The organism is Rosenbergiella australiborealis, assembly GCF_018494035.1.
In the GTDB taxonomy this organism is placed as follows: domain Bacteria; phylum Pseudomonadota; class Gammaproteobacteria; order Enterobacterales; family Enterobacteriaceae; genus Rosenbergiella; species Rosenbergiella australiborealis.
On record NZ_JABBFO010000008.1, the window covers coordinates 1 to 57671 of the forward strand.

The 57671-nt window shown below is 42.9% G+C and carries 44 protein-coding genes and 4 pseudogenes; 15 read left to right on the forward strand and 33 right to left on the reverse strand.

Translation table 11 applies throughout. From position 1 onward, the window contains the following. Positions 1 to 77 precede the first annotated feature (77 nt). Both HGT73_RS14995 and xseA read right to left on the reverse strand, forming a co-directional pair. A pseudogene (locus HGT73_RS14995) lies at positions 78 to 344 on the reverse strand (VOC family protein); the annotation flags it as partial. A 64-nt stretch (positions 345 to 408) separates the two neighbouring features. Then, a complete protein-coding gene (xseA, locus tag HGT73_RS09440) occupies positions 409 to 1791 on the reverse strand; it encodes an exodeoxyribonuclease VII large subunit (RefSeq protein WP_214214109.1) in 1383 nt (460 codons plus the stop codon). 168 nt (positions 1792 to 1959) lie between these two features. Here xseA and guaB point away from each other — a divergent pair, with 168 nt between their 5' ends. The 4 genes and pseudogenes from guaB (at position 1960) to HGT73_RS09460 (ending at position 6531) form a co-directional block, all read left to right on the forward strand. Further along, positions 1960 to 3426, forward strand: a complete 1467-nt coding sequence (gene guaB / locus HGT73_RS09445) for an IMP dehydrogenase (RefSeq protein ID WP_214214118.1) — start codon at positions 1960 to 1962, stop codon at positions 3424 to 3426. 70 nt (positions 3427 to 3496) lie between these two features. Beyond that, complete coding sequence (gene guaA, locus HGT73_RS09450) at positions 3497 to 5077, forward strand: glutamine-hydrolyzing GMP synthase (RefSeq protein ID WP_214214120.1); 1581 nt, start codon at positions 3497 to 3499, stop codon at positions 5075 to 5077. Positions 5078 to 5171: 94 nt separating this feature from the next. After that, a pseudogene (gene trbL, locus HGT73_RS09455) lies at positions 5172 to 6255 on the forward strand (P-type conjugative transfer protein TrbL); the annotation flags it as partial. 69 nt (positions 6256 to 6324) lie between these two features. Next, entirely contained in the window at positions 6325 to 6531 is a 207-nt protein-coding gene (locus HGT73_RS09460) for an antitoxin VbhA family protein (RefSeq protein ID WP_214214122.1), read from the forward strand. A 315-nt stretch (positions 6532 to 6846) separates the two neighbouring features. Here HGT73_RS09460 and HGT73_RS09465 read toward each other — a convergent pair whose 3' ends face one another. Beyond that, complete coding sequence (locus HGT73_RS09465) at positions 6847 to 10764, reverse strand: esterase/lipase family protein (protein WP_214214124.1); 3918 nt, start codon at positions 10762 to 10764, stop codon at positions 6847 to 6849. A gap of 838 nt (positions 10765 to 11602) precedes the next feature. On the opposite strand from HGT73_RS09465, the gene HGT73_RS09470 reads away from it, so the two are divergent. Next, positions 11603 to 14938, forward strand: a complete 3336-nt coding sequence (locus HGT73_RS09470) for a VPA1262 family protein (RefSeq protein ID WP_214214126.1) — start codon at positions 11603 to 11605, stop codon at positions 14936 to 14938. Positions 14939 to 15532: 594 nt separating this feature from the next. Here HGT73_RS09470 and HGT73_RS09475 read toward each other — a convergent pair. Next, a complete protein-coding gene (locus tag HGT73_RS09475; protein ID WP_214214128.1) occupies positions 15533 to 15919 on the reverse strand; it encodes a type II toxin-antitoxin system VapC family toxin in 387 nt (128 codons plus the stop codon). Then, the gene (locus HGT73_RS09480; protein ID WP_214214130.1) at positions 15916 to 16161 is read right to left on the reverse strand and encodes a type II toxin-antitoxin system Phd/YefM family antitoxin; all 246 of its coding nucleotides are present in this window, start codon (positions 16159 to 16161) and stop codon (positions 15916 to 15918) included. The genes HGT73_RS09475 and HGT73_RS09480 overlap by 4 nt, the downstream gene beginning before the upstream one ends. Before the next feature lie 525 nt (positions 16162 to 16686). On the opposite strand from HGT73_RS09480, the gene HGT73_RS09485 reads away from it, so the two are divergent. Both HGT73_RS09485 and HGT73_RS09490 read left to right on the forward strand, forming a co-directional pair. Beyond that, positions 16687 to 16839, forward strand: a complete 153-nt coding sequence (locus tag HGT73_RS09485; protein WP_214214132.1) for a hypothetical protein — start codon at positions 16687 to 16689, stop codon at positions 16837 to 16839. A gap of 66 nt (positions 16840 to 16905) precedes the next feature. Further along, positions 16906 to 18489, forward strand: a complete 1584-nt coding sequence (locus HGT73_RS09490; RefSeq protein WP_214214134.1) for a hypothetical protein — start codon at positions 16906 to 16908, stop codon at positions 18487 to 18489. A 266-nt stretch (positions 18490 to 18755) separates the two neighbouring features. Here the strand turns inward: HGT73_RS09490 and HGT73_RS09495 are convergent, their stop codons facing one another. The 9 genes and pseudogenes from HGT73_RS09495 to HGT73_RS09535 all read right to left on the reverse strand — a co-directional run bounded on the left by HGT73_RS09495 (position 18756) and on the right by HGT73_RS09535 (position 28535). Further along, entirely contained in the window at positions 18756 to 19049 is a 294-nt protein-coding gene (locus tag HGT73_RS09495) for a hypothetical protein (RefSeq protein WP_214214136.1), read from the reverse strand. Next, positions 19039 to 19617 (reverse strand): peptidoglycan-binding domain-containing protein, encoded by a 579-nt coding sequence (locus HGT73_RS09500; RefSeq protein WP_241623170.1) that lies wholly within the window; start codon positions 19615 to 19617, stop codon positions 19039 to 19041. The genes HGT73_RS09495 and HGT73_RS09500 overlap by 11 nt, the downstream gene beginning before the upstream one ends. Positions 19618 to 20348: 731 nt before the next feature. Continuing rightward, positions 20349 to 20990, reverse strand: a complete 642-nt coding sequence (locus HGT73_RS09505; protein ID WP_214214138.1) for a fimbrial biogenesis chaperone — start codon at positions 20988 to 20990, stop codon at positions 20349 to 20351. Positions 20991 to 21052: 62 nt separating this feature from the next. Next, positions 21053 to 22336 carry a fimbrial protein gene (locus HGT73_RS09510; RefSeq protein ID WP_244968513.1) on the reverse strand — a complete coding sequence of 428 codons (1284 nt, stop codon included), beginning with the start codon at positions 22334 to 22336 and terminating at the stop codon, positions 21053 to 21055. 58 nt (positions 22337 to 22394) lie between these two features. Beyond that, on the reverse strand, positions 22395 to 24968 hold the full coding sequence (locus tag HGT73_RS09515; RefSeq protein WP_214214142.1) for a fimbria/pilus outer membrane usher protein: 2574 nt from the start codon (positions 24966 to 24968) through the stop codon (positions 22395 to 22397). Further along, positions 24934 to 25638: a fimbrial biogenesis chaperone gene (locus HGT73_RS09520; RefSeq protein WP_214214144.1), complete on the reverse strand. Its 705-nt coding sequence runs from the start codon at positions 25636 to 25638 to the stop codon at positions 24934 to 24936. The genes HGT73_RS09515 and HGT73_RS09520 overlap by 35 nt, the downstream gene beginning before the upstream one ends. 63 nt (positions 25639 to 25701) lie before the next feature. After that, positions 25702 to 26256 (reverse strand): fimbrial protein, encoded by a 555-nt coding sequence (locus HGT73_RS09525; protein WP_214214146.1) that lies wholly within the window; start codon positions 26254 to 26256, stop codon positions 25702 to 25704. Positions 26257 to 27208: 952 nt separating this feature from the next. Continuing rightward, a pseudogene (locus HGT73_RS09530) lies at positions 27209 to 27443 on the reverse strand (IS630 family transposase); the annotation flags it as partial. 153 nt (positions 27444 to 27596) lie between these two features. Continuing rightward, the gene (locus HGT73_RS09535; RefSeq protein ID WP_214214148.1) at positions 27597 to 28535 is read right to left on the reverse strand and encodes a LysR family transcriptional regulator; all 939 of its coding nucleotides are present in this window, start codon (positions 28533 to 28535) and stop codon (positions 27597 to 27599) included. Positions 28536 to 28596: 61 nt separating this feature from the next. Here HGT73_RS09535 and HGT73_RS09540 point away from each other — a divergent pair. Together HGT73_RS09540 and HGT73_RS09545 are read left to right on the forward strand one after the other, a co-directional pair. Then, positions 28597 to 29573, forward strand: a pseudogene (locus HGT73_RS09540) (aldo/keto reductase). Then, entirely contained in the window at positions 29570 to 30757 is a 1188-nt protein-coding gene (locus tag HGT73_RS09545) for an MFS transporter (protein WP_214214156.1), read from the forward strand. Before HGT73_RS09540 ends, HGT73_RS09545 begins: the two are co-directional and overlap by 4 nt. Positions 30758 to 30873: 116 nt before the next feature. Here the strand turns inward: HGT73_RS09545 and HGT73_RS09550 are convergent, their stop codons facing one another. The 3 genes from HGT73_RS09550 to HGT73_RS09560 form a co-directional block, all read right to left on the reverse strand. Further along, positions 30874 to 31032, reverse strand: a complete 159-nt coding sequence (locus HGT73_RS09550; RefSeq protein WP_214214158.1) for a hypothetical protein — start codon at positions 31030 to 31032, stop codon at positions 30874 to 30876. A gap of 61 nt (positions 31033 to 31093) precedes the next feature. Next, the gene (locus HGT73_RS09555) at positions 31094 to 31696 is read right to left on the reverse strand and encodes a hypothetical protein (protein WP_214214160.1); all 603 of its coding nucleotides are present in this window, start codon (positions 31694 to 31696) and stop codon (positions 31094 to 31096) included. Between the two features lie 1655 nt (positions 31697 to 33351). Then, positions 33352 to 34050, reverse strand: coding sequence for an RluA family pseudouridine synthase (locus HGT73_RS09560; RefSeq protein ID WP_214214162.1), 699 nt, complete (start codon positions 34048 to 34050; stop codon positions 33352 to 33354). 179 nt (positions 34051 to 34229) lie between these two features. Between HGT73_RS09560 and HGT73_RS09565 the strand changes: the two genes are divergently transcribed. Beyond that, on the forward strand, positions 34230 to 34496 hold the full coding sequence (locus tag HGT73_RS09565) for a DksA/TraR family C4-type zinc finger protein (protein ID WP_214214164.1): 267 nt from the start codon (positions 34230 to 34232) through the stop codon (positions 34494 to 34496). A gap of 302 nt (positions 34497 to 34798) precedes the next feature. Continuing rightward, on the forward strand, positions 34799 to 36283 hold the full coding sequence (locus HGT73_RS09570) for an APC family permease (protein WP_214214172.1): 1485 nt from the start codon (positions 34799 to 34801) through the stop codon (positions 36281 to 36283). On the opposite strand, the gene HGT73_RS09575 is transcribed toward HGT73_RS09570, so the two are convergent. Then, the gene (locus HGT73_RS09575; protein WP_214214174.1) at positions 36280 to 36981 is read right to left on the reverse strand and encodes a cache domain-containing protein; all 702 of its coding nucleotides are present in this window, start codon (positions 36979 to 36981) and stop codon (positions 36280 to 36282) included. The genes HGT73_RS09570 and HGT73_RS09575 overlap by 4 nt on opposite strands. Further along, positions 36982 to 37725 (reverse strand): FadR/GntR family transcriptional regulator, encoded by a 744-nt coding sequence (locus HGT73_RS09580; RefSeq protein ID WP_214214176.1) that lies wholly within the window; start codon positions 37723 to 37725, stop codon positions 36982 to 36984. It lies immediately after the preceding gene. Between the two features lie 137 nt (positions 37726 to 37862). Here HGT73_RS09580 and HGT73_RS09585 point away from each other — a divergent pair, with 137 nt between their 5' ends. Genes HGT73_RS09585 through HGT73_RS14825 form a run of 3 tightly spaced genes read left to right on the forward strand, consistent with a single transcriptional unit; the run spans position 37863 to position 39751 of the window. Further along, positions 37863 to 39290, forward strand: coding sequence for a gamma-aminobutyraldehyde dehydrogenase (locus HGT73_RS09585; protein WP_214214178.1), 1428 nt, complete (start codon positions 37863 to 37865; stop codon positions 39288 to 39290). 12 nt (positions 39291 to 39302) lie between these two features. Then, complete coding sequence (locus HGT73_RS14820) at positions 39303 to 39458, forward strand: hypothetical protein (protein WP_244968514.1); 156 nt, start codon at positions 39303 to 39305, stop codon at positions 39456 to 39458. Positions 39459 to 39475: 17 nt separating this feature from the next. Beyond that, complete coding sequence (locus HGT73_RS14825) at positions 39476 to 39751, forward strand: ester cyclase (protein WP_338111601.1); 276 nt, start codon at positions 39476 to 39478, stop codon at positions 39749 to 39751. A 122-nt stretch (positions 39752 to 39873) separates the two neighbouring features. Here the strand turns inward: HGT73_RS14825 and HGT73_RS09595 are convergent, their stop codons facing one another. The 12 genes from HGT73_RS09595 to ppk1 form a co-directional block, all read right to left on the reverse strand. After that, on the reverse strand, positions 39874 to 40419 hold the full coding sequence (locus HGT73_RS09595; RefSeq protein ID WP_214214180.1) for a GNAT family N-acetyltransferase: 546 nt from the start codon (positions 40417 to 40419) through the stop codon (positions 39874 to 39876). Positions 40420 to 40484: 65 nt separating this feature from the next. Then, entirely contained in the window at positions 40485 to 41834 is a 1350-nt protein-coding gene (locus HGT73_RS09600; RefSeq protein ID WP_244968515.1) for an NTP/NDP exchange transporter, read from the reverse strand. Continuing rightward, positions 41835 to 42581: an NADPH-dependent F420 reductase gene (locus tag HGT73_RS09605; protein ID WP_214214182.1), complete on the reverse strand. Its 747-nt coding sequence runs from the start codon at positions 42579 to 42581 to the stop codon at positions 41835 to 41837. 44 nt (positions 42582 to 42625) lie between these two features. Then, positions 42626 to 43246: a cupin domain-containing protein gene (locus tag HGT73_RS09610; protein WP_214214184.1), complete on the reverse strand. Its 621-nt coding sequence runs from the start codon at positions 43244 to 43246 to the stop codon at positions 42626 to 42628. 386 nt (positions 43247 to 43632) lie between these two features. Next, positions 43633 to 45090, reverse strand: coding sequence for a sugar porter family MFS transporter (locus HGT73_RS09615; RefSeq protein WP_214214186.1), 1458 nt, complete (start codon positions 45088 to 45090; stop codon positions 43633 to 43635). 236 nt (positions 45091 to 45326) lie between these two features. Further along, positions 45327 to 46784, reverse strand: a complete 1458-nt coding sequence (locus tag HGT73_RS09620; protein WP_214214188.1) for a pyridoxal phosphate-dependent decarboxylase family protein — start codon at positions 46782 to 46784, stop codon at positions 45327 to 45329. 7 nt (positions 46785 to 46791) lie between these two features. Continuing rightward, positions 46792 to 48180, reverse strand: coding sequence for a diaminobutyrate--2-oxoglutarate transaminase (locus HGT73_RS09625; protein ID WP_214214190.1), 1389 nt, complete (start codon positions 48178 to 48180; stop codon positions 46792 to 46794). A gap of 294 nt (positions 48181 to 48474) precedes the next feature. Beyond that, positions 48475 to 49905 carry a magnesium transporter gene (locus HGT73_RS09630; RefSeq protein ID WP_214214192.1) on the reverse strand — a complete coding sequence of 477 codons (1431 nt, stop codon included), beginning with the start codon at positions 49903 to 49905 and terminating at the stop codon, positions 48475 to 48477. Between the two features lie 38 nt (positions 49906 to 49943). Then, positions 49944 to 50168: a DUF2633 family protein gene (locus tag HGT73_RS09635; protein ID WP_214214194.1), complete on the reverse strand. Its 225-nt coding sequence runs from the start codon at positions 50166 to 50168 to the stop codon at positions 49944 to 49946. 65 nt (positions 50169 to 50233) lie between these two features. Continuing rightward, entirely contained in the window at positions 50234 to 50842 is a 609-nt protein-coding gene (locus HGT73_RS09640; protein ID WP_214214197.1) for a methyltransferase domain-containing protein, read from the reverse strand. A gap of 21 nt (positions 50843 to 50863) precedes the next feature. After that, the gene (gene ppx, locus HGT73_RS09645; RefSeq protein WP_214214199.1) at positions 50864 to 52390 is read right to left on the reverse strand and encodes an exopolyphosphatase; all 1527 of its coding nucleotides are present in this window, start codon (positions 52388 to 52390) and stop codon (positions 50864 to 50866) included. 3 nt (positions 52391 to 52393) lie between these two features. Next, positions 52394 to 54454 (reverse strand): polyphosphate kinase 1, encoded by a 2061-nt coding sequence (ppk1, locus tag HGT73_RS09650; protein WP_214214201.1) that lies wholly within the window; start codon positions 54452 to 54454, stop codon positions 52394 to 52396. Between the two features lie 163 nt (positions 54455 to 54617). Here ppk1 and HGT73_RS09655 point away from each other — a divergent pair, with 163 nt between their 5' ends. Beyond that, positions 54618 to 55811, forward strand: coding sequence for a lactonase family protein (locus tag HGT73_RS09655; protein WP_214214203.1), 1194 nt, complete (start codon positions 54618 to 54620; stop codon positions 55809 to 55811). Positions 55812 to 55860: 49 nt separating this feature from the next. Here the strand turns inward: HGT73_RS09655 and purN are convergent, their stop codons facing one another. Together purN and purM are read right to left on the reverse strand one after the other, a co-directional pair. Then, on the reverse strand, positions 55861 to 56517 hold the full coding sequence (gene purN / locus HGT73_RS09660; protein ID WP_214214211.1) for a phosphoribosylglycinamide formyltransferase: 657 nt from the start codon (positions 56515 to 56517) through the stop codon (positions 55861 to 55863). Then, on the reverse strand, positions 56514 to 57551 hold the full coding sequence (gene purM / locus HGT73_RS09665; RefSeq protein WP_214214213.1) for a phosphoribosylformylglycinamidine cyclo-ligase: 1038 nt from the start codon (positions 57549 to 57551) through the stop codon (positions 56514 to 56516). The genes purN and purM overlap by 4 nt, the downstream gene beginning before the upstream one ends. Positions 57552 to 57671 lie beyond the last annotated feature (120 nt).

Consider the following 57671-nt stretch of genomic DNA (forward strand, 5'->3'; position numbering starts at 1 on the left):
TTTTCATAGAGATCTCCCCTGTTCAGATTACGAGAAAATTCTACTTATGAACACACCGGTTTTTCGGGGGGATTACCCAAGTATCTGATACTCGCGTTGGTAAATGTAGGTAGACGGAAACGTAGTTCAATATCAAGGTAGCGGCGTGCATAGACTGATGCTATTGAAGTTCCTTTTGTTGCAGTACGGAACTTCCTCCTGGTTTTTAATATAGGTTGACCACTACAATAGGCTCCCTGACTCCATCTCGCTTTGCGCGTAAATCCGAGTGTATTTACATAGAAATCGATACTTTTAGATAAATCACCCACAGCAAGAGTGATGTGGTTCAAATCTGTTAGTATTCTGAGTTCTCTAAAAATGATGGCACGGGGCACTCTCTATAACGCTGTCTCGCTCGGCCTAATTTCAACCGAGCGTATCAGACTTTTTACGGGTGCGTTTTTTGGTCTTTTCGACATGCAGCACTTCGCTTTCTGCCCAACCGTCCTCAAGTCGAGTACGTAGCTTATCTCCCGCTCGCAGATCTTTCGTCTGACGTATTACCTCGCCGTTTTGGCTTGTGGTAACGCTGTAGCCGCGAGCAAGGGTAGCGAGTGGACTAACCGCCTCAAGTTGAACGACAAGGTTACCAAAGCGCTGTTTACGCTGTTCGACCTGTTGCTGCAACGCCGCCTGTAATCGGTAACGGTGTAAAGAGAGCGATTGATGATACTGAGCAATCTTTGCCGATGGAGCCTGACGAGCGAGGCGCCGCGTCAGACCTTCATAGCGTTGTAGGGAGCGAGAGTGTAGGCGTTGGACGGCATCTTGTAGCCGCCGTTGTTGCTGTTGTAATTGGGATTGTTGGCGAACTAATCGTAATTGCGGGTGTTGTTGCGTAAGGCGATGCGTCAAGGCCGTTAAACGACGTTGCTGCCCAGTATGATAATAGTCGAAAGCCATTTCTAGGCGTTGTTGTTGCACCTGTAACTGACGCAATAGCTCTTGTTGATTACGACTTACCATCTCTGCAGCCGCTGAAGGCGTTGGCGCGCGCAAATCGGCAACGAAATCAGCAATTGTGACATCTGTTTCGTGGCCAACGGCACTGACGATCGGCAACTGGCTATCCGCGATAGCGCGTGCGACGCTCTCTTCGTTAAAACACCACAAATCTTCCAGCGATCCGCCGCCACGTCCCACAATCAACACATCGCATTCTTGACGTCGGTTGGCGAGGGCGATGGCCTTAACGATGGCAGCCGTCGCGTCGCGGCCTTGTACGGCAGTTGGGTAAATAACGACTGGTAGCGCGGGGTCGCGTCGACGTAAAACATGCAGAATATCATGCAGTGCTGCACCTGAGGGGGAAGTAATTACCCCTACACGTGTCGCTGGCGTAGGTAGAGGACGTTTACGGGCTTGTGCGAAGAGTCCTTCGCTATCCAGCTTGAGCTTTAAGGCTTGAAATTGTTGCTGCAATAATCCTTCGCCCGCCGGATGCATCGACTCGACGACTAATTGATAGTCGCCGCGGGGATCATAAAGCGTCACTGAGGCACGCACGAGGATCTGCATTCCATTCTGCGGTTGGAACGTGACGCGTTGATTATTACCGCGAAACATCGCGCAGCGGACCTGAGCGGCATCGTCCTTTAGGGTGAAGTACCAATGCCCGGATGAAGGGCGGCTAAAGTTCGAGACTTCGGCACTTAACCAGATCCGGCCAAGCTGCTTTTCCAGAAGCTGTCGCACGCTACCGTTTAGCTGGGCGACGGAATAAATTGTGCTGTTTTCTGTCGGTAACATGTGATCAAGATCAAACTTTAAATCAGAGGGTTAAGGGGTGATAGTAACCTTGTTCGAGTAAGTATCAAGTATTTTCTATAAATAAAGCTGGAGCGAAGGGCAATGCGCCTGTATAATGCATCGGCAATATTTTATCCGTTCTCACTAACCTTAGGTTGAGATATTGCCATGCTACGAATTGCAAAAGAAGCCCTCACGTTCGACGATGTTTTACTGGTTCCTGCCCACTCCACGGTGCTGCCTAACACGGCTTCGCTGACTACTCAATTGACGAAAAACATTCGCCTGAATATCCCAATGCTGTCTGCGGCAATGGATACCGTGACTGAAGCCCGCTTAGCAATTGCGCTGGCTCAAGAAGGTGGTCTGGGATTCATTCATAAGAATATGTCTATTGAACGTCAAGCGGAAGAAGTGCGTAAAGTTAAAAAATACGAAAGCGGTATCGTGACTGATCCACAAACCGTATTACCCACCACGACGTTACGCGAAGTAAAAGAGTTAACTGAAATTAATGGTTTTGCGGGTTATCCGGTCGTGAACGAGCAACATGAGCTGGTCGGGATTATCACTGGCCGTGACGTACGCTTTGTGACCGATCTTAATCAAGCCGTCAGCACCTTTATGACACCGAAAGAGCGTCTGGTTACAGTGAAAGAAGGTGATGCTCGGGAAATTGTTCTGCAAAAAATGCACGAGCACCGTGTTGAAAAAGCGTTAGTTGTCGATGAAGCATTCCATCTACGTGGCATGATCACCGTTAAGGATTTCCAAAAAGCGGAACGTAAACCTAACGCTTGTAAAGACGAACAAGGCCGTTTACGCGTTGGTGCAGCAGTTGGCGCTGGTGCGGGTAACGAAGAGCGTGTTGACGCCCTGGTGGCTGCTGGCGTGGACGTTTTACTTATCGACTCCTCTCATGGCCATTCAGAAGGTGTTTTACAACGTATTCGTGAAACCCGTGCAAAATATCCTGACTTAGAAATTATCGGTGGCAACGTCGCCACGGCATCGGGCGCAAAAGCCTTGGCCGATGCAGGCGTGAGCGCGGTTAAAGTGGGTATTGGTCCGGGCTCCATCTGTACCACTCGTATCGTTACTGGCGTCGGTGTTCCACAAATCACCGCGGTTTCTGATGCCGTCGCAGCACTTGAAGGGACGGGCATTCCAGTCGTCGCCGATGGCGGGATCCGTTTCTCAGGTGATATCGCTAAAGCGATTGCCGCGGGCGCAGCAGCCGTTATGGTAGGTTCAATGTTAGCCGGTACTGATGAGTCACCGGGCGAAATCGAACTGTTCCAAGGTCGCTCTTATAAGTCTTACCGGGGTATGGGTTCTTTAGGCGCGATGTCCAAAGGCTCTTCTGACCGTTATTTCCAGACCGATAATGCTGCGGACAAACTGGTTCCAGAAGGTATCGAAGGTCGTGTTGCGTATAAAGGCCATTTAAAAGAGATTATCCATCAGCAGATGGGTGGCTTGCGCTCATGCATGGGCTTAACTGGCTGTGCAACTATTGACGACTTACGGACTAAAGCTGAGTTTGTTCGTATCAGTGGTGCCGGTATCTCGGAAAGTCACGTTCACGATGTTACTATTACTAAAGAAGCACCTAACTACCGTATGGGGTCATAATCCCGATTGATTTTGCGCCCGGCAATTGCCGGGCGCGTCATTTCATCATGCTATCGCCTGGAAAATTTTAATGACGACAGAAAATATCCATAAACACCGTATTCTGATCCTCGACTTCGGTTCCCAGTATACGCAGCTAGTCGCACGTCGCGTGCGTGAGCTGGGTGTGTACTGCGAATTATGGGCTTGGGATGTTACCGAAGCACAAATCCGTGAATTTAACCCGAACGGTATTATTTTATCGGGTGGCCCGGAAAGTACAACGGAAAACAACAGTCCACGTGCACCAGAATATGTCTTTACCGCAGGCGTACCGGTATTAGGTGTCTGCTACGGTATGCAAACTATGGCGATGCAACTGGGTGGCCAAGTTCAAGGTTCCAATGAGCGTGAATTCGGTTATGCGCAAGTTGAAGTCGTTGCTGACAGCGCATTGGTCCGTGATATTAAAGATAGCTTGACCGAGCAGGGCGCTCCTATTTTAGATGTCTGGATGAGCCACGGCGATAAAGTTACCGCTATCCCCGCTGACTTCACCACAGTGGCAAGCACCGCGACCTGCCCATTTGCGATAATGGCGAACGAAGAGAAGCGTTTCTACGGTGTGCAGTTCCATCCAGAAGTGACCCATACCCGTCAAGGCCAGCAACTGCTTGAACGCTTCGTGCGCGATATCTGCCAGTGCGAGGCGCTATGGACGCCCGCTAAGATTATTGACGATGCGGTTGAGCGTCTGCGCCAACAAGTGGGTAACGACAAGGTTATCCTTGGTCTGTCCGGTGGGGTAGATTCCTCGGTTACCGCGCTACTTCTTCACCGCGCCATTGGCGATCGTTTAACCTGCGTCTTCGTCGATAATGGGCTGCTGCGTCTAAACGAAGCGGAACAAGTGATGGAGATGTTTGGTGACCGTTTCGGTCTGAATATCATCCATGTTGAAGCGGAAAAACGTTTCCTCGATGCCCTCGCAGGAATCGACGAACCCGAAGCGAAGCGTAAAACTATCGGGCGCGTATTCGTCGAAGTGTTCGATGAAGAAGCATTAAAACTTGAAGATGTGAAGTGGTTAGCGCAAGGGACTATCTATCCAGACGTTATCGAATCTGCCGCGTCAGCGACCGGTAAAGCGCACGTGATTAAATCACACCACAATGTGGGCGGCTTGCCAAAAGAGATGAAGATGGGACTGGTTGAGCCGCTGAAAGAGCTGTTCAAAGATGAAGTTCGTAAGATCGGTTTAGAGTTAGGTCTGCCGTTCGATATGCTTTATCGCCACCCGTTCCCAGGTCCAGGCCTTGGTGTCCGTGTACTGGGCGAAGTGAAGAAAGAGTATTGCGATTTGCTTCGTCGTGCCGATGCCATCTTTATCGAAGAGCTGCATAAAGCCAAACTGTACGATAAAGTCAGTCAAGCCTTCACCGTATTCTTACCGGTACGTTCAGTCGGCGTTATGGGTGATGGGCGTAAATACGATTGGGTGGTCTCGCTGCGTGCCGTGGAGACTGTCGACTTTATGACTGCGCATTGGGCACACCTGCCTTATGAGTTCTTAGGTCGTGTTTCTAACCGTATCATCAACGAAGTCAACGGTATTTCCCGTGTCGTTTATGATATCAGCGGTAAGCCGCCTGCAACGATTGAGTGGGAATGATTTAACCTCTAGCAATAGCTGGTACGTAAAAGCAATAAACACCTCTAAGCCCGCGTCATTGCGGGCTTTTTTGTTTTTGGTATGTTCTAGTAGCTTTCACCTCTTGATCAACGGTTCAGCTATATACCAATCCATAATAAACTCGATGAGACAACTTGCAGCAAATGCTCTAGGAGCGGCGTTGGGATTTCACCTTCGAGTATTGTTAATATAGCTTTGTTATATTAACTAAGGTTAGTTCTGCAGAATCAATTTGGTCTCCAATGGTTTCAACTTTAATGATAGTCGTCGCGATAATTGTATTGGTAGTGATGGCTCTCATAGCAATAAATATGCTAATCATGTTGGTTTCTGCATGGGTGTTCTGTTATGCAGGAGTTATATTGCTTGGGTTTGGTGGTTCGAAATGGTCCTCTGACATAGCAATTAATTACTTACGAACTGTTTTATCGATTGGCATTCAATTATTCACGATGACATTGATTATTGGGATTGGACAATCATTTATAGATCAATATTTTTCTCTTATTAAAGGTGATGTTCCTGATCTTAATAGTCTTATCGTTTTGCTTCTGGCGTCAATTATCCTATTAGTATTAACGAATAAGCTACCACTGTTGTTATCAGGTGGTAGGAGGGGCTTCTTTACAAGGGATTGGTGGATTTGGGGCGGGTATGATTACCCCATCAGCGGTGCTGGAGCAATGGCAATGGGGGCATCAGCTCAAGTCAGCGGCGGAGCTTCTGCATTAAAGGCAGCATTTGATTCAGCTCAGACTGCAATGGCTGAAGAATCTGGTTCAGGCGGAGGAGGCGGTTCCGGGGGAGGATTTGGCGGTGAGGAAGATACCGGTTCTGTAGATACTTCTAGAGGCCAACCCTCAGGCGATTCCGGTGGTTCTTCTGCATGGAGAAGTTCAGGAAGCGCTAGCGGAGGAAGTCAGGGGTTTGCTTCATTCTCACGCGCTGGCCGCATGGCAAGCCATATGGGAAGCAGTATGGCTAACGGAGCTGGTGAGTACCAGAGAGCGAGGAGGATTAATAAAACTTCCCGCGGCCAACAAACTATTGGCGGGCAGTTAGCGGCTCAGATACGAAAACAAACAACTATTCATCGGGATGAACAGCAACCCGAGAATTTTACTGGGGATAGTTTATCAGGCAATAACAATTCATGAGTTACGTACGTCAGTTGACTTGGTGGTGTAAACTGACGTTTTTAAATTATTTAATTGAAAGGAAAAACCATGTCTAAGAATTCCTTATCACAGATACGTATGAGAGGTTTTCGTAAAGCGGAGGCTTCTTTGAGACTTGAAGGAATGGATCCTAGCGGCAAGCCACGTTATGAGTCGATTAAGGCGCGTATTATCTCAGGTGAAATAACGTATGAGCAGGGGCGTGCAGAGATTTTTGAATACCATACAAATAAGGTGCAACAAGGAAATTTATAAGTGAGAGGAAGTGATGGAGCTTTTTCTATCCGAATACGACAGTCAGTGTCCTCATAAATACCTCGGAGTACTCAAAAGTGTGTGGAATTAAAAGGAAGTGTACACAATCACAAGGATAAACAGTGAGCCTATAATTTATTTCTGAAGAATGTATTATTAACATTACCACAATCAAGAGTTTAAACTAACAAAAAAATATATGGGTATTGGGAAAGTTAGAATTTAGATTAGCTTCTAATATTTCCCACGCCCAATTACATTGGAGTATTCTTTAATCTTCTTATGTCTAAACTTAAAGTATTATGAGTATTTTTTTTACCACCCTCTTAATATATTATTCTCAGCGTCAGAGTTTTCTTGATATTTGATTTGATGATCAATTGTTTCTATGAAACTAACAGCCCAGTTTCTTACATTGAAATCATAGTGCTCAGTTAAGTTTTCTATTATCTTCTTATCAGCTTCTAAGTATGGCACTAAAGATCCTGACCACGACCTACTTGAAAAATTAATATATATTTCACTAAGGAATGATTCATTATAATAATACTCTGTTAATAATTGGATCAATAATGGGTTAACGATACGCTGTTCACCATCTAAGATAAATATTGAAATAGCCCTAGTAACAATAAGGAGAGCAACGTCGTCCTTACACCAAGCGACAACTTCTTCTGGTTTTAAGATGTCAAAAACACAGCTATCTCTTTTTTTATAAGCTCTCCCACTTCCAAGTAAGTCAATAAGATAATAAGATTTCTTTTCTCCTTCATCAGTGAACCTATTGGAAATTTTAGGCCAGATATAATTACCATGCAGCTCAAATGCTTTATAAAAAGCGTTATTCAAGTAATCCCACAAATCAGAATAGTCAATGTTTCTCCCAACAACCTGGTCAATAATATATGAGCATAATTGAAGTGCAAATTCAGCGTTTTCAGAATGTAATAATCTCTTCACTGAGTTTAACCAATGAAAGCTATCAGAATATCTACACTTATCCTCTTTTTTAAAAGACACATTAAGAACTAAATGAATTAATGTTCTCCTTAACTGGGAAAAGTCCAAGTTGTCACGAGCAAATATATACATATACATATTATCAAGTGCTACCCACTTTGCATTTTCGTCAATTTTGCTGAGTGACATACAAAAATTGGATATTTGCTTTTCAGTTAAATGCTCTGTCGCGCTTCCATAAGCGAGGATAGAGGGTGCATGACTAGGAAGTTTATCTTCAGATATCAGCCTAATGAAAGTATCTAAATTAGAAATATCAAATTGACCTGTGCGTATTGCATCAGGATAATATTTAATGAGATTTTCATCCGAACCGAATAAATCAATTATTTCTTTCCATTTAGCAGGTTCTTTTATATAAACCCCTGAAAAAAAACCAGTAAAGAACTGGGTGTTTACATTTTTATGATTCCGTAAATATTCGAGTGTTTTGTGGAGTAGTTCATCTGTAGAATCAGCTTCTATGGCCAAATGCTTTGCAAAGAGCCAACTTTGTTTCTGCTCGTGAAACGTCATCAAGAGATCAATATATTCATATAAATCAGTAAGCTTTGTTACAAAGACCTTTGCCAGATCCTTCGCAGCTTCTGCTGCTTCATCAATATAGTGGCCACTGTCGTCTTTTTTAAAATCTCTCGGCGGGTTTAATACGACTAATTTTAATATTTCCTCAATACTATTTTCATCAGGTGTTAATAATTTATTCCACGACATTAAAATATCGATTTGTTTCTGATTCATTTCTTTAGTATCATAACTTAAAGCATAAGATATTGATTGAACTGCAGCAGGCCAGTATTTACCTGTTAACTTTATTACTTCTTTTATAAAATAATCCAATTTATCTGGTAGGTTATATCGAATTAGCCCCCTAATTTCATGACCAAAAGCATCTTTTATCTCTTCGATCAAATATCCACGTTTAATAATCACTAGAAGAATTTTTAATAAAGACTGCCAGTAATCATAAATTTCTTGATATTTTTGGGGGTGCCATTCTTTCAGCTCTGGCTTGGTACCCTGAAACTCTGCTCTTATAGTTCTAGTACCTCCGTGAGTGTCTAATGCCGTTTTTATAGCATCAATTATCACCACATCTGCGCTTTCTAAATTTAAAGAAAGTGCTTTGTTTAAAACTTTTAATCTTTGATTAAAATCAGCTTCCGTACCAGGTAATTTCCAACGAAATAATTGTGAGAATTGTCCTAATGAATTATTGCTATAAGTTTCGTTTTCAAACTGAGCGAATTTAAATAAAATCCATGAGCTTTTATTAAAACAATGTTTATGAAAAACAAGCATCTCCAACGCCCAGACAAAGTTACGTCTTACATCACCTTTTATATCTAAAATATCTTTATCAGCTAGGTTTGAAATAACTCTGTGTAATTGACTATTCGTAACTGAAGGGTTCACTTCAACTAATGCGCGAAACAGTCTTGAATCCTGTTTGGACAGTAACAATTCCGCTTGGCCGAAAGGGGAATTGGCAGCACAAAAGTTTTCGACAAATGACTGTACATTTATTGATGAGTCTAGATATCTTATTTGATCACAAAAACTATCAAGTAGTGTAGCCGGAAGGCTGGAAACAATTTCGCTTTGTCTATCAAATGCACTTGTATTCCACCATTCCATAGCCAAGTTTAAAGCTAATGGTTTAGGGACTACGCGAGCTAAACTTCCAGTACAATTGATTAATTCTTTATGATAAAATGTCGTAATTGTATTTTCGAAGGTTATCTGACTTGCTCCAGCAACGCGTTTTAAAAACTCCGCATCTTCATTAATATCATTTCTGATCCCTTTCTGAAACCTAAAATAATCGAAGAGAGAAAAGACTTTAAGCAACTCTCTAGCTTGTTCACTCAAGCTTCCATCACCATTTATTAATTTTTCTACAAGGTTGGATTCATCAAAATTTGTAGTGACACGTCCCTCTTGCTGTAATTCTTTGATAGTCATTTGCGCCAGAAGAGGAAAACCCTCAATAAATATTTCTAATTGTTTTTTTGATGAAGAATCTAAATCTGGAAGTCGGCTCTCGATAATTTTGGTTATTTGCTCTGCTCCTAATTTTTCTAGTTTTATACGAATGCTATTTTTTAGTTTCTTGCTATCTTCATGATAAAAATAAGTAGTAATGAGTTTTATAGGAGAATTGTTAACTTCAATAGCATTTGTGGCGTAATTGTGTAGTTCTACTGAGCAGTTATCTATTATAATAAATCCTACCACTCCACTCTCGGCTACTATTTTTATTGAATTTTCAACTCTGTTAATATTTTCAGAGCCATTGAAAATAAGGAAGTTATCATCATTTATATTTTTTCTATTTTTGTATTCAAGTAATAGTCGGGACTTTCCCAAACCAGATAAGCCAGTAAGTCTTATTGAACAAGCATCAGAGTCTATCGCCACTGATAGCGCGGAAAAAGCCATTTTTCTTGGTTTATCCTCTTCATACGAGAGCTCGTGCTTACGTTCATCGTATTTGAGCCATTCTTTAATAGGCTTAGCTGTATCTAAATTAAGTTTTCCAACTGAAGGCGAATTATTAATAAACGACTTAAGTAAAATGACCTGTGTGTCATCTTTTGAATTTGGTTTAACAATAGAACTATGATTTACTCCATTTATTGTTTCGATAGGGTGGTGTCTAAATAGGCTTTTTGAACTTACTGAAGATACTATAGTTTCATTTGCATCAATAATACTCAGTATGTTCAACTGATCACTTAACTTTTTATCTACCCAATCTTCATCTAAAGCATCTAAATCACTAGAGTTGTTAACTAGCGACTTCAAGTGTCTGTTATTAAATGCAATGAATTTACCTATATTTGCTAAACCTGAACCACCATGAGGTACATCAAAAAAACATACTTTTTTTATATTATGTTTAGTTTCTAGCTTACTAAGCCTTACAAGAAGGCGTTTAATAACTAGTCCTCCCATACTATGGCCTACTAAAATTATTTCATCATTCTTTAGATCACATCTAGTCTTTATTTCGGTAAGCAGTCCATTAGCAATATTTAAAATTGTAGGGCCAGATTTGAAAAATTGTGTAAAGAAGTTGGGGGATGTATATCCATACTCAATGACTTGATGATCAATATCAGGATCATCAATAATATATTGTGGGAAATTACCCCAAGTCTTATCTTTTTTTCCACCTAAGCCATGAACAAAAACTATAAATTTATTCATTAGTTATCCTTTTTTGAAGTCACCTTTAAATGTATTTTGGTAACAGTGTGTTTCATTTTTAGAATTCTATCTTTAAACCTAATAAATATTTTTTGTATATGGCTGTATTAACTGTAATGTTAACAAAAAATGCTTCACAAAATGAAATGTTTATGGGCACTATAATAGCCTTTTCCTATTCGCGGATGATTATTTATCACTACATCTATGGTCTATTGTAAAATGAATAATTAACATCAGTCATTACTCTGTTACAGTATTACGCATAATCGGCAGAAAAAAGTTGAATCGGTATCAGTTAGATCATCAATGTGCGGCTATACAATAGCTTGGTCAATGCTGTAATACTGGCTTTCATCTCAGGCCTAGCGATTAAAATGTAAAGGGGCAAGACTGTATAATCAGATGCTACGCACCTATTTTAGTACGCTACCGCCCTCATGTTACCGAAGCTTCATGCATCTGATAACACTACCACATCAGCATTTTTTGCTGTACATCTAGATAGAATAGTTATCCAGATGTGATGGTACTAGCAAGATTTGGGGAAAGAGGTAACTGACTTTGGGGCAAAATATGCTATAGGTTTTAGGGGCAGAATCAGTACCACGTACTCTGACTCGATTTTGGCTTAACGTTACTTGTTTGAGGATTTATTCGGATTTAGGGATCGAGTGTTTCTTGGCTTTTTTATTGTCACGTTGACGCTGATCTGGCTTGCCAGTCGGCTTAGCTATTTTGGGGTTGCGGCGGCAAAGGGCTCCAAAACAGTGGTGGAGAATCAGAGCTGTGCATAATATTGTGCAATATCAGTTTGGAAAGGAACTCGCAGAATTCAATGGCTACTACACTAGATGACCTCTTAGGCGACGGACGATTGGCTCGCCTTTTTTCTAACCAAAATCGCGCTTGTGCACTTCAGCTATGGGTCCTTCAGATTAAATCTGAAAAGTCGAGAGAAATGCGCGTAGTTTACGGACGTCTACTCCCATACAGCCATTCGAGTAACAGTTGGTCCTTCAGCGACAACGATAACCATCTTATCTTCGGAAACATCAAGGCAAAGTTTACCCGCCTTAACTTGTATATAGACAGTATCCATTGTGCAGAGTTTTTAAGGCAATTGATTGCTGGTCGGTCAATCTCAGAAATAAATGATATCTTGGAAATTGAGTGTCCGAGTAAATTAACGAAACTGTTTGGTGCTACTGCTCTTATGGCCAATAATCTGGTCTATCGCCCAGTTGCTTATCTACTCAACCGAGATGCATATGATCGCCAGTCAATTTCTAGCCCACATAGTGCAGCCGGAGCTTTCAGTGCTTCGATTACTCAAATGAATAAAGAAGCGTTATTTCTGTTGAGTGAGGAATACAGCGCTGCCTTAACTACTTCGTTAGTTGAACGGCTCAATGCGGAAACTGGTTTAGATTTTGGAAAATCAGATGCCACACGATTTGGCGATATTGAATTATTGGTTTTTCCTACGCTTAATGACCTTGAGCAGAACTTGCTAAGTGTTAAATGGATTGACTCATCACCTGCTCTATCAGTTTGCTTTGCTCCGACACAAGTGCCGCTCTTTAGTAAATTTCAGTTCCACTTGAGCATTACAAACGATGGCCAAATCATTTCCTCGTCTATTGCTTCAGCAAATTGTAAAGAGGATGGAGTGTTTGAATATGTGTTTAAAGTGACCGAAGAGGTGTGTGAGAGGACAGATAGTACAGAACTGGAGATTTTTGGTTTCTCATACGATCGCCCTCATGAGGGGGTGCTCTGCTGCCGGTGGCGGATAGGATATATCCGAGAAATAAATTTTCAGGGCCATATGGTGGGGCAAGGGACAAGTTCCGTCAAGTTCGACTGGCTTGAAAAAGCAGCTAGGCCAGCTATGTCAGCGCGTGTAAAGGCTGCTCTTACGGTTAACCGGGACAATTTGGGGTTTGGCAACCGCGTCGGTGGGCGGCAGGCAGACCCTTGGGTTCCGGTGAATCGTGAACTTCTTTCTCTTTTTACACGGCTTCATCCGCCTAAGTCAGAAGGGCAGTTTTTCCAGAGATGGAGCATGGGGGATGGAGAAGGGCGATTGCAATTCGTGGAGTGGTTTAGAACTATATTGGGCAAGTATCAGCAGCATCAAATAGTTATATTCGATCCTTACTTCGAGACTGCTGGTTTAGGGCTTGTATTGATTAATGCAGCAATTAAATCAGATTATATCATTTTTACATCGCTGCCAAAGACATCGAGAGAGATTGAACATGAACAAGATAGCTCAGAACAACTCTATACGGGGCGAGTAAACAATTTAATAGTGAGCTGTGAGCATAATAGTCACTTACTAGGTCGCCTAAAGTTTCGTATCTATGGCCTAAAAGAAGGACGGCTACATGATCGTTATATTTTAATTATGGGGGCAGATCGTCTTCCGGTTGCCGGATTCCATTTGTCTAATTCTTTTCAAAGTGCAGCCGAAAATTACCCATTACTGATTACCCCAATTCCTTCGGATGTTTTACTCCAAATAGAACAATATAAATCTGCGCTGGTACAGGAGATTATGGTTACTAGTCTTGGAAATGAGGTTGAGAATCCCATGATGCAACTGCTTTTCGATTCTAGTAAGACGTCAGCTGTACCGCGACGGTATGAGTCTCTAAACTTTCTCGAAAGGTCTGGAGTGGGTAAAGTACTCAGTGTATGGTTCGGTGAAATGTCATTGCAGGGCTTAAGTGGTGACCAGTTAAGAGCGCAGATGATGACATTAGGTTTACTAAATGATAACTCGCTTATTTTGCACGATGGGCTACATAACTTCATCAATAACAAACAAGTTATTAACTCTAAGGACTTTAATGTAACTTGGGGAGTGCTGGGAGAAGTGCTAGCACATTCTCCCACTGGGGACATAGGATGGGGTGTTATTGAGTCAAAAAGCGATTTTCTCAAGTTATTGAGTCAATTTGTTGTGGAATCGTTCGATCGCCTACATGAAAATACAGATAAGGAACTGGCTGTAGTTGATATATGGTTCTTTCGAAAAACTGTAGAAGTCTTACTGCACAGCCCTTATCGCTCGGAACAGCTATTCCATTCGACAAAATACGCAGCCCTCACTTGGTCAGAGTACTTTGCCATCAAAATCTTATGGAGTCATGCTCCGGATTGCTTGTTGACGATCGCCGAAGCACAGATCTCTAGGCTGCAAATTGAGCACGAAGTGTCGGAGGTCATGCGGTTGTCTCTGTTGAGCCAGATAGTCAGCGAAGTTTCCCTATCGATACAGTTCAATATCAGCATCATTCAACGAGATAGTCTTATCCATCGCAAGCAGGGATTACTTAAATGGCTGGGATTTAATGCACTAGAACGACAGTTAGATATACCTGCAGGACTCACGTCAGTATTATCGTGTCTGGAAACCCTTACTCATCAGGAACGAGTGCTCACCTTAGGTTGGATGATTAACCATGCAGCCAAGGATCCTAATAAAGAGCAAACTTATAAAGATTTGGTTGAAGCTCTGCATGAGGAACTACCAGAGAAAATACCTATGGAGGAGTTGCGGTACTTGGTCGATTCCATGCGAGGACATATGAAGCAATTAGCGTGGGCTGAGCCTTGGTTGTCCCAAGATGTGATCTTACCGTTATTGCAGAATGCCCGTGCCTCCACTGAGGACGCTTGTGAAATATGGGTTCAGGAGTTGGTGAGCATGCTTGGGCCGAGACTGAACAATCAGTCTCGCTTGTTTGAACGAACCCGTGAAGGGCAGACGACTAACATTGCTTCGTTTCTTTTCGCCAATAGTAACACCTCTCAGCGAGAGTTAAGCCTGACGATGATGAATCAAATCTTGAAGCGACAGCGACGAATCATACAACAACCACTCGCCAGCACGTCGAACTGGAGCCAATGGGACGATGCGCTGAGAGTGTCATTATGGATACTTACTTTTGCTAAATGGAGTGAGTTCTATCTAAGTGCGCTAGGTATGTTCGATCAAAACTTAGAACGGTTAACAGGTGATGCACATGGGCTTGCTATGGTTAGATCGAAAGAAGAATGGCAAACCGAAGGTGTTGGTATACAGAGCGAACTCATTGAGTTCCTAGAGCAGGGCGAGAGGCTTCTTAGTGAAGGCGGTAGGCTGAAAAGCGATTCTCAATAAGCTAGATTAAAGGCTGAATGAGTATTTAAATGGTATTTTTTATGGCATTCAACCTATAAATGTCAGTATCTCATTGTTAATAAATATCTTTTTTATAATATTTATAATCGAGTGGGAATGATATTCGGGCTAATCTAGCCTAATCAATTCTCATCACATCCTGCCTGCAAGCCTCGATTCGTCGGGGCTTTCTTTTTCTCCTCTCATCTACTCTCATCAATCCAGCATTAAATAAATGACGTAACTTTTGACGGTATTCAAAAATAGAGTGAAAGCAAAATACTAACCAGGACTAAGCTGAAAACTCTCTATAAAATTCAGACCACAATGGACTGCATGTATCGGTGAACGACTAGAACAAGTACCGTACTAGGTCGATCAGCTGACGGAAGTTGGGGTGGAATATCTATGAGCAATAATGAGAATAGCCACACGGCTAACCTCATCGGCGGTCAGAGGATAACCCATTGAATCTGGAGCTACTCAGCGTTTGGTTAAGGGGGGCTAAGTTTCGTACCGCAGAACGACTGACGGCGGTTAGCATCTGCATCAAACAGCCCAATCCTCCGTTTTCTTTGTGTAATCGACGAATTATTACACTTTTTGTATTGGGCCGGGATACTGTATGATAAAGCTATCAGCCGTTAACAAGGTAATACCCTCTACCGTTGCCTGCGCGATCATCATACGGTCAAAGGGATCTTTATGGATAGGGGGCAGGTTGTCTATGAATACAGCATGCTCGCTGGTAATAGATAGTTCACTGTAGCCGTTGTCGAGTAACCCTCTGCGTAGTAAACGAGTATCCACCTGAAAGTCGTCGCGGCCTAAATCGCGTTTGATAGCGATTTCCCATAGGCAGGCGACGCTGAAAAAAAGCTCATTTTCTGGTGAGTTGAGCAGGAGCGTGGTGGAGGGGGAGAGCTTTTCCGGCATCCCTGCCGCCCATAGAAGAACGTGGGTATCAAGCAAAAATTTCACAGTTCACCACCAAAGAGTTGTCCAATTTCCGTTTCACCCATCCGGTCAAAATCATCCGGTGCGTGGATTTTTCCTGCCATGAAGCCTAGACGTTTTTCCTGATGGGCTTCCGGCGTAGTCAACGCAGTAACTTTTACCAGCGGCTTACCCGCTTTGGCAATGATAAATGGCGTTCCTTGTGCTGCCATTTCGATCAGCCGAGATAAGTGTGTTTTAGCTTCATGGATGTTGAAGGTTTGCATAATATCCTCAGTAAAAAAGTTAAACTAAGTCATGTTAGTTTAGTTTATTTCGTGTCAGTGATAAAAGCAAATAGGACGGAAATCTTTCAAAGTATAGAGTTTACTGCCCATGCAGTAACTCGTTCCAACCTATCTTACGCCTCTGCCAACAGGCCTTGTACTGTACATCGTGGTGATACTCTGCTTTATCGGCTCGATTCAGTAAAATGTCCTGAAAATCGTATAACATTTCGCGCAGTGCCGTTTGCGTCACCCGTAGTGTTTCGGCTTAATGTGGATGGGGTTGGTTATGCTGCCTCAATAGCCGATTACTGTCCGACTCCACATCAACAATGACAGCACTTATATAGGGAGTTGTCTTTCAGTGTAATGACTGAGATATGGGCGTGAGATCTAAAACAATATAGAAAAAATAATCTATCTAGCACCACTTAAAGGCTAAAAAATTTTGTCGCAAAAATTCCCGGTGATGCAGGCAACGGAATTTTCTAGGATGACACTTCATTAATTATTTAAGGACGATATATGAATAAGCCAGCTAAAGCACCAGAGACACAAAAGCAAAGCAATCACCGTGCAGATGCACTGAATAATAACAAGGGGACGTCTGGAACAAATCCCGCGAACGCCAAAGTACATGGTAATCGCGGTAAACAACTTAATCCAAATCAGCACTAATTAATCGTTGCTCCATTATCCTCAACTTAGGTGATGGAGCTTGTTTCCTTGTAACGAGTTATTGCCATGCATGCTAGCTTTGTATCTCTCGGTCAACTTCTTAAGTTCGCTTATGACGCCACAGGAGTTCTTCCTCGTAAAAGAGCGGAACGGACGGGGCGGAATGAAAAGGACATCAAGCGTATTAGTAAACAACTGGAACGTTTAATCGACGAAGAAGGTTGTCTGATGGCTCGCAGTAAAGAATTGATCCGAGTATTGTATAGTGAACTTGCAGGAACCATTCAGAATCCCAAAGTCAGCGTTGCCATTAGGGAAAGCATTAATGATCTTTTCGATGTCTATCACAATGTGGTTTGCAATGAAGTAACTTATCTGTCGCCAAAAGACAGTCTGAAGAGGTTCTATGGCGCGCATGCCATTCCAGAACTAGTACTATCGATCCAGAAGCATATACTGCGTTTGAATATTGCAGCAGAGGAATTCATTGCGCCGCCAGAAAATGATTGGTACCTGCCTGATATTTCAGAAAACTCAACAATCATATGGCCGTTGGATAAGGCTATGAATTGGATATACATACATTGCCAAACCAATCGTACTCAGTTTCATAGTGCAGGTATGGTGATACATGAGGATGACCCGGAGATTCGCCAAAATATCGAGAATGCTTCTAACTGGCAGAGTGGAGCAACATTCCCGTCGTGGCATGGATTACACTGGAATTTCTCACGGTCAATGGACCGGCTTGTAGCGGCAGAGGGAGCCTACCAACGTGCTATTTCAGCCAAAGAAAAAGAAAGTATTCTGTACGTTCTTTTTCTGGCCCGTCTTAGCACTTATGTCTCCAAGCAATTAAAAGAGGCGTATGGAGAAAAATTTTTGAGCGAGATGTTGCAGCTCTTTAAGCGGCAGAGAAATTGGCTAGTAGCAGATTTGCAAACTTTTAAGGCTCAAACGGATAACTTCATTGAGCAGCATGCAATACCCGAAGAACAACACAACTCAGTTTGGTTCAAGTTATCAAACCGACATTGGTCATGGTTTACTGACCAATGTCGGCACTGTGGAGCCACTATGCAAGAGTTGATCGCTACTAGTGAAGATCATGTTATTCCCGAAACAAAAATAGCGCAGTTGTGTAACCAATACGGTGATTACATAGTTCGAGCTGCACTGGATTCGCTCGTGTCAGTCAGTGATTTACATAATAGTTTTTTCGGCTTTTGGAAGGCGATCCTTAAAGGTTTCGATTTGAAGAAATCAATCATAACGACTGAGGCTGATGTTGCAGCTTATGAGGCTGAAATGAGAGACAACCAGTTATTGAACGGATTGCAATGGATGGTGCACTGGAATCGCGCGCTAATCCATTACAGGAAGCATGAAGATAAAGAGGCTTTCAGACATATAGAAAAAGCATTTGAAGTAGCCCAGTATTCAGCAGGAAAGAATCAATACGAAATCGTTAATCAGTTCATAGAACTCGCCGCGAAAAACAATAATTGGAAGAGTTTCAAGAACGGCGTTTTATGGGCTAACTACCTCGGGATAAGGGGCCGCTGGCTAAGCAATTATGAGCTAACAGATGAAAATCTTCGTCATGCCTTCAATATTATGAAAAATACTCATTTTCGTTACGGTATATAGCCCACCGTTTTTTCCTAGTTTTTGTAATACAGGGACTGTAAATAGTGCAACGCAATAATACCTAAAACTAATTACTCAAGTTATTAAAAGTTATGGATTTCTGTTGATAATAACTTACTAAATATTTAATTCATTGAGAGCCTTTGGGTGTAAGTAATAAAAAATATATGCAGATGAATTTTCAATTATTAGTGTGATTATTTTAATATAACTATCTAGGTATTATTTTTCGAATAGATGATGGTTATTAAACATGAGTTACCATATCAAAAATCATAGCGTTCAATCATTTCCATGATTTTCTTGTTATCATGATAACCTCTTTTAATAACTTCCCGTAGGTGTTTGGCTTTCGGGCAAACGATATCGATTTGCTCTTCAATATATCGTTGTTGCACTTGAGGCAGACTCGAATCCCATTCGCTGGCCAGATGCTGACAAATTTCGGCATTTTCAATAAAAGATTGAAGATCAGAATTTTTTTGCTCAGTCGCTTGAACTGAGAGACACAATGAAAGTGAAATAAAAAAAATTATAAATTTATACATTTCAATACCCATCTATAGACCAGTGCGGTTTATCTTTATGACTATTATGAAATTTGATAACACCGAATGATTGCCCTATTTTATGAAGCTCTTTATTCATCCCATCACGAGGTAGGCTTTTAATTTTTACAATATTTCCTTTTTGATCTTTAATTTCGATAGTTCCATACCAAGATAGTAACATATCAATTGCATATCCTTCAGTATGTCTACTATTTAAAGAAGGAGCTACGTTGAGATTCAGCATGCCGTATGCTCTTACCATCTCTTTAGCTGCAATAATGCTCTTAGAAATATTAATCGAACCATCAGAGTGTTTATGTACCCAGTCAATATCAACACCAACTTTACGTGGAATGTGTTGTGGTTTTACAAGATTACGAGATAATTTCCATGACCAGTGCATAAGATAAGCACGTTCTGAAGGCCTGAGAGTGGAGGTAATAACTACGTTAATACCTGCATTTCGAGTGCTTTCTAAAAAACTTCTCACTTTGTTTTTAAATGGCTGGTTTAGTTTTTCAACCGAATTACTGCCTAAGAAACTTGAAACCCATATTAATCCACTTGGCTTTTTCATTAGTCCCCCGCAAGATCGAAATCCATTCTTCAATAAGTTATTTAAGTTTATTTCATTAAAGTAATTACTGTTAGTTGTTAAAATATTAAATCAATATCGGTAAACTATAGCATCCCGTTTTTATTGATAAATAGGAATAATACATGGAGTTATGAAAATATAAGGTAATATCTTTTTTATAAATTTTATGATGTTATTTTTATTGATTTGAGGTGGGGTAAAAGGGGGTTGTTGTTATCCCCTATAAAAAGTAAAGCATATCTAGATTAGTGTTCTATAACTCTGACTATAATTTCGGATATTTAATTTTTTTATCTCTGGAAGGTACCGTTGCACGAGAAAATAGTCCCTTTATCAATCTTATCTCCAGTTAATGACCTCACTCTTACCATGTTGACTAGATAAATTCTGTTGCTATGGTTTTTTTAAGTACTCTTATTATCATTGATATTGCCTTGTTTAAGGTTTTGATCTCCAGACAATATCCCTAAGTCTTGTGCTGTTATTTCAATTCCTAAATATAGAATATTTTCATTTAATATTAAATATTTTTGAAAATATATCCGTATATCTTCCTGATCAGTGTAACGATTAGGAGATTGACTAACTCTTTTTGGTACTGCACTTTCTGGTTTTTGCTACATATTTCATCAATCCAGCATCAAATAAATCATGTCATTTTACGCTTTCAGTTTGTTGGATAAAGTAGGGACAACGACCTTCAGTGTCATTTACTGTTTCAGTATATAATTAAGCTGATCGCCCATTTCACTAATATAGATAAATTTAATACTATCATCGATGCTGACTACGGAAGTAAAATGGAACTCTTTTTCTGATTTAGGAGGTATGATGAAATCATCTCCGCCAGCTTTGATAGTCGAGCCATTGCTTGATGTTGCTTCTGCAGCAATGATTGAAAGGTAAATTGGAGAAGGATTTAGGCAAGTAATTGTTTTTAAGTCCTTTTGTTTACATTTTAATTGCTTTATTGCCTCCTCAGAAAATAAATTTATTCCTTTTGGACGAAAAAATATTTTTATCTGGGTATTCATCGTTACTAATACACTATTTTCAGGCTTTAAATCTTTTTTTTCAGGAGGGATTTCATAGATATTCAACCAAAATAACGACTCTTTATCTTCGGGTAAAGAAGACGTTTTATTATAAATAACTCGAATGCCCTTAACGTCACCACGCTCTAAACGAAAGATGGGTGGGATACTTACGAAGGGAATATTTCTAGTATCAGGTGACCCTTCACCGTTATCTATCCAAGTTTGAACGATAACTGGATAAGAATTAGTATTGGCTAACATCAAACTTTGTGAATTGTCTTCTGCATTATAAACTATTCGGGATTGAGAAGGCATGACTCCTGCAAATGAATTACTAGTAAGTAGTAAAACGAATATTACTATATAGCAACGACCCATCATTGAACTTTTACCATAATCGTTAGTGTTGAATGAACCTTACCTGCTGTCACTGTTTGACCGCTTAATTTTTTTAAGGTTGCAGTAAAATTATAAGCATAATTAGTATAGCCTGATTTGCTACTACCTTGTGATACTGCATTGTCGAGCACTGGGTACCATCCTGCTGAGGTTCCCATATAGCTTGTGTTCAACGGATCAGCAGTTGGCCCAAGTAACGTTAATGCTACTGAAGGTGCGGCGGTGTACGATATAGTGATACCTACGCCTTGTGCAGCGGTAGTTGTATCTGCATAATTATCCGAAAGCAGCGTACTTACCCCGTTACTCGCGTTGACTAATCCAAGATTACTGGCAGCGCTGTAGGCACCGGATGAAACCTGAAAACCTATGGCAGTTTGTGCATTTGTAGTACCTGATGCTACGCTATTACTACATTCGATAGTTACGTTGAAATTGGCTGTTGCGTTTTGTCCATTGTTAAGATCATTTATTGATAAAGTAGGGAACACTACGATAGGGGTGGCACTTCGAGCGACACAAGTAGGCGTATTATAAAGTCGATTAACCGAGCGCATACCATAACCAAAACCATTATCCACTCCCCAAAATGCGTATGAAGTTGCTGAATCGGAATTTAGAGCATCGCTTGTCAAACCAGGGCCAACTAGTTGGATATAAGCGTTTGGTTGTGTACAGTTGTAAGCTTCACCCGAGGTCGACCCATATACGATACCCGATCCAGAATTGTTATTGTTCCCGCAGTATGATGAAAGTGCTCCAGTTCCTGGTAAATTACTGACACGGTAGAGTTCAGCTTGTAACGGAGGTATATCTTGAAGCCGAATCTGAATTTTTGTCCCAGATGTTGTGTAGGTAGCGACAGGGACCTTTTGCCAATTGCGTGATAACACTACGCCGCTCATCGTTTGTTTAATTCCAACGTAGGCAAAATATGTCGCATATACATTCGCTAGCCCATCTGTTGCACCAATTTCATAAAATCCTCCCACACGGTCATCACCATTGGTCGCCACCATGAAATAGATACTAGAGAGGTCGGTAGCATCACATGTCCAAAGTACGCTATTTGCTGTTGCACCACCATATGTATAGTTTGTAGGTGGGACCACTACGCTCGCTAATAGCGTCCCAACAGGAGAAAAATAAGTATCAAAGATATTCACTTTTCCGAAAGGAATTATTGCTGTACGGTCATCCTCAGTTTGAGACACCCCTGTACTGGTACAGGTTGCCCAGCTGGACAGTGAAATGAAGCACATAAATAATATTAATATACATTTATTTATAGTATTCATGATAATTAAGGCCCCTTTCGTATTAATTTACGCATTTACTAGTGAGATTAACAAGTTTCTGTCGAAGCTGATTTTCAGTTAGTGAATACTTTAATAAGCATTCTTCAGACTTATCTCCCCAGCTCACCCTAAAGACACCTGTTGATTTCTCAGCGCGCGCATAAATCTGCCCACCTTGGCCAGTAATACCAACTGCTTCATTCTTATCGTTATAAACTTGAGCACCCATAGGTATGGCCATTCCTTCGGCAGTTACCGCTTTAATTAACACTGCCGTGCCAGTACGGGTTCTGAATTTTACTTTGACAATGGCGCCTGCTACTGGCGCGATGCGTTTTTGACTATCAAGTACTTCAGTATTTCCATTCATTCCTTGGGGATCGATGGATATGTTGTTATAACGATACGGCGTCATTGAGGGTATTAGAGCATATCCATTACTATCAATGCGAGTGAGCGGGGCGTTAAATAAGCTCGCTCCTTCAGCCCCTTTTGCCTCGACGAGCCCAAAAGTATCACCCAAATAAGGTCCAAAAGTTGTGCCGCCGGAATGTATCGCAACCGAGCCTTGAGCGTTCCCCGATGCCTGCCAGTAATCTCGACCCACTGAGCTATTTATACCTAAATTAACTTTTGGTAAGCGCTCTTGCAGGCTGCTGCTGAAGGTCGTGTTATTATATCCTTGATCGCGAATTGCACTAAGGCTATAACTTGTTGACTGTTGTTCATCTAGCGAGCCTGACGCTGACATTTGATATTGATCGCCAGAGCTATTGCTATGAGTGTAAGTGTTGCTTAAGTTAGCACTGCGTGGATTACCCGTAAATAATGGGAAGGAAACAGAAATAGAGGTAGTAGTTTCCATGACTCCGCGTGTATTTGTAGTAGTGTAGGTTCCAGTACGCTGCCTAGCGACAGATAGGTTCATGGATATGCCGTGACTGAAACTTTGGCTGTAACCAAACTGCAGTTGCGTATCGCGTGTGCGTCCATTTCGGTAATCTTGCGTTGCAGCAGTAAGAAAGACGTTACCGTAGTTACCCATGCTCTGATTCATCGTAACATCGAAGCGTGAACGTTGTGAGGTAGTGTTAGTTAGCCAGTTACTTTCGTTAAATGCTCTATCACGAAGTCCCAAAATATTAGACAAATCACGATAGCCTGAAGTTGAATAGCGGTAACCTGCCAATGATAATGTTGTCCCTGAGGAACTAAATGTTTTGCTCCAACTTACGTGAGTCATCCAGCCTTGAAGTTTGGTGTTATCTACTGGATTCTTAGTATGAGAAAATGTTGTATCTACGCCTATTGCACCCATCTGGCTTGCATATACTCCCCCTAATACGCTAGCGATATAGTTATTCGCTAAACGTAATCCGCTGTTAGCCGTGATGGAATTGGTTAAGCCACGCTGGTAAGTGAGATCACCAAAATTCGTATCTTTTTCCATATCTCGTGTCTTTCCTAACGAGAGATTGTAGTGCGATATACCAGGACGAATGGAATCAGGCACAGCTGAAAAAGGCACTGTGAAAGTTTTAATCGTTCCGTCGGCTTCAGTAATTTGAACCTGTAAATCGCCGCTATTACTCGTTGGATAAAGATCGTGAATTTCAAAGCTACCTGGTGGTACAGTTTTCTGATAAATTTGCTGGCCATTTTGGCTAATGGTGACTTTAGCATTACTCGTTGCTATTCCTCGAATAGTCGGAGCATAGCCTCGCATCGAATCTGGAAGCATCGCATCTGAAGAGGAGAGATTAATACCGTTATAACTCATGCCAGAAAAAAATGTTCCATTAGTTATTAATTGCCCCGCAGAGAATTGACTTCTGATGGAAGTTAACGGGCGTTGTACATAGCTACGAATTGTATTCCAATCAACACCTGTCTGTTTACTCCAGTTTAGTGTACTGAGTTGACGGAATTGCCATGTATCGAAGTTTATTCCACCATTGAGTGAAAACCAGATTGAATCCTGATTGGTAACTTGTTGTTTTGAATAAGAAACATGATAATAGTTTGCTAAATAGTTAACAAACCCCACATTGGCACCAGTATCGTAGTTATCAGGATTAACCCAGCCTTGAGGCTTAATATCAAGTAAAGACTCTGGAACTTGGATTTTTAGTTTGAAGTCAGACATCGAAAAACTCGAAGTAGCTTGGGGCTCAAAATCACTGAGAAATAAACATTCATTTTGAATTTTATCTAGCTTAGTCAGCATATTTTTGAAACCAATATCTCTGATTAAAACCGATGTTAGACACGGCTCTACTTTATTTTCTTTAGTCTTGAAACTAATTTTATAGCTGCCGATGAAAGTCTGATTAGTGAAAACTTCCACATTATAATTGCCTGGCAAAATTGAGTTAGGCTTTGTCAAATTTTTAAGTGCAGACTGATCAAAATTACCACCTTTATACAGGGATGGATCAAAAACGTATTCATCATCACTTTTTTGTGGAGTATTATTCTTTTCGCCAGCAAAACTTTTTGAAAAATAAGTAGATAAAATAAGTAAAAAAATTATATTTATTACTGAATAAGAGGATAATTTTTTATAAATCTCTCTTGCTCTCAATATCTGCACCATAGTCGTTCACCAGAGTAAGTTTCATCTGTCCACCGCTTAGGGAGGTAATATTTTCAGATATAGGCCATGTCGTCGTCGATTTAGGTGCAACCATAACTGATTGAGCTAAAGTAATTGAACGATTACCCGTAGAAAAAACAGCACGTCTCACAGTAATAAAGTATCCGGTCGGGTTGGTAACGACTATTTTTCCATGCTCTGTACTGAAAGTTAGATATTTATAAGCTTCATTTTGCGTACCCGTTAAGTCTTTTGGACGATAGAAAATTTTGACTCTATTGGTTATAGCAATGATAAGTTGATTTTTGTTCTGGTCAGTATTTTTCTGAGAAGGTAGCTGCGTAAAGTTAAGATAGAAGACTGACTCTCTATCCATCGGTAGCTTCTCAGCACCATTCGCAATTAAACGCACTGTTTGCCCAGAGTTAGGTTCCATACGAAAAACTGGTGGAACAATGACAAAAGGAGCTTTATCGTTTGGTGAGTTGTCCTCATGAGTTAGCTGCAACTGCATGACATAGGGTAGGGGATCAGGATTTTTTAGTTGGATAGTCGTATTTGATGCACCACCTGGAAAAATAACACGGGTTCCTATCATTACTACACCAGCATGGACTGAGCTAGCTAACATTAGACACGCACATGCTAGCAAATTAATACGATTTTTCATTTGAAATGAACCCTGATTAAATAAAAAATGGGCTGCAACTATATTGTTGTAGCCCTAAAAAAACTACAGATAGCTTATAGTGTATTCGGTAACGCTGGTGACTTTACCTGGTGTGGCACCAGTCGCATTAATAACGTAATATTGAGCACCAAATTCATAGGAGGCACTTGTTTGACCAACCGCCAGGCTTAGACCACTAACGGGGGTTAAACCATTGAGTTTCACGGCAGAAGAACCCGTATTATCTTTTGTGAGTTGAATACCGAAGCCGGATGCAGGCGTTGAAGTTGTTGCAATATTTCCTAATACTCCACTGGCTGTATCTACGTTATAGCCAAGGAATTTGGTGGTAATTGGCTGAGCTGCAGTAGTTGACGGAGCGCAACCAGATACTGTGATCGTGAACGGTGTTAGGCCAGCAGTCTGCCCCGTAGTAAGTGTTGTGCCAAAGTCTGACGTACTTACAGTTGGTAGTAAAACGATCGAGTTCGTGCTGCCATTGACATTTACAGAACATGTTTGAGTAGTGACTTCACCTTCAAAAGTGACAGTCGGTGCCGAAAAAGCAGAAATAGGGAGCAGTGCTAAAGAGGCGAGGTATAGAATTTTATTATTCATCACTATTTTCCTGATCAAAAAAATAACCGGTTTTCTCCAGTGAGATAATATTTTCTTACAGCACGTCCTAACTTGAGTGATAAGAATTAACATTTATTTAGTAAATAGGCGATAAAAACCTATTCCTATAAAAATTTAGTGTTAATAATCATTGGCTTTAGTCAAGATGAGCTTTTCTGAAATAATATCTCCATTTGGACAAGAATGAAGGGGTGTTATTTTTATTCCGAAAAAAATAGAAACACTTTGATTCGGCCATTACGTATGTTTTTAAGATAAATATATAATAAATACAGCATTTTAACTAACAATCTAACATCAACCCAATTAGTAAGTGCTGTACTAAAATAAACAAACACACCCAACATGTACTGCTATGCAGCAAGCCACATGTAACTGTAAGTTTTTCTACACATCGTAATGCAAATTTTATGAAGCTATAAATCCTCATCGATTCTTGTCTTCGGTAAATATTGTAACCAAATTATCAATATAAATAATAGAATTTTTTTTAATATTTTTAAATTTATTAATGCTTTCTGTTTACTTATTGATATTGTTAGAATTAATTCATTTATTTATACTCTTGTTTGTTAGGTGACTAATTGTTACCTCCATAAATCACCTGTGCTATTTTTTGATAAATATCAATTTTGAAACTAAATAAATGTAAAATTCATTATTTCTATTTTACTTTTAATTAAAATTAAGATCTCATTTTTATCTCGTTGATATTCTATTCATGTTAATAAAACCTTCATGAAAACTTAAATAATATTTATTCGATAAATTACTTGTCATTTTTCATAGTAGATTATATTAAAATTTTAAGCGACTCCAAGCTAACTATCTGCTTGTGCAGCCACTATTGTTTTGAGGTTGATAAGGTCTATGTGTTAGTAAATTGATTAATTTTTCTAATTAAATAGGTGCCTTCCGCTATATCAGCCGCCTAGTACTGCCACACTTTTGCCAGTCCATGTTCACCACCGAGAAACCGACTGACAGTTTCCATAAAATGGCGAACCTTTTCCAAAAGCTGCCGCATTGGGCGACATTGGTGATTGCGCGTTATCGTATCGTGAAGCGCCAGCAATAGCTGTTCACAAGATTCACCCATGGCGATGGTAAATTACCTTGAATTTCTGATTATTATGCAAACAGTGCTGCATTTCTCGGCTTTTGTGGTTATGCAGTTATCCACAATGAATACCTTGTAATAAATTGTTTTATAGAGATAATTTTTCTTGTTTAAGGCTGAATGAGGAATGATTTAACATCTAGTAATCGTTGGCACCACAACGCAGTAAACCTCTTAAAGCCCTCGTAATCATGGGTTTTTATGACAATAATGTTTCGTTTTCCGAAATTAGCGTCTCTAAAAAATTAACAACAGCTCTTACTCTGCGTGAATGTGCGAGATCAGAGTGAATAGCCAACCAAATCGGTTGATCACAACCGACATCCTCTTGCATACAGACCAAATTATTTCTCTTCGAGATAAAGTGAGGAAGTATCGCCATGCCAACTCCTGCCTCTACGGCGCTCAGTTGTGCCGATAAATTGGTGGTTGTTAAGCGACAAGACCTACCTCTTAATATTTTTGTTAACCATTGCGCTGCTGGTAAGCTTTGCTGCAATTCAGACCATCCTATAAACTCATCATGTTCAAAAGACAAGCGAGTAGTGTCTGAACCTTTCCTATTATCAATATAGTGTTGTGAGGCATAGAGCCCAAATCCTAGTGACCCAAGCTGGCGAATGCTGACATTACCGCGTTCTGGTCTAACCATCCGCAGAGCAATATCCGCATCGCGTCGATGCAGATTAACGGTGGAAACACTCGTGACAATTTCCATCGTTAAATTTGGATGGTCAGCGATTAGCTTTGGGAGGGCGGGAATAATGAGGTAATCCGCTAATCCTTGTGCGGTGGCTAGACGGACATGTCCCATAACTTGGTCGTTATTGCGGTACGTTGCGTCACCGAATGCAAAGCCAGCTTGCTCGAGCGCTTCGGCTGGAGAGATAAGGTCCCTACCTTCGTCTGTAAGGGTATAGCCCTGTTGATCGCGTGCAAAGAGACGTATCTGCAGGACCGACTCTAAGCGCTCTAACCGACGAGAGAGAGTAGCAATTCCCAAATTCAATCGTTTCGCTGCCCGGCTTAGTGTTCCTTCTCTTGCGATGGCGAGAAATACTCTAGCATCATCCCAGTTAAGTGTTGGGGAAGTGCGTCGTTTTCCATATTCGGAAAGCTGATTGCTTTTATTATGCATATAAATCTCCTATTTCGGAAAATATACTGCTTATCTCAATGTAAACCAAGAGATAACTATCATGAAGAAGCGAGTGTTAGGACGGGGTCTTGAAGTCTCTGAACTGGGGCTAGGCTGTATGGGGATGAGCGAATTCTACGGGCCAAGAAATGATGATGAATCAAAAGCAGTACTTCATAAAGCTATTGATCTTGGATGCACTTTTTTCGATAGTGCTGACACTTATGGTCATAATCATAATGAGCAGTTGCTTGGGGAATTCCTGAAAAACAGCTGTGCTGATAATATTCAGATAGCGACGAAATGTGGAATTAGACGTCGGCCTGGTGAGTACCAACGCATAATCCAAGGTACATTCGTAGTGCTTGCGAGAGTTCGCTACGCAACTTAGGCGTTGAATGTATCGACCTATACTACCTTCATCGAGCAAACCCCAATGTGGCGATCGAAACCACTATCGAGACCTTATCTCTGTTGGTTAAAGAAGGGAAGATTGCCAATATTGGCTTATCTGAGGTAAGTGCTAGCACGCTGAGAAAAGCCCACGCGATTCATCCAATCTGTGCAGTGCAAACAGAATATTCGCTGTGGACCCGTGATGTGGAGCGAGAGATTCTACCCACCTGTAGAGAGCTTGGCGTCGGTTTTGTGCCTTATTCGCCTTTAGGACGCGGATTTTTAACAGGAAATATTCTCCCTAATAGCGGTTATACACAGGATGATGCCAGACAGTTATTACCAAGATTTACACCGGATAATCTACAAGCAAATAGCCCACTTATAGATGTCGTTACAAATATGGCTATACGTAAGTCCTGCTCCGCGGCCCAGATTTCATTGGCGTGGCTATTAGCGCAAGGACCTGACATCGTTCCCATACCCGGAACGAAGAATATAAAGCATTTGTTGGATAATTTAGAGGCAGCTGATATTACGTTAACGGCAGAGGATTTAGCCCAGATAGCATTAGTTTTAGAAGCATTTCAGCCAGTAGGGGAACGTTATACAACCGAAGGTATGAAAGGGGTCAACGCATGAGTCGGTCAAACTCTACCATTTGGCGTAACTGGGTTGCGGTTGTTATGCTTGGTGTTGCGTCATTTACGGTTGTTGCAACGGAATTAGCACCAATAGGTATGCTGTCAGCGATTGGGCAAGCTATGCAACAAAGCACAAGTTCAACAGGTTTAGTGGTTACGTTATATGCATGGCTTGGTGCGGTGGCCGCGTTAATATCAGCGATGATGATTAGCCATTTACCGCGAAGACCTCTATTGGTCGGACTGATGTTAGTACTAGGCTTATCGAATGGCGTGGCGGCGATGAGCCATAACTTTAGTCTGTTATTAGTGGCCAGGCTTATTGGCGCTCTTGCTCATGGGGCCTTCTGGGCAATAATTGGGTCTCTAGGTGCTAAATTGGTCTCAGAGAGTAGTATAGGGAAAGCGACAGCGATTATTTTTGGTGGGGTATCAACCGCGAGTGTTTTAGGTATTCCACTTATTAATTGGATTAGTGCGCATGGTGGCTGGCGCTTATCATTTTCGCTTTTAGCCCTGTTATCTGTCGTAACGGCAATGATGCTAGCGTTAAGTTTGCCCACTGTATCAGGTACTTCCCGTATAGGAAGAAGACAACTCTTCTCTGTGCTTAATAATTCTATGCTAAGAATCGTTTACCTTATTGCAGCCGGTAGTATCGTTGCACACTTCGCTGCATTCACGTTCATTGAGACACTTCTATCTTCCGTGCTTACCCTACCAAACACTTGGATCACTGTTTGTCTATTAATTTTCGGCATTGCGGGGTTAATTGGGAACTGTATCTGTGGAATATTTATAGATAACCATTTGAGGAAAGTCCTTTGCGTAGGACTTTTATTGGTCGGAGTATGTTTGGCATTAATAATTCTTCCTATATTTAATAGTAAGTTTATTACTTTATTGCTTCTATCAGGCTGGGGACTTGGTGTTGCGATAGTATTTGTAGGTCTTCAAACATGGATCATACGCGTGGCAAAGAAAGATGCACTACCTGCTTCAGCCATTTATGCAGCTATATTCAATGGGGCAGTAGGATTTGGGGCCATATTGGGCTCGGGGGTACTTGAACATTGGAGTGTTAGTGTGCTTTATTATTTAGCATCGTTTATCACGTTAATAAGTCTATTGTTACTATGTGTCAGTCGTAAGATATTAACGATAAAAGAGGCTGAAATATAAAGAAATTTATTAGTTTTATCGTAGGGTGTTGAGAGATATAATAGAGTTTATAGTTATCCGCAAGAATTTTCATTATACACTCTGCCCTATAGGGTGTAATTATTTATATGATTTTTTTACTCCCTATCTTTTTTCGATGAAACCAACCACGCAAGCCAATAGAAAAATAGTCCAAAGAAAAAGACTAGCAGGAGCATCATCACTCGCTCAGCACCGCTGAAAGAAATCAATGAAATAAACCCACCTAATAATACGAAACTAATAACTGTAGCCATTAATAGATCAGAAAGAAATTTGCGAAGAATTCTAATGATTTTGGATATCACTCAATAACCTTTAAAGTTCTTGAAAAGTATAGGTGCTCATATTTGAATAATGAGCTAGAGGTTTTTCAAATATAAAATAGAGCATATCTAGGTCGGTGCTATAAAGCTCTGTCCATAATTTAGGGTGTTTAATTTTTAAATTTCGTGAGGCTGCCGATGCGCGAGAAAGTAATCCTTGTACTAATACGCCCCCCGTCACTGAACCTACTCCTAGTCTTACAGCCAATTTTGTCAGTGCACCCATAACTATTCCCTTGAGTAAGTTATTTGCAATGTATTCTGATAGGCCTAATAGCATTACTTGTCTGGAGAAAACGGAAACGGATGTCACCATTATTTTCTCGGTTAGCTCTTTTAACAGACTATCAGGCAGGTAGGATAAAGCATTTTTAATAATTAGTGTTGCCATGTTGACGAGATGAATTCTGTTACTATGAATTTTTTCAAGTGCTCTGAGTAGCCTTTTATCATCATCGATATTCCTCTGTTGAATTTTACTTCCCCCTGAAAATATCGCTAAGTCTTGTACCGTTCTTTCAATTCCTAAGTATAGGTCATTAGGTAAAGATGATAACTCATCAATAATAGCGTTTATAACTATTTTACTATCCATCTCTACCTCTCTTTATATATATATTAATGATATAAAATATCAGATGATTGAGTTTGTATGAATGAGATGTTTTCATATAATATTATCTATCATGTAAATTTACTAATTATGTTTTATTATTTAGTTTTCATATAAAATTTCTATAATAGCTACTGCTATATCTTTCTTTTATTAGTTACTAATTAAACTATCATGCCTATCTTTGCCGCTGCCGAATGATGTTGTTAAGGGGTAACTATCTCCGCGGTAGGTGAGAATTAACGAGGAAACCTAGGAATTAAGCGTTAAAGTCACGGTAGACGTTTCGCCGTTAAAATCTTATGCCTAAACAGCAACTCAATACCGTCCTCTGAGGATAGGATGATAGACGTATCGATAATATTCGCCACCAGGAACTCTAAAATTGAAGGATAAAGTAGAAGCATAAGGCATCATCGGCGGCAGGCGAACTGCGGTGAATCATGAAGTCCACTGGATCTCCAGTGATAAGTGATAGAAGACAGCACCGAGAATGAAAATAGCATTAACGCTCTATTGAATGGCTTATCCCCTCGATATACCTATTTATTATGTTAGAGACTGAAATATTTAATTGCGCTCAAATACTAAATGATCTAAATCTATTGAGACAAAACCCCACCACAATTATTTAGTATATACTATTCAGAAATTTTTCCTCTGAAGTATATTCATTCGCGAGACATTCATGTTTTCTGGCTATTTCTGCATCAGTATTGAGTGATTCAAGTATAGCAAGCCTACATTTTATTTTTGTAGTCTTTTCCCAGAGTTTATGCAGTTTCAGTATATTTTTTTCTTTCGGTAGATTGGCGATGCTTTCCTTTATTACTAAATCAAGATTTTTTAGAATCTATCTCTTTTTTTTCGTATTTACTATTTATCTCATTTAACTGATTTATCTCGGTTTCTGTGAGTGCGGCATTGACCATAAATGAAAGGATTAGGATGAAGGAAATTAATTTTATTTTTTTTCATAGTAATTAATTCTCCGAGTAAATCGATCATTAGGCACGTTTGCCCAGTAAATTTTATTAGAAATTGCTTTTCCGAAACCCTCTATGTCGCCAGCATAAGCTAGTTTTTGTATGTACTCGCTAGATCTCGGTGTATAATCGCCTCGATATCTCAGGTCGATGAGTATATCCCTTATTTTTTTAGGAATACTTTCCCAAGCTAAATTTGGTGGTGTACTGGGGTTAGGATGGTAATCGTAAATATTTTTGTATAGTTTACATATTCTCTCTACATCTTTTTATAATTCTTCGTAAACTATTTCTGATAGACTCATGAACTTAGTAAAAATAACAGATGAATTTATTTATATGAATAAGATATTTACTTCTAGGTTTAGGTGTTGTGTAAATATACAGATATAAATTTTATAGAGGTATAGTCTGTGTTTTCTATTCTATTTTTCATTAATAACTAAACCCTCATATCTACCCTTACCACTGCCTAACAACGTTGATTAACATTGATTCAAGTTCTGGGGGTGACTATCACCCCGAAGGTGCGAATAACCAAGGAAACATAGTGCTTAAGCATTAAAGTCACGGTAGCCGTTCTCTCCACTAAAATCTTCCATTATCGCCTGGAATTAGCGATTTACGATGTCTGTGGGGGGATCAGGGCACTTAAAAGGGCAGCGGGCTCTTGAGCATCATGACTTTGCCAGAGAGTGGATGCTGAAAGCGCACAGCACTGGCGTGTAGCATTAGACGTGGGAATGGCGCGATGTCTGACGTATCGCGGCCACCGTAAAGATCACAACCTAGAATGGGATACCCCAAATATTGGCAATGGATCCGTAATTGATGGGTGCGGCCGGTAAGGGGAGATAATTTCACCTGCGTGACGGGTAGTAGGTGGCCATTAGCCAACCTATATTCGGTGCGTCGCTCTACCTGAAAATGCGATTGTGCGGGTTTGCCGGTGGCAGTATCGATACGCATAAGCGGGAAATGATCGACATCTTTCGCAATCTGTGCATCAATGATGCCATCATCTTGTTGGAGGTGGCCGCGCAGCAGCGCATGGTACGTTTTTTCGATAGTTCGTTGGCTAAATTGTTGGCAAAGTGCGGCATTAATCTCTTTGTTTCGCGCAATAATCAATAGACCCGAGGTACCGAAATCGAGGCGATGTACCAGGGTACAACCGGCAAACACCTTCGTTAAACGATGGTGAACCGAGTCCCAGTTTTCTGGATTTTTGCCAGATAAGCTCAATAAACCGCTAGGTTTATTAATCACTACCAATGCATCATCCTGATAGAGAATATCGATTTCAGCTTGGCAGGGTGGGGCAATAAAGGAGTCAATAACAGTTGCCATAAAATGCTCGGATTATAGTGGATAGTTAAGGGTACGGCATTCTCTTGCTTAAGTAAGTGGATGTCGATAAAAACCCAGTCTTGGCTGCAATCATACGATACTTCTTCGCTAATCCTCTTCTGCTGATAAGCATTTCATTGTCTATACTCTCTATTTATCGATATAAAAAGAGGGATATTATGGCTGGAGGATGGGTTGAAGATGGTTCCGTACAAAAGCAAATCGATGACACTGTCGATGATGCTATCGCACAAGCGCGAAGTCAGTTACATCAGGGGGAAAGTGCTGAATATTGTGCTGAATGTGGCGAACCTATCCCTGAAGCTCGGCAATATGCATTACCTGGCGTTATCTACTGTATACATTGTCAGCAGAAGGTTGATAAAAAGTATAGGGCGACAAGTGCGATTAACCGTCGAGGCAGTAAGGACAGCCAGTTGCGTTAATCCTTAACCTATTTTTCCTTGCAACGATTCCGGGCTGGCATCGTACAGATAATCCGGTAATCCCCCCGCTGAGAGTGAAACATTGCACGGCATACTCCTCCAGATATTAGTGCTGTTCATGTTTTTTCCGACCCATATTGGTTAGAAAAAGGCGATAAGAAAAAGATATATGTAATAATCTATTGATTATTATAGATATTATTATTTACTTCTCGTGGGGTGATGTAAAAGATTATAAATATAAACATTTATGTTTTATAAATGGGTCTACTTATTTTACTGCGTCGCTTAGAGATAATGCTATGGAAAAAACAACTCAACGTCCTCTGCAGGGTGAACAGGGGGGAGAGAAAGAGCAATTCCAACGATCAATTGGTTTGATCTCTAACTTCTCATTAGGCTTCACCTATCTTTCTCCTCTTACCGCCGTCTATTCTCTATTTGCTTTGGCGATCACTCTCGCGGGCCCCCCCGCTATCTGGTGGATCGTCATTGCTGCGGTAGGGCAACTGTTAGTAGCGTTAGTCTTTGGCGAAGTCGCCTCACAATATCCGATCACGGGGGGGTTATACCCTTGGGCTCGTCGGCTGTGGGGCAAAAAATATGCATGGATTGCGGCATGGGTCTATTTATGGGCTTTGGTGGTGACCATCACGTCAATTGCTGAATATACCTCGACTTTTGTCGCGAGCCTCATCTCGTTCAGTGCCACGCCACTTAATCTTCTGATGACCTCGGTGATCTTACTGGCAGTGATGATGGTGGTGAATCTTTCTGGAACTAAAAATCTCGCTCGCGTCGCAAGAATTGGCTTTTGGTGTGAAATTGTCAGCGTAATTGCGTTAGGTATCTATCTGTTAATTTTTCACCGTTCGCAACCCTTCTCGGTCATCTTCGATTCTATGGGGATCTTATCGAGCAGCGGCAGTTATGTGGGGGCCTTTATGGCGGCCTCACTGATGGGATTATTTATGTTCTTCGGCTTCGAGGCCTGCGGTAACGTTGCGGAAGAAGTGCAAGATGCCAGTCGTAAAATCCCTGTAGCGATGATTTTAAGTATTGTCTTCGGGGCTATCTCGGCGATTATCTCGGTATTAGGGTATCTTCTTTCCTCACCGAATTTACGTAATATCGTTACCGGTAAGGTCAGTGATCCTATTCCAGCGATGCTTAACGAGGCCTTGGGACCGGTTGGTGCGAAAGTGTTTATTGTGATTGCGATTATCGCCATGCTCTCTTGCATATTGTCGCTACAAGCTGCGCTAAGTCGCCTTATCTTCTCTTTCTCTCGCGATCAGATGTTACCCGGTAGCCATTGGATGGCAAAAATATCGAAAAACAATGTTCCCGATAACGCGATGATAATCAGTTGCCTATTACCCGTTATTTTCTGTGTGTGGGTCTATTTCCAGCCGGATAATCTCGCGAGAATCACTGCGTTTGCCGTAATCGGAATCTATCTTTCCTTCCAAATGGTCGTGTTAGCAGCATTACGTCAACGTTTAAAAGGCTGGCAGCCGGCTGGGGAGTGGCGAATCGGTGCATTAGGATTATTGGTCAATGTGCTTGCCCTGGCCTATGGCGTAGTCGGGATTTACTTACTCGCTCAACCAGCTGACAGCCCGAGTTTTATCGATAAATGGACTGTATTAATTGGCTTAGCGGTAGTACTGATTATCGGTTTACTTTATATGTTTACTCAGCGTCCTTATGGAAAATCAAACGCACCTGAAAACGATGCGATTGAACATGCCAAAGCGTTACGACTTTCTCGTCGCGCGGATTAACCGGGTAAATAAATAGAAAAGAGTGAATGCTGGTGGCCAAGCAAAAGCCTGTCACCGCGCAGAATATCACCGACACGGAACCCGGAGTGGTTAGAGAAAATAATTCGCTGAATATTATTAGTCAAAACGATTTTAATGGGCGATGACATGAGCGCTTTAAGTACTTCTTGTTCAATTCGACTGACAAGGATATCGACTGCCGCGACACCGTAAAAACAGTCTTGGATAACGATCGGTGAAGCGGAAGTCATGGTGTATGACGTATTACAGATGTAATCGACATAAGGGCCGTGAAAGTAGTTACGTTTGGATGATTTGGTTTTTAAAAACCACTCAAAGGTATGGAAATCGAGATGTTGATGAGTCAGTTGATTAAGCTCTAATGCTGACCCCTCGCGATTATCCTTATAGATCCAAAAGAGTGACCAGTCGTGATGAGGGTTAAGTTGTGATTCGGCATGATACGCAAAACCAGCGCCTGAACAGTAATCATTAGCAGCGAGTGTTTGATGGATGAACGATTCAATCTCTTGCTTAGGGAAACTTTTTATAGCGATGTCTGATGGCACGGATGTTGATAGTAAGGGAGTCATCAGATGCGTCATCATGTCGGCAAGGTGTTGGCTAGAGGCGGAACAGTGCATAAAAAGCTGATCGAGTCGTGCAATGACTGCCTGCAAAGGGATGGATGGATTCACTTAAGACATACTCCCTAAAGTAGAGGAATTAATATTGAGCTTGTAGTCAACCAGTTGCTCAGTTAAACGCATGATAAGACCTGAGATAGATTTCGCTGCTGCATCACCGTTTTGTTGCGATAACGTTCCCAACAATTCGCGGTAAGTCTGGAAGGAATGTTGGTGAATGGCATCATCGTTATAAAGAAGTGCAACAAAAGAGGCCCATTCGGTTTGTAGCGATAATTCGCTGGTCGCAAGACGCGCTGATTGCGAACTGGCTGAAAGAGAAAGTAAACAACGCATATCGGCTTGAGCTCTGAGTTCTGAGCTCTCGGCTTGTTGAAAATCGTTAACCAATGATGAGAGTTTCGCGAGTTCATCATCGGTCATGCGTTTAGCCGCTAGCCGTGCGCTGTGGGCGAGGACCGCACAATGCATTTCGCCTAAATCGAGCAAGTAATCACTGCTGAGTAAACTGAGAGGATGGTAATGATGTGCACGGCTTTCAATACTGTCGCAGACAAAACTGCCACCGTTGCGTCCACGATGCGTATAGATCAACTCTTTGGCACGCAGGGTATTCAATGCTTCACGCACAGTGATATGCGAAACCCCCAGCATTTTTGCCAATTCGGCTTCATTCGGCAATTGCTCATTGGCCTGCAACAACCCAGTCATGATGGCATTGGCGAGACGGGTAACAATTTGTTCCGCTCTACTCGCTTGCCCAATCGGTGCGAATATTATCGCATGCGTCATCATTGTCTTTGTTATACCGGTTATCAATCAGGCAAACAGTCTTAACACAGCTAGAATTTTTTTCAAAGCGCTCCACGCAGATGGCATAGGTTGAGCGCCAACGATCCAATGACCCCATTTCCACAGTAAAGGATAAAAAAATGCAACGACTGAAGCACTTTATTGACGGCAAGTATGTCGAGTCCGACTCCGCAGACTATTTTGATTTGATTAGCCCTATTGATGGTCGCTGTTATGCACAGAGTCCTAAAGGCGATGAGTCACAGGTTACATTAGCTTATCAGGCGGCGAAACGGGCATTTGCACAATGGCGTCTTTCAACGCCTTCGCAGCGGCAAAAGGCTTTATTACAACTTGCGGACGCGGTTGAGAAAAATACGCAACGTATTGTCGATACACAAAGTTTAGAGACTGGACAACTTAAGCATTTTATCGAAAAGGAAGAAGTTGCGGCATCCTGTGATGCGCTTCGTTTTTTTGCTGGAGCCGCACGTAACTTAGAAGGGCGTGCTAGCTACGAATATATGGCCGGTTTTACGTCGAGCATTCGTCGTGAACCCCTCGGTATTGTGGGACAAGTTACCCCTTGGAACTATCCTTTTATGATGGCGATTTGGAAAATCGCCCCGGCATTAGCCGCGGGAAATACGGTTGTGTTGAAACCCAGTGATACAACCCCGCTGAGCACCTTGCTTTTGGCTGAGTTAGCGGCTGATTTTTTCCCACAAGGGGCATTCAATGTGGTATTAGGTCAAGCAGAGACCGGGTCTTTAGTCGTTTCCAATCCCGGCGCATCGTTAGTGTCTATTACAGGTTCTGTACGAGCTGGTGTACAAGTTGCGACCTCGGCGGCGGCTAATTTGACCAAAGCTCACCTTGAGCTAGGCGGAAAAGCGCCAGCCATTGTGTTTGCCGATGCTGACTTAGCAAAAGCGGTGGACGGTATTACTACCGCTGGTTTTTTTAATGCGGGTCAGGACTGTACTGCTGCCACGCGTATTTTGGTTGAATCTTCGATTTATCCGCAATTTCTCGAACAGTTGGTCGAGAAAACTAAGCAGATCCGCTGTGGTAAACCCGATGACACACAAGCGCTCTATGGCGCACTAAACAGCGCTAATCAACTCGAACAGGTAAAAGGTTTGATACAACGCTTACCTGCTCATGCCAAGATTGAAGCGGGCGGCAAAGCTCTCGAAGATGAAGGGTTCTATTTTGCACCGACTCTAATTTCCGGCTTAACTCAGAAAGATGAAGCGATTCAAAAAGAGGTGTTTGGGCCGGTAATGACTATCCAAGCCTTTAGTGACGAAGCGGATGCACTGGATAAAGCCAACGACATTGATTATGGCCTAGCGGCCAGTGTGTGGACGGCCAATGTTTCTCGTGCCCATAGAATGACGCGTGATTTAGATTTCGGGACTGTCTGGGTTAACAACCATATTCCGTTATGTGCTGAAATGCCACATGGAGGCTTTAAAAAATCCGGTTATGGCAAGGATCTTTCTGCGTATGCGCTTGAGGAATATACCCGAGTGAAACATATCATGATCGATCTGGATGAGTAATCGGAGGCCGTAATGGGAAATATCTTCTCAGTTTCATTGCTGGCTTTGGGTTTAGTCACTACGGCTTCTTATGCGGATGAATCACCGTTAACCCTCGTTCAACACTCTATGCAAGCATGGAACCACCATGATAGCCAAAAGCGGGGAGTTATTTTGCCGATACGGTGAGCTATTACGATGCTTCAGTGGGTAAACCGGTAGTCGGTAAGCAGCAGGCCACTCATGACGTGGTCAAAACGTTTGTCGATGCAGTGCCTGATCTTCGCTGGGAGATGACCAGTAAGCCTGTTTATAATGGTGATACTATTGCTTTTCAATGGCGCTTTACTGGCATCAATGATGGAGCATGGGCGGGTACGCCAGCAACGCATAAAAAATCAGTTTTGATGGTGTCAGCTTTATTCGTGTCGCGCAGGGAAAAATCATTTATCAAGGCGATTATTATGACTCTAAAAAGTTGACTGATGAGTTGAAATAATCAACCACTGGCTCCCCCTCATTCTATGATCAAGGGAATGAAGGGGAGGGTGGCGGTAATCGTAAGCAATATTGAGGTAAAATCAGCGATATTAGGCGAAAAAGGTTATATGTTATTTTGTGCTAACCACTCATCGTGTGTAATTTCCCACAACGTTGAGGCCACATCCCCAATATGATACTCACCAATCCCCTCGTCAATAATTCGCATCCCGGTTTTTTCTGAGATCTTCTGGGAGGCATAATTTAACTTAGCTTTTGGTGCACGTAAAACCGATTGCCCCAATACCGTAAACCAGAAAGTCGTTGCTGCGTCACAGGCTTCCGACATATAGCCTTGACCTTGCCATTCAGGCACTAACCAGAAACCACGATTATTATTAGGTTCAAGTGCGAGGCGAATAAGAGCGATAACTTGTGAATGGTTACTCTTAGGCCGAAGTGTCCAGATCCAATCCGTCTCTTTTTCCATCGCTGCGAGGCTAGCACGACAAAACGAGTCAGCGCCATTGTCGGGATAGGGCCAAGGTACTTTACGCGTTAAATACTTCACAATTTCCCAACGAGGGAAACAGGCTTGGATTTTTGGGGCATCCTCAAGCGTTAATGGCTCGAGGTATAGACGGGCAGTTTCTAAGCGCTGAGTCTGCATGATTTCTCCAAACCACGGATTAGGGACTCTTATCATTACCTATAAACTTGACGATAATCTATCTATTATTGTTGTTTTTTCTCATAATCACTATGCAGTGGTTTATCGTGAGAGACTGGAATTTCTGCCTTTCTTTTTTGCGCGTGACCGAGACCAATACTCAACCCAGCCCAGATCGCAGCAAGCAGCATACTAAATAGTGTTAAAGGGAGTGCCGCGATGCCTAGGAGACTGACCGCTTGATAACTCCACGCACCCACTTGATCCCCCGCGCGATAGATCAATGTATCGATAAAGACTTTGGCATGATATTTCTCTGCCGTGGGCACCACGGTGAATAATATTTCCCGACTTGGACGAGCTAGGGCAAAGTTCATGGTTCGACGCAGGATAGTCACGCCCACCAACACCGTGAGGCTGGGTGCGGCGCCCAACCAGCCAAAACCGATAAAACTCACAATTGGCAGCGAGGCGAGTCCAATAGCCACACCAAGGCGAGCAATAATTTTTCCGCTGGCGGTAAGCTGGCATAGTAAGGTGAGTAGATTTATTGCAAGATCGACGTTAGCGAAAAAAGTCGTACGCTGCGTATCACCCAAGAACGCATGTTGTACTATTGTTGCCTGCTGAAAATAGATCAGGGTTGAGGTAATTGAGTAAAACAAAATATAACCACAAATCCCGAGTAGATAAGGTGATGCGAAGGTTTGGCGAATACCGATCAGCAAAGGCGTTAGGCCACCTTGTGTTGACGGGGAAACAGATTTCTCTTGGGTTGTGTGTGTTAATTGACGACCTTTGTGTGATAAACGTTGGGCACTGAATACCGAGACTTGAATAAGTCCAACCGCAATAAGCAACAGCACTGAAGTAGAGAGATGGCGGGCGATTAGACTGGTTAAACCTGAACCGGCAATTGCACCGAGTGTGGCCGCTGCTGCAAGGAGGCCAAAGAGCCGTTTACCCCGCTCACTGTCAAAAATATCGACGATTAGCGCCCAGAAGACCGAAACGGCAAAAAGGTTAAAGACGGATACCCAGATAAAAAAAGCACGTCCTAAGAATAGGTTATGTAACCCACCTAAGTAATAAAACCCTAGCGCAAATCCACCGATAATAAGCGCGCAACCTTGATAGCTATAGCTGATAAAGCGCTCACGCGGTAAGCGTTGAGACAGCTTATTGTAAGGCCACTGCAGTAATAACATGGTGACAAGTACTGCAGTAAATAGCCAAGGCAGAGAGTGAGCACCTATAACAGTACTAATGGTGTCGCGGATCGGCCTTAAAATATAGTACGCGCACAATAGTGAGAAAATGTATAACCAGCCCCAAACAAGCGGGGCCAGTTCCTCTTGTCGGAGGGATAAAGCACGACACAGTTTCTCTTTGAAAGAGGAGAGTTCACTCATCATTTATCGGCTATTTGCAAGTTGGGCACGTAATGCTTTTTCATCTAACACCTGTAAAAACAGTGATGAGCCCGGTTGAAAGCGAGTTGCGGTGGCCAAATCACCGGTTTTTACCGGGGTAAATCCAGCTCGTTCAATCAACTCGCTTGCTTGCTGGAGCGCAGTCGGATTATCGCCCGCGTAAGGAATAGCGATAGGTGGAGTCTGATGTGCGTTTGAGGCGATTGCAGTGGCCGCTAGTGAGTTAAAGGCGCGAACAACGTGCGCGCTGGGGAGATATTGCGCCGAAGCCTTGCCACTGCCGATGCTAAGCGCTTTAGCGGCTGTTGCACCATCGCGCCCAGGGTAGGGATTGCTGACATCAATAACGGTTTTTCCGGCTAATTGACGACTGAGCACATGCCCAAGTTGCGGCAAGGCTCCGTAAGGAACAGCCATTACCACGACATCACCAAATTGGCTCGCTTGTTGAATGGTGCCGACTTGAGTGCCGTGGCCCATGTCATTGGCGGTAGAACCTAAATGCTCAGGATGACGGGACGAAATCATAATATGGTAGCCCGCATCAGCCCAAAGTTTTCCGAGTGTCTCGCCCATATTTCCTGCACCGATGATACCTATGTTGTGCACGCTGGGGGCAGCTGAAGGGGGAGCGGCCATCGCCCCTTGGCTACAGATCAGCGAGGTAACGAGCAGACTAGCCATATAGGCTAAATGTTGGGTACGAAAGGTGAGTTTTTTTAGAAACATAATGTCCTCATAGTAATGGTATCGGTTCCAATTTTAGTTCATAGTTATGACTTCCAGAGCGTCAAAATTCCCCCCTGTTTGCCTGTCACCGGATCGGTGCTCGGCATGGCAATACGCGCGATATGCTGTTGAGCTTCGGCAAGTTTCGTCGGATCGTCATGATATAGGTCAGGGCTAAGTCCTCGTGGATAAGCGCCAAGGACTTGAAAGTCGTCAGTGGCGGAGAGCTGTTTATGTCCAACACCCGCCGGAATCAATATCACATCACCGCGTTTAACCGTAACCGTTGGACCCGTTTCGCCACCTAATTGGACAGTAGCGTTACCTTGACTTACCCCTAATAATTCATGGGTATTCGAGTGATAGTGGGTAAACGGGAAAATTTGGTAGCGCCACTGTACTGGCCAACCATTCCTTGCAAAGAGCTGACTGAGGTAGCCGTCTGTATCAGAGAATGAAGTCGGCACTGCCTGCTGGTAAATAAGTAAAGGCAATTTATCATTGGGGACGCCATTGACCACTTTCGTTAATGAAAGGGTTTGAATTGCAACATGCGGAGTATCCGGCTGCGATTGGGCATAACCGCTAATTGGAATCGCCGAGGCGGCGAGTAGAAGTTGGCAAAAGTTGCGTCGAGAAAATTGTGAAGGATGCGTTATCTTCATCGTGCGCTCCTAGGGTGAGTAAAAAAACAAAATACCTCATTAAAATATGTGACTCAGATCCCCAATCTGTCAAGTTTAAGCCGTCATTCTTCTGTGAAGCAGTGGTATGGCACTTATGTATTGCGAGGATAAAAGGAGTCAGGATCATGGCTTGGTTATCTTTTTGGTGAATAATCCTTTTTCGTTATTTGACGTAAATGGTGGGCATGCCATAAGGCAAGACGAAAGGCGATAAGCTTGATGTATGATGGCGAGTTAGTCGAGAGTATGTAGGCACATAAGCGTTGCATGGTACACCTCACTATAGGGTCGATAGAAATGAGTACAACAGTTCAATGTGTCAAAAATATGGCATAAAAACGCCCGGTGCAGGGCGTTTTCATTACTTATGCATTTTTAATGGTGGGCGGGATAACTTCATCCGTTTTGCTGTAACGTTTACGCATCATGGTTTCGATCTCCTCCAGTGATTTATCTTTTGTTTCCGGTAGGCAATAGCACACAAAAATCAACGAAACAACATTGACTGCGGCAAAGACATAGAACGTCTGGTTACCCATCGCGGAAAGCATGGGAGGGAAAGCAAAAGCGACGGCCGCGTTACAGATCCACTGGCAAGCAACTGCTGTACCTGTCAATGCTCCCCGCAATTTCATCGGGAAAAGTTCAGACATAAGCAGCCAATAAATCGGCGCGACGCACATCTGCATAAAAAATAGAAAAAGTAAGATACACGCTAAAGCTAAATAGCTTTGAGTGAGATCTTTAGGGAGGAAGATGAGTACTGAGCCTAAGGCCACCTGCATCAAAATAACCGCGATCAAACCGAAAATCAGCATAGAACGTCGTTTAACATGTGAAACAGCTTTGAGTGCGAGTAATGCCGCAATAACCGCAACGACACCATTACCGATTGTCGCGGTGAGTGACGCATTGGTACCTAAGCCAGTGGTTTTAAGAATGATCGGCGTGTAGTACATAAAGGCGTTGACCCCAGTAAACTGAGCAACAGCACCCATGCCGATACCGAGTAATAAAAGACGTACGACCCAGCGCTCTTTAAGTAACTCTTTAGTGCTTGGCCCCTCACGTGAGGCCTTAGCCTGTTCACGCATTTCATTAATTTCTTTGCGAACTTCCTTACGTGAACGCCGTAGCCGACGCATAATACGAACCGCATCTCGTAATCGACCTTCTGCTACCAACCAATGTGGTGATCCCGGTACAAAAAATGTCCCGATAAATAATAATAAACCGGGAATGGTGGCGAGCACGAGCATGTAGCGCCATAAGTGGTTATCGTGTAACAACACGCTCATTAGTGCGCTAACAATATAAGCGATTAATTGCCCGGCTACGATCATTAACTCATTTCGACTGACCAATGGCGCGCGATGACGCGGTCCGGCAATTTCTGCGATGAAAACGGGGACGGTAGACGATCCGCCGCCGACAGCAATACCTAATAAAAAGCGCATCACCACCATAATATGTACATTCGGTGCAAGCGTGGTACCGAGTGCTCCCAAGACAAAAATCAATGCAAGTGAACGCAAGGTTATTCGTCTACCGAATCGATCTGAAACAAAGCCGCTGAGCAAGGCGCCAATAGCTGCACCAAAAATTAATGCTGAGGTAACTAAGCCCTCCGTAAAGGGGGTAAGATTAAGCCCACCTTGGTCGAGAGGTTTCGTCATGAAAGGTAATGCCCCTGAGATAATCCCCGTGTCATAACCAAAGGCAAGAGCGCCCATGGTGGCAACCAACACAATAAAAAATAATCGTTGTTTTATGGTATCCGCTGAAACAGCGTTTTCATTGCCAGACGTTGATGGGTTCGGCATCGTGTATCCCTATGGATCAATTGTTAGTGTTTAAGGAATCTTAAGTATAGTTGTCCTTTACAATTCGTTACGCTAATTGACTAGGAATTGGCTGATTTTACGCGAAGGAATTTCTTGGAGATAAAGAGGAGATAAGCAGAACGCGATTACCGGCATTGCGATGAGAAATAATCGGTTTGTTGCGCGTGAGTACAACATGAAAAATAGGCCGATATCAATATCGGCCTATGAGCTGATTACAGAATAGATTCTGCTGTCTGCGTGACTAATGCTAACAAGGTTTTAATGTCGCTTAATGTAACAGTCGGGTTGAGCAATGTCAGCTTAAGACAGGTGAGTCCAGCATGCTCAGTGACCCCGACATTAGCCCGTCCTGAGTCGAGCAGGGCATCGCCAATTTTCTGATTGAATAGCGCAGTTTGCTGATCGTCGAATCCTTCGCGACGAACACGGAACAAGACGCTAGCAAGTTGGGGTTTCATGACCAACTCAACATCGCTCAGAGTCTCAACATACGCTGCCACTTCTTGAGCGAGAGTAACGCCCTGATCGATAATGGCGGCATACTGTTTTTGCCCCAGTGCTTCAAGTCCCATCCAGAGTTTTAACGCATCAAAACGACGGGTGGTTTGTAGGGACTTGGAGACCAAATTAGGGACACCATGAGCTTCGTCGAACTCAGAGTTCAGATAAGCAGCTTGATAACGCATCAGCTCGTAGTGTTTAGGATCTTTAAGTAAAAAGGCCCCACAGCTAATGGTCTGGAAGTATTGTTTATGAAAATCTAAAGTGACTGAATCGGCGCGTTCAAGTCCGGCTAACCAATCACGATACTTCTCAGAGAGTAATAACGCTCCCCCCCATGCCGCGTCAACGTGTACCCAGATAGCGTGTTCCGCTGCCAGTGCAGTTATCGCAGTTAAATTATCGATAGCACCTGCATCGGTAGTACCTGCTGTCGCAACAATCGCCATCACTTCTTCGCCTTGGTTTTTGGCGATAGTCAGTTTTTCCAATAAGTCGTTAAGATCCATCCGTGAATATTCATCGGTTTTGATCTGTACAACAGATTGGTAGCCATGTCCCATTAATGCCATATTCTTCTGTACGGAGAAGTGGGCATGTTCAGAACAGAACACTTTATAGTTGCGAAGATTATTGGGTAAACCGTCTTGTTGAATAGAGTGACCACGGCGTGCAAAAAAAGCATCGCGCGCCAGCATCAATCCCATCATATTACTCTGCGTACCACCGCTCGTGAACACCCCGGCATCACCTGTAGGGTAACCGACTTGGCTACGTAGCCATTCGATAAGTTTCACTTCCATGATGGTGGCGGACGGGCTTTGATCCCAAGAGTCCATACTTTGGTTAGTGGCGTTGATAAAGACTTCTGCCGCTTGGCTTATCACTAAACTTGGGCAGTGCAAGTGTGCCACACATTGTGGGTGATGGACGGCTAAGCTGTCTTTAAGAAAATACTCCACCGCACGTTCAATGGTTTCTTTATTCCCTAAGCCTTCAGCTGTGAACTGTAGGTGAATCCGATCGCGCAGTTCGGCGACGGATTTACCTTGATACATTTCTGGCTGCTGCAACCAAGCCGCGACGGCTTGTTGGCTTTGCGTCATCGCTTCTTGGTAGGCCTGAAGACTTTCAGGCGTTCCGGTTAGAATAGGGTTGATGGTTGACATAATCGTCTTATCCCTGAGGTTGTAAGCCAGCGCTTAATAACGCCTGCTCAAATTTTTCTAGGAACAAAGTCAACTCAACTTGACTGATCAGCAGTGATGGCAGCAAACGCAATACGCAGCCATGACGACCGCCACGCTCAAGAATCAAGCCTGCATCAAAACATTTTTTCTGCAATAGAACAGCCAGTTCAGGGTCAGCAGGATGACAGCCTAGATGATCAGTCGGTTGTTGTGGTTTCACAATTTCCATTCCGACCATTAACCCTAATCCACGGATATGACCAATTTGTGGGAAACGTTTTTGCAATTGTGAGAGTTGCGCTTTTAACCATTCACCTTTGACGGCTACTTGACCGGCAATATCTTGTTCTTTCAAGATTTTTAGAGTAGTTAGGCCGGTAGCCATTGCCAATTGATTTCCACGGAAGGTACCGCTGTGGTGTCCTGGTGACCAGGTATCAAACTCTTTTTTGATACCGAGGACAGCCAGTGGTAAGCCGCCACCCACTGCTTTGGACATCACGATAATATCAGGTTCAATACCGGCGTGTTCAAAGGCAAATAATTTGCCGGTACGCGCAAAGCCAGCTTGAACTTCGTCGATAATTAATAAAATACCGTGCTCTTGCGTCACTTTACGAATACGTTGTAACCATTCGACAGGTGCTGGGTTAACCCCACCTTCACCTTGAACGGCTTCAAGGATCACGGCTGCCGGTTTACGCACACCGCTTTCGACATCATTAATAAGGTTTTCAAAGTAATACCCTAATGCGTCAATACCGGCTTGACCACCGATACCCAGTGGGCAACGATAAAGATGCGGGTAAGGCATAAACTGGACTTCAGTCATCATGCCGCTGGTAGCTTCTTTGGGTCCCAAATTACCGGTGACTGATAGTGCACCGTGGGTCATACCATGATAGCCGCCAGAAAAACTGATCACGCTATTTCTGCCTGTGGTTTTTTTCGCCAACTTAAGGGCGGCTTCCACGGCATCAGCACCGGTAGGTCCGGTGAATTGTAAGCAATAGTCTTTACCCTGATTAGGCAGTAAAGAAAGGAGATATTCTGAAAATTGATCTTTTAATGGAGTCGTAAGATCAAGGGTATGTAACGGTAAGCCGCTGCTAATGACATTTTGGATGCTTTGCAGGATATCAGGATGATTATGGCCTAATGCGAGGGTTCCTGCTCCAGCCAGACAGTCAAGATAATCTTTGTTCTCAACGTCGGTGATCCATACACCGTTCGCTTTAGCGATTGCTAAAGGTAACTTGCGTGGATAACTTCTGACATTCGATTCAAACTTTGCTTGACGCGCCAAGAATTGATCGTTGTTCCCCTGAAAAGAGGTGGCATCTAAAGTTTCAATACGGACCTTATCCGTCATCATATCTCTCCCACAACCAAGACTGTCTTCAGTCCCAATTGAATTAAATAAATAGTTAAAAGTGTGTGCTGAAAAAAGCGCGGCCAATATAGAGCCTTTTTTCGGGGGGGGCAATCATTAGTTGAGGTGTTTGAGATTAATTATTCATATATTTGAATAATTAAATTTTGAAACATTTTTCTTACTAGGAATAGCAATGACTCTACGCTTAGGGATAAACCGATTCCATAAAAAGATGAATAAAAATTTAATCTGATAATAGCGGCGATAGCACGGCCTTGGCCGTGCTATCCGCGTTTAATGCAGTAAGAAAAGTGTTGCGAGCCCTAAGAAAATAAAAAAGCCACCTGTATCCGTAGTCGCGGTAATTAGGACGCTGGATCCGATTGCCGGATCACGTTTCAGTTTTGTCATAATCAGCGGAATCATGACGCCCATAAAGGCCGCCAATAATAGATTGAGGATCATCGCTAACATCATCACACCACTGAGGGCAAGATTTTGGTACATCAGGTAAGTAATGCCCCCCATAACGCCTCCCCAAAGGATGCCGTTTATCAAGGCAACGCCAATTTCCCGCAAGAAGAGAAATGAGAAGTTACTGGTTTCGATTTGGTGTAACGCGAGCGCGCGAACAATCATGGTAATAGTCTGATTACCAGTATTCCCGCCAATACCCGCAACAATCGGCATTAGGGTAGCTAAAGCGACGAGATGGGCGATAGTATCTTCAAACAGGCCAATGACGCGAGAGGCAATAAACGCGGTACATAGGTTAAGTGCTAGCCATGCCCAGCGTTTTCTAACTGATTTCGCCACCGGGGCAAACACATCTTCTTCTTCCTTGATACCGCTCATTTTTCTGATATTACTTTCATTTTCTTGATTCACTAAATCAATAATATCTTCAATAGCAATCCGGCCAATCAATTTACCTTCGCGATCGGTGACTGCGGCGGAGATCAAATTATACCGTTCAAACGCACTAGCGGCGCTTTCGGCATGTTCATCGAGTTGGAATGTCACTGGATGCGGATTCATCACATCGATAACGCGTGAACGTGGCGTATGAAGCAAAATATCAGTGAGTAACAGTTCACCCAGTAATTGGTTTTGGTGGTCGATGATAAAAATTTTATCGGTACCATCATGGATTTTTTTTCGATGGCGTAAATAACGCTGTACAACCCCTAGGGTTACATTAGGACGGACAGTAATAATATTAAAGTCCATCACTTGTGCAACATCACCCCGCTCTTTACCGATTAGGGGCAAGATACGTGCACGTTGTTGAGGAGCTAAGGTTGTAAGCAGCTTACCTGTTAGGTCGCGTGATAAAAAACGCGTTAACCAAGCCTGATCATCAAGGTCGAGAGGGGCAATCGCTTGCAGTGTTTGCTGATCACTCATGCACTCAATTAAACTTTCCCACACAGTTTCTGAGGCTTCGACTAGGATACGCCCACGGTTTTCGACGGGAATAATCTGCCACACTGCCTGACGCGCTTCTTCAGGAAGTGATTCTAAGATATCCGCAATATCTGCTGCATGAAGCGGGAGGATAGTTTCAATCAATAACTGCTTTTGCTGGGCAATAAGCTGTGATTGCGAAGAGGTAAGTTTCTTTTTAGGCTCAAGTAGGGTATCGACGAGCAGAGGATTATTGAGTACGAGCGCTAAAATTTTTTGTCGGCGTTGTGCCAGTAATTGACTGTAAGACTCTGACATTTTACATCCTATGTGATTCTCAGCAGGGTCGGGTATCCTTACTGTTGATGATTAGGGGCTGACTCAGCGGATGAGGGCGCTGAATGTTTGCCTACTGACATGTTTTCAACCTGTGCAGCCATTTTTTTTGCCTTATGATGCTCGAAAGCCGCTGGGAGCACCCAAATGAGCCGGGCGAGTAGTAATAGTAGACTTAACCAGAAAACGACACGGATCAAGCGTGCTGTTTTCTTTTTTTGTCGGCGCAGCGGTGAGTTATTCATCAAAAAAACTCCATGATTGGGTAAAACAGCGTCACTGCATCTCGGCACTTTTATGGTTCTCGTTTCTAAAGTGATTTCACCGAGGCTTTTTGTGCCAGTAATGTCGCGAAGCGGAGCATTACGGGTTCGGCACACGAATTCGGTGCGGACCAAGGCCTAATATGTTCATTATAGTGAACAATATGCCAACGCCGGTAATAGTGGCTTAACTCTCCTGAAGCAAAGGTAAAAGGAAAATCGAGAGGAGAAGGCATATCGTCAGTACTCATGGCACAGACAATAAGATTATATCCATGTTTACTCGTAGCGGCTTGCATATCCGCAATCAATTGACTGATCGTATAGGGTGCAAGATACATCAGAGTATCGATGGCGAGAATCGCTTGGAACTGGCCGTTAAAACGCGTTTGGTTAAGGTCACGCTGTTCCAGTGTTAAACCGTTCAGCGATTTATTATCGATGACAGACTGCAATGCGTGTAACGCTTCGGGGTCGTTGTCCCACCCGGTAATAGGGATGCCTTGACGATTTAAATAGAGGGCGTGTCGCCCTGTACCGCATCCGAGATCGAGGACTTCCCCATCACTAAGACGGGGAAGCAGCGAGACGACCTCTGCATGGGGTAGCGTTACCCCATTATTTTGCCGCGAATCGGGATTACGAAGTATTGTCATACCAACCTCACCGCCAGGCGTTTATTTTTCTTCACTCAAATTAAGCTGCCAACCTGTCACATCGGCCCAATAGGCTTGTTCACGCTCTAAATCTAATTGAACTAGCGCATTTTGGTTGAAATACTCTTTTGGAAAAATAAGCGTCCAGTGGCCATCATCCGTATAAAGTGATAGTTTTTCCGGACGAGTCGTAGCTTGACGCTGATTATTCAGCAAGATAGCTAAGCGTAAAAGAAAAATTAGCGGCATAAACTGTTTACGTTTGAAGCTCGTGAATCGTGGTATTTCATCGGTTTTTATCGCTTTACGATGAAAACGCACTAGGGTTGCTAAAAGCAGCTGTTGCTGCTGGCTAAAGCCAGGCATGTTCGAGTGTTGCAGAATATAGGCTGAATGGCGCTGCATGGCGCTATGATTAATGGTTAAACCGACTTCATGTAACATCGCGGCCCATTCTAGTAGGGCAGTCAGCGAGTTATTCGCCAATTTAGGGTTCTGTTTTTCCCATTGGCGATGAAGTGATCGCGCCGTTTCTAACACCTGTTTGGCTTGATCACGATCGACCACATAATGCTCAGCGAGGCTTAGTGCCGTACGTTTACGGATATCCTGATGACGAAAGCGGCCTTCCATCTCATATAATACACCTTCACGTAACGCACCGTCGGAATAGAGCAGCTCTTTAATCTGTAACGCATCAAAGATACCGCTTAAGATAGCTAATCCCGGCACAAAAACCGACTTACGATCATCTGACAATCCGGGTAAATCCAGCTCATCCATCGAATCGAATGGGCTGATTTTTTCCCATAGCAGGGCTAAACTATCGCGGGTGATCACTTTTTCTTTTTCGCCCAGTGCGGCTAATACTTCACACGCGGCTTTAATACTACCTGAAGCTCCCATCGCGACCTGCCAGCCTGCTTGACGGTACTGACATGCTAAGGTTTCAAGTTTATGAACGGCGGCTAAACGCGCTCGACGAAAATTATCTTGGCTAATTTTTCCGCCAGGAAAGTAGAGTTTGCTGAAACTAACGCATCCCATGCGACGGCTTTCTATTAACTGTGGTTCAAAATCCTCACCAATGACTAATTCCGTGGACCCACCGCCAATATCAATGACTAGCTTACGCCCCTTTTCTGGTTGCGTGTGCTCGACGCCCATAAAGATAAGTCGAGCTTCTTCATTACCGGAAATCACATCGATGGGATAGGGGATGACTTCGGCAGCGCGTTTAAGAAACTCTTCCGCATTTTCTACAACCCGTAGCGTATGGGTACCGACAATCGACACATTGGCGGGATCAAAGCCCTGTAGTCGTTCAGCAAACAAGGCCAGTACGCTCAATCCACGTTCGATTCCCTCTTCAGAGAGTTGATTATCGATAGTAATGGCATCAGCAAGATGGACACGTTGCTTTAACCGTCCAAGGACTTGTATTGCGCCATCGACGACGCGTGCAATCACCATATGGAAGCTGTTCGATCCCAAGTCGATTGCAGCGAATTCTTGAGGCTTTTCGGGGCTATGTTGGCTTATAGGCATAAGTTAGTCGGTATTTTCAATGGTGTTGATATAGTTATAGATCGCGAGCTGAGCCCGGACTTTACGACGGTTTCCGCGCGGACGATAACGGTTTGTTAACCCTTTATCAATAATTCTCGCTTTTACCGTATCGCTAAACAGAATGGCAATAATATCCAATATCTGTTTTTTCACCTTGGGATCGAGAATATTCACTGCAACTTCAATACGATTATCGATATTTCGCGTCATCCAATCGGCCGATGAAAGGAACACTTTCGGGTCGCCATTATTTTCAAAAATATACACCCGGTCATGCTCAAGATAGCGATCGATGATGCTGTAAATATGAATGTTCTCACTGATCCCCTCAATATTCGGGATCAACGAACACATACCGCGGACCAGTAAATTAACTTTGACGCCTGCACCTGACGCTGCATAGAGGCGATCAATCAGTCCATTATCGACAAGGTTATTAATTTTTAAGGTAATCGCTGCAGGGAAACCTTGCTGTGCATGGGCGATTTCTGTGTCGATCAACCGATATAAACTTTGTCGGGTATTTTGTGGTGAAACCATCAAATACTCGAAATGCACCGGTCGGTAAGGATTTTCAATAAAATTGAAGACTCGGCGTACTTCATTGGTGATCCGTGCATCACTAGAAAGTAAAGAATAGTCGGTATAAATTCGTGCGGTTCTTTCGTTAAAGTTCCCTGTGCCGATATGGGCATAACGGATGACTTTATCGCCTTCACGACGCGTAATTAAAAACAGTTTTGCGTGAATTTTTAATCCGGGAGCGGAGAAAATAACGTGCACGCCTGCTTCAGTTAAGCGTTTTGCCCAATAGATGTTCGCCTCTTCGTCAAAACGTGCTTGCAGCTCGACAACCACGGTGACTTTTTTACCATTGTGCGCTGCATGGATCATGGCATCCATAATGCGAGAATCTTTCGCCACACGGTAGATATTAATTTTTATGGCCAGTACGCTAGGATCGAAGGAGGCTTGGCGTAAAAATTCTAAAACGTGCTCAAAAGTATGGTAGGGGTAATAGAGTAAAATATCGCGATCGCGTATTGCATCAAACCCATTACGAAACGGATTAAACCCTTTATGTCGAATCGGTGGTAAGGGCTTATTTTCAAGATTGGCTTTACCTACATTAGGAAAGCTAATGAAATCTTTGAAATTGTGGTAACGGCCGCCGGGGAGAATGGAATCAAAGTTGGTGATCGAGAGTTTTTCGCACAGCAGAGAGACCATTTCTGAAGGCATATCACGTTGATAGACAAAGCGAACGGGTTCTGCTGTTAACCGCTGCTTAAGGCTGGATGACATTAATTCCAGCAAACTTGACTCCATCTCGGTCACCAAATCGTACTCGGCATCACGCGTCATTTTCATCGAATAGGCGTTGAGTTGGTCGTAATCAAAAAAGCCTTTGAAAATATCATCCAGGCAATATCTCATGATATTATCAAGGAGAATCATTGGTTTACGACGTCTAGGTGGTTCTGCCGGTAGATCGATGAAACGAGGCACTTTATCGGAGGGGATCTCTAATAAGGCGTATTGTGTCTCTTGCCGATGAATAATTTCTACCGCAAGATAAGTATAATCATCTTTTAAAAACTGCGTTAAGTCAGTTTCTGCATTTAAGACAATTGGTGTGACATGCTGACGGAGTTCACGGTTGAAGTAGAGTTTTAGCCAATGTTGCTGATTGGCGGAGAGCTGGCGTTCATTGATTAGGAAAATTTGATTTCTAGCCATCTCTAACAACAAATCGTTGTAGAGGACATCAAATTCCTGGTCAGCGATTAATACCCGTTGCTGGATTTTTTTTAGCAAATGCCGAGGAACATTATGACTACCTTGCTCTTCACCGATCAAAATTCGTCGTTTCAGATCCGCAAACCTAACTTTATAGAACTCTTCTAAATTACTGGAGTATATACCCAGAAAACGCATACGTTCGATCAGCGGATTACGTTTATCAGCAGCCTCTTGCAGCACTCGCTCGTTGAAAGCTAGCCAACTTATTTCTTTATCTAGATACAACTTTTCTTGACCCATCCTGACTCCGTTGATGATCACAGAACGCAGATTATAACTTCTCTGACCCATTATGGCGATTAAAAACCCGTTTTGTCTATGATTGATTAATAAGAGGTTTTTATTTGCCAATTGACGAAAGTTACGTCACTCTTAGACTTTATTTAATTGTTAGGAAATATTAATGAAAAAATACTTGGGAATTACTGCTGCACTGATCTTCAATCAAGCCGCGAGTGCTGATGAAGCTCGTCTATTAAATCAACAACCTGTGGTTGCAGAACAAACCTTCTTAGTCGGTTCTTGGACAGGGGAAGCACAAGGTCCTCGCGTACAAAAAGCCTTTTATCCTAGCCAAGGCATTTACACGGTTAAACTTTCTGCCGATGGCAGCATGATGCCCATTGCAGTGACTCCAGCTCAAAGCCCTTCATGGCTAACTGTAGATGCCGCTCATCAGCGTGTTTATATCGTTAGTGAAGTCGATGAGGGCAAAGTGAGTGCTTATCACCTAGAAAGAAATGGTGAATTAACATTACTGAATACGGTCGACAGTAGTGGTATGCACCCTACACATTCCGCCTTAAGTCGTGATGGGCGTTATTTGTTGGTGGCGAACTACTCAGCAACAGACGGTCGTTCTGGTGTGAGTGCAATTCCAGTGCAAAGTAATGGCCACCTAGGGAAAACTCAGCAATTCTTTCCTTATAACCAAGGCAGCAATAAAGTCGCGGGACGTCAATCTTCAGGTCATGCCCACTCAGTCACCTTCAGTATTGACGGGCACTATCTGTTAGCGGCTGATCTTGGGGCGGATAAGATTCACGTCTATCAATATGATCCTAAGCGTAAAGACCCATTTACCTTGTTGGCAGATGACACCATTAATTTCCCTGCTGGAGATGGTCCACGTCACAGTACCTTCTCTGCCGACGGTAAATTCCTTTATGTAACAACAGAGATGTCTGCTCAAGTGAAAGTGTTCTCCTTTACGCAAGGGAAGACTGAGTTATTACAAGCTGAAAAATTGACAGACTCGACGAAGGACAACGATAAAAGCGGTGCAGGCTTAGCTCTTTCACCGGATGGCGATTTCCTCTATGTAGGAAACCGTGGTGATAAAAACCAGATTGTGACATTTAAGGTGGATAAAGCGACGGGTAAGTTGAGTCAGTCAAAAGCCTACTCCGCAGGGGGCATCGAACCGCGTGACTTTAGCTTTGATGCTTCCGGTCGCTACTTATTTGTTGCCAATGTTTACTCTAATAATGTTGTTGAATTTGCACGTGATCTAAAAACCGGAGAGCTCTCGCCAACCGGTGTGACACTGCAAATTGGTACCCCAACTCATATCCGATTTGTGACTCTGGGTAAATAAGATAGAAAAAGGCCGCATAATAATGCGGCCTTATATATTTTTTAGAGCATCAACCGAGAAGAGAAGGGCTTGGCAAACTTGCACCGGACTGTGGAAGGGGGTGACCATCCAGACAAGCCTGATGATTAATCAACGTTAAACGTCCCTCTATCAGCCATTGAATGACCATTGGATAGATACGGTGCTCTTCGATTAAAAGACGCTTAGCCAGATCTTGTTCGCTATCGGTAGATAAGACGGGAATGGCCGCTTGCAAAATAACTGGCCCGCCATCGAGTTGCTCAGTGACGAAATGAACGCTAGCACCATGTTGACGATCCTTATTTTCCAATACCCGACGATGCGTATGTAATCCGGGATATTTGGGTAATAAAGAGGGGTGGATATTGACAAGCCGTCCGAGATAATGAGCCACAAAAGAAGCACTTAAGATACGCATATATCCTGCCAAGACAATAATGTCTGGTCGGTAGTCATCGATCTTATCCATTAATGCCTGATCGAAAGCCTCGCGCCCTATATACTCACCGACGGCAAGATATTCAGTAGGAATGTCTGCTTGTCGTGCACGCTGTAAGCCAAAAGCCTCAGCTTTATTACTGAATACCGCAACGATTTCTGCCTTGAGCCTACCAAGTTGGCAGGCATCAATAATGGCTTGCAAGTTGGAGCCTGATCCGGAGATCAGGACAACAATTCGTTTCATGCAATAACAACCTGCTCAGTCTCACCGCCTGCTGCGATATGACCAATTTTCCATGCCTTTTCACCCAAATCGCTTAACAGCGCAAGTGCCGCATCTGCGTCAGATTCCGGTAGGGCAATAATCATGCCGACACCGCAGTTAAAGGTACGGTACATTTCATGACGGCTGACGTTACCGGCTTTTTGTAGCCAGTTAAAGACCGCTGGCCATTGCCAACTGCTTTCATCGATGACGGCTTGAGTATTTTCTGGTAGGACACGAGGGATGTTTTCCCAGAATCCGCCGCCCGTGAGGTGGGCAATGGCGTGAACATCAAATTTTTCAATCAGCGCTAGGGTATTTTTCACATAAATGCGTGTTGGCGCTAAGAGATGATCCGCTAGAGATTGCCCCTCAAGCTGCTCAGTCATCGGGTCTGTTTGGCTGACTTCAAGAATTTTTCTGACTAAGGAGTAGCCATTAGAGTGTGGGCCACTTGAACCTAGTGCTAAGAGAACATCGCCAGGGCCAACTTTACTTCCATCGATAATTTCTGATTTTTCAACAACACCGACACAGAAACCTGCAACATCATAATCGTCACCGTGATACATTCCTGGCATCTCGGCAGTTTCACCACCGACCAGTGCACAGCCTGATTGTTGGCAGCCTTCTGCAATACCCGTGATGACCGAAGCGGCGGTATCGACGTCGAGTTTACCTGTCGCGTAGTAATCTAAGAAAAAGAGGGGTTCAGCCCCTTGGACCACGAGGTCATTGACACACATCGCCACGAGATCAATCCCGATTGTATCGTGTCGACCTAAGTCCATCGCTAAACGAAGTTTCGTACCGACACCATCGGTACCTGAGACTAATACCGGTTCACGGTATTTCGTTGGCAGTGAACAGAGCGCACCGAAGCCGCCTAATCCGCCCATAACTTCAGGACGACGAGTCTTTTTCACAACACCTTTAATTCGATCAACCAGTGCATTTCCAGCATCAATATCAACACCGGCATCTTTATAACTAAGAGTGGTTTTGTCGGTCACTGCAGAATCCCCACGCGATTTGCGGTTGGTAATAAAATGAGAGCGCGGTTATTCTAACAGTCGTCGCAATCGTTTGCGAGTCTCAGTTTAGCCTGAATGATGATAAGTCACGATGATAGG

What these genes read in the sequence shown, in the direction of transcription:
- xseA (WP_214214109.1), bottom strand. Translation starts at nt 1,791, where the DNA reads ATGTTACCGACAGAAAACAGCACAATTTATTCCGTCGCCCAGCTAAAC.
- guaB (WP_214214118.1), top strand. Translation starts at nt 1,960, where the DNA reads ATGCTACGAATTGCAAAAGAAGCCCTCACGTTCGACGATGTTTTACTG.
- guaA (WP_214214120.1), top strand. Translation starts at nt 3,497, where the DNA reads ATGACGACAGAAAATATCCATAAACACCGTATTCTGATCCTCGACTTC.
- HGT73_RS09460 (WP_214214122.1), top strand. Translation starts at nt 6,325, where the DNA reads ATGTCTAAGAATTCCTTATCACAGATACGTATGAGAGGTTTTCGTAAA.
- HGT73_RS09465 (WP_214214124.1), bottom strand. Translation starts at nt 10,764, where the DNA reads ATGAATAAATTTATAGTTTTTGTTCATGGCTTAGGTGGAAAAAAAGAT.
- HGT73_RS09470 (WP_214214126.1), top strand. Translation starts at nt 11,603, where the DNA reads ATGGCTACTACACTAGATGACCTCTTAGGCGACGGACGATTGGCTCGC.
- HGT73_RS09480 (WP_214214130.1), bottom strand. Translation starts at nt 16,161, where the DNA reads ATGCAAACCTTCAACATCCATGAAGCTAAAACACACTTATCTCGGCTG.
- HGT73_RS09485 (WP_214214132.1), top strand. Translation starts at nt 16,687, where the DNA reads ATGAATAAGCCAGCTAAAGCACCAGAGACACAAAAGCAAAGCAATCAC.
- HGT73_RS09490 (WP_214214134.1), top strand. Translation starts at nt 16,906, where the DNA reads ATGCATGCTAGCTTTGTATCTCTCGGTCAACTTCTTAAGTTCGCTTAT.
- HGT73_RS09495 (WP_214214136.1), bottom strand. Translation starts at nt 19,049, where the DNA reads ATGGGTATTGAAATGTATAAATTTATAATTTTTTTTATTTCACTTTCA.
- HGT73_RS09500 (WP_241623170.1), bottom strand. Translation starts at nt 19,617, where the DNA reads ATGAAAAAGCCAAGTGGATTAATATGGGTTTCAAGTTTCTTAGGCAGT.
- HGT73_RS09505 (WP_214214138.1), bottom strand. Translation starts at nt 20,990, where the DNA reads ATGCCTTCTCAATCCCGAATAGTTTATAATGCAGAAGACAATTCACAA.
- HGT73_RS09510 (WP_244968513.1), bottom strand. Translation starts at nt 22,336, where the DNA reads ATGTGCTTCATTTCACTGTCCAGCTGGGCAACCTGTACCAGTACAGGG.
- HGT73_RS09515 (WP_214214142.1), bottom strand. Translation starts at nt 24,968, where the DNA reads ATGGTGCAGATATTGAGAGCAAGAGAGATTTATAAAAAATTATCCTCT.
- HGT73_RS09520 (WP_214214144.1), bottom strand. Translation starts at nt 25,638, where the DNA reads ATGAAAAATCGTATTAATTTGCTAGCATGTGCGTGTCTAATGTTAGCT.
- HGT73_RS09525 (WP_214214146.1), bottom strand. Translation starts at nt 26,256, where the DNA reads ATGAATAATAAAATTCTATACCTCGCCTCTTTAGCACTGCTCCCTATT.
- HGT73_RS09535 (WP_214214148.1), bottom strand. Translation starts at nt 28,535, where the DNA reads ATGCATAATAAAAGCAATCAGCTTTCCGAATATGGAAAACGACGCACT.
- HGT73_RS09545 (WP_214214156.1), top strand. Translation starts at nt 29,570, where the DNA reads ATGAGTCGGTCAAACTCTACCATTTGGCGTAACTGGGTTGCGGTTGTT.
- HGT73_RS09550 (WP_214214158.1), bottom strand. Translation starts at nt 31,032, where the DNA reads ATGGCTACAGTTATTAGTTTCGTATTATTAGGTGGGTTTATTTCATTG.
- HGT73_RS09555 (WP_214214160.1), bottom strand. Translation starts at nt 31,696, where the DNA reads ATGGATAGTAAAATAGTTATAAACGCTATTATTGATGAGTTATCATCT.
- HGT73_RS09560 (WP_214214162.1), bottom strand. Translation starts at nt 34,050, where the DNA reads ATGGCAACTGTTATTGACTCCTTTATTGCCCCACCCTGCCAAGCTGAA.
- HGT73_RS09565 (WP_214214164.1), top strand. Translation starts at nt 34,230, where the DNA reads ATGGCTGGAGGATGGGTTGAAGATGGTTCCGTACAAAAGCAAATCGAT.
- HGT73_RS09570 (WP_214214172.1), top strand. Translation starts at nt 34,799, where the DNA reads ATGGAAAAAACAACTCAACGTCCTCTGCAGGGTGAACAGGGGGGAGAG.
- HGT73_RS09580 (WP_214214176.1), bottom strand. Translation starts at nt 37,725, where the DNA reads ATGATGACGCATGCGATAATATTCGCACCGATTGGGCAAGCGAGTAGA.
- HGT73_RS09585 (WP_214214178.1), top strand. Translation starts at nt 37,863, where the DNA reads ATGCAACGACTGAAGCACTTTATTGACGGCAAGTATGTCGAGTCCGAC.
- HGT73_RS14820 (WP_244968514.1), top strand. Translation starts at nt 39,303, where the DNA reads ATGGGAAATATCTTCTCAGTTTCATTGCTGGCTTTGGGTTTAGTCACT.
- HGT73_RS09595 (WP_214214180.1), bottom strand. Translation starts at nt 40,419, where the DNA reads ATGCAGACTCAGCGCTTAGAAACTGCCCGTCTATACCTCGAGCCATTA.
- HGT73_RS09600 (WP_244968515.1), bottom strand. Translation starts at nt 41,834, where the DNA reads ATGATGAGTGAACTCTCCTCTTTCAAAGAGAAACTGTGTCGTGCTTTA.
- HGT73_RS09605 (WP_214214182.1), bottom strand. Translation starts at nt 42,581, where the DNA reads ATGTTTCTAAAAAAACTCACCTTTCGTACCCAACATTTAGCCTATATG.
- HGT73_RS09610 (WP_214214184.1), bottom strand. Translation starts at nt 43,246, where the DNA reads ATGAAGATAACGCATCCTTCACAATTTTCTCGACGCAACTTTTGCCAA.
- HGT73_RS09615 (WP_214214186.1), bottom strand. Translation starts at nt 45,090, where the DNA reads ATGCCGAACCCATCAACGTCTGGCAATGAAAACGCTGTTTCAGCGGAT.
- HGT73_RS09620 (WP_214214188.1), bottom strand. Translation starts at nt 46,784, where the DNA reads ATGTCAACCATCAACCCTATTCTAACCGGAACGCCTGAAAGTCTTCAG.
- HGT73_RS09625 (WP_214214190.1), bottom strand. Translation starts at nt 48,180, where the DNA reads ATGATGACGGATAAGGTCCGTATTGAAACTTTAGATGCCACCTCTTTT.
- HGT73_RS09630 (WP_214214192.1), bottom strand. Translation starts at nt 49,905, where the DNA reads ATGTCAGAGTCTTACAGTCAATTACTGGCACAACGCCGACAAAAAATT.
- HGT73_RS09635 (WP_214214194.1), bottom strand. Translation starts at nt 50,168, where the DNA reads ATGAATAACTCACCGCTGCGCCGACAAAAAAAGAAAACAGCACGCTTG.
- HGT73_RS09640 (WP_214214197.1), bottom strand. Translation starts at nt 50,842, where the DNA reads ATGACAATACTTCGTAATCCCGATTCGCGGCAAAATAATGGGGTAACG.
- ppx (WP_214214199.1), bottom strand. Translation starts at nt 52,390, where the DNA reads ATGCCTATAAGCCAACATAGCCCCGAAAAGCCTCAAGAATTCGCTGCA.
- ppk1 (WP_214214201.1), bottom strand. Translation starts at nt 54,454, where the DNA reads ATGGGTCAAGAAAAGTTGTATCTAGATAAAGAAATAAGTTGGCTAGCT.
- HGT73_RS09655 (WP_214214203.1), top strand. Translation starts at nt 54,618, where the DNA reads ATGAAAAAATACTTGGGAATTACTGCTGCACTGATCTTCAATCAAGCC.
- purN (WP_214214211.1), bottom strand. Translation starts at nt 56,517, where the DNA reads ATGAAACGAATTGTTGTCCTGATCTCCGGATCAGGCTCCAACTTGCAA.